General features: G+C 46.7%; 41 protein-coding genes and 2 pseudogenes. 19 read left to right on the top strand and 24 right to left on the bottom strand.

The window, feature by feature from the left end; genetic code table 11:
• Nucleotides 1-607 precede the first annotated feature (607 nt).
• Nucleotides 608-2,545: a serine/threonine-protein kinase gene (locus QUA27_RS22575; protein ID WP_333070686.1), complete on the bottom strand. Its 1,938-nt coding sequence runs from the start codon at nucleotides 2,543-2,545 to the stop codon at nucleotides 608-610.
• A gap of 497 nt (nucleotides 2,546-3,042) precedes the next feature.
• On the opposite strand from QUA27_RS22575, the gene QUA27_RS22580 reads away from it, so the two are divergent.
• Both QUA27_RS22580 and QUA27_RS22585 read left to right on the top strand, forming a co-directional pair.
• On the top strand, nucleotides 3,043-3,525 hold the full coding sequence (locus tag QUA27_RS22580; protein WP_006635922.1) for a 2Fe-2S iron-sulfur cluster-binding protein: 483 nt from the start codon (nucleotides 3,043-3,045) through the stop codon (nucleotides 3,523-3,525).
• 38 nt (nucleotides 3,526-3,563) lie between these two features.
• Entirely contained in the window at nucleotides 3,564-4,034 is a 471-nt protein-coding gene (locus QUA27_RS22585) for a bilin-binding protein (RefSeq protein WP_333070689.1), read from the top strand.
• Nucleotides 4,035-4,051: 17 nt separating this feature from the next.
• Here the strand turns inward: QUA27_RS22585 and QUA27_RS22590 are convergent, their stop codons facing one another.
• The 5 genes from QUA27_RS22590 to QUA27_RS22610 all read right to left on the bottom strand — a co-directional run bounded on the left by QUA27_RS22590 (nucleotide 4,052) and on the right by QUA27_RS22610 (nucleotide 7,892).
• Nucleotides 4,052-5,218 carry a pentapeptide repeat-containing protein gene (locus QUA27_RS22590; protein ID WP_333070691.1) on the bottom strand — a complete coding sequence of 389 codons (1,167 nt, stop codon included), beginning with the start codon at nucleotides 5,216-5,218 and terminating at the stop codon, nucleotides 4,052-4,054.
• 242 nt (nucleotides 5,219-5,460) lie between these two features.
• A complete protein-coding gene (locus QUA27_RS22595) occupies nucleotides 5,461-6,123 on the bottom strand; it encodes a V4R domain-containing protein (protein ID WP_333070693.1) in 663 nt (220 codons plus the stop codon).
• Between the two features lie 64 nt (nucleotides 6,124-6,187).
• The gene (locus QUA27_RS22600; RefSeq protein ID WP_333070695.1) at nucleotides 6,188-6,658 is read right to left on the bottom strand and encodes a bilin-binding protein; all 471 of its coding nucleotides are present in this window, start codon (nucleotides 6,656-6,658) and stop codon (nucleotides 6,188-6,190) included.
• A gap of 170 nt (nucleotides 6,659-6,828) precedes the next feature.
• A complete protein-coding gene (locus QUA27_RS22605; RefSeq protein WP_333042386.1) occupies nucleotides 6,829-7,095 on the bottom strand; it encodes a hypothetical protein in 267 nt (88 codons plus the stop codon).
• A gap of 95 nt (nucleotides 7,096-7,190) precedes the next feature.
• Nucleotides 7,191-7,892, bottom strand: a complete 702-nt coding sequence (locus QUA27_RS22610; RefSeq protein WP_333070697.1) for a V4R domain-containing protein — start codon at nucleotides 7,890-7,892, stop codon at nucleotides 7,191-7,193.
• A 280-nt stretch (nucleotides 7,893-8,172) separates the two neighbouring features.
• Here QUA27_RS22610 and QUA27_RS22615 point away from each other — a divergent pair, with 280 nt between their 5' ends.
• From QUA27_RS22615 to QUA27_RS22625, 3 genes are all read left to right on the top strand, one after another.
• Entirely contained in the window at nucleotides 8,173-10,005 is a 1,833-nt protein-coding gene (locus tag QUA27_RS22615) for a caspase family protein (RefSeq protein WP_333070698.1), read from the top strand.
• A gap of 1,488 nt (nucleotides 10,006-11,493) precedes the next feature.
• Complete coding sequence (locus QUA27_RS22620; RefSeq protein ID WP_006635912.1) at nucleotides 11,494-11,718, top strand: hypothetical protein; 225 nt, start codon at nucleotides 11,494-11,496, stop codon at nucleotides 11,716-11,718.
• Between the two features lie 631 nt (nucleotides 11,719-12,349).
• A complete protein-coding gene (locus tag QUA27_RS22625) occupies nucleotides 12,350-12,601 on the top strand; it encodes a TIGR02450 family Trp-rich protein (RefSeq protein WP_333070700.1) in 252 nt (83 codons plus the stop codon).
• A 489-nt stretch (nucleotides 12,602-13,090) separates the two neighbouring features.
• Here QUA27_RS22625 and QUA27_RS22630 read toward each other — a convergent pair whose 3' ends face one another.
• The 5 genes from QUA27_RS22630 to QUA27_RS22650 all read right to left on the bottom strand — a co-directional run bounded on the left by QUA27_RS22630 (nucleotide 13,091) and on the right by QUA27_RS22650 (nucleotide 21,347).
• On the bottom strand, nucleotides 13,091-14,191 hold the full coding sequence (locus QUA27_RS22630) for a M24 family metallopeptidase (RefSeq protein ID WP_333070701.1): 1,101 nt from the start codon (nucleotides 14,189-14,191) through the stop codon (nucleotides 13,091-13,093).
• A gap of 93 nt (nucleotides 14,192-14,284) precedes the next feature.
• Nucleotides 14,285-15,370 (bottom strand): galactose-1-phosphate uridylyltransferase, encoded by a 1,086-nt coding sequence (galT, locus tag QUA27_RS22635; RefSeq protein WP_333070703.1) that lies wholly within the window; start codon nucleotides 15,368-15,370, stop codon nucleotides 14,285-14,287.
• Between the two features lie 224 nt (nucleotides 15,371-15,594).
• The gene (locus tag QUA27_RS22640) at nucleotides 15,595-17,274 is read right to left on the bottom strand and encodes an ABC1 kinase family protein (RefSeq protein ID WP_333070705.1); all 1,680 of its coding nucleotides are present in this window, start codon (nucleotides 17,272-17,274) and stop codon (nucleotides 15,595-15,597) included.
• Nucleotides 17,275-17,716: 442 nt separating this feature from the next.
• Nucleotides 17,717-19,942: a sensor histidine kinase gene (locus QUA27_RS22645; protein WP_333070708.1), complete on the bottom strand. Its 2,226-nt coding sequence runs from the start codon at nucleotides 19,940-19,942 to the stop codon at nucleotides 17,717-17,719.
• 529 nt (nucleotides 19,943-20,471) lie between these two features.
• A complete protein-coding gene (locus QUA27_RS22650; protein WP_333070711.1) occupies nucleotides 20,472-21,347 on the bottom strand; it encodes a hypothetical protein in 876 nt (291 codons plus the stop codon).
• Between the two features lie 178 nt (nucleotides 21,348-21,525).
• Here QUA27_RS22650 and QUA27_RS22655 point away from each other — a divergent pair, with 178 nt between their 5' ends.
• On the top strand, nucleotides 21,526-22,074 hold the full coding sequence (locus tag QUA27_RS22655) for a LeuD/DmdB family oxidoreductase small subunit (protein ID WP_333070713.1): 549 nt from the start codon (nucleotides 21,526-21,528) through the stop codon (nucleotides 22,072-22,074).
• Between the two features lie 197 nt (nucleotides 22,075-22,271).
• On the opposite strand, the gene QUA27_RS22660 is transcribed toward QUA27_RS22655, so the two are convergent.
• Nucleotides 22,272-22,694, bottom strand: coding sequence for an NUDIX hydrolase (locus QUA27_RS22660; protein ID WP_333070716.1), 423 nt, complete (start codon nucleotides 22,692-22,694; stop codon nucleotides 22,272-22,274).
• A 308-nt stretch (nucleotides 22,695-23,002) separates the two neighbouring features.
• Nucleotides 23,003-23,428 (bottom strand): DNA-binding protein, encoded by a 426-nt coding sequence (locus QUA27_RS22665; protein WP_333070718.1) that lies wholly within the window; start codon nucleotides 23,426-23,428, stop codon nucleotides 23,003-23,005.
• Between the two features lie 144 nt (nucleotides 23,429-23,572).
• Between QUA27_RS22665 and folD the strand changes: the two genes are divergently transcribed.
• The 3 genes and pseudogenes from folD to QUA27_RS27500 form a co-directional block, all read left to right on the top strand.
• Complete coding sequence (gene folD, locus QUA27_RS22670; protein WP_333070720.1) at nucleotides 23,573-24,451, top strand: bifunctional methylenetetrahydrofolate dehydrogenase/methenyltetrahydrofolate cyclohydrolase FolD; 879 nt, start codon at nucleotides 23,573-23,575, stop codon at nucleotides 24,449-24,451.
• Between the two features lie 73 nt (nucleotides 24,452-24,524).
• The gene (locus QUA27_RS22675) at nucleotides 24,525-25,331 is read left to right on the top strand and encodes a calcium-binding protein (protein WP_333070721.1); all 807 of its coding nucleotides are present in this window, start codon (nucleotides 24,525-24,527) and stop codon (nucleotides 25,329-25,331) included.
• 483 nt (nucleotides 25,332-25,814) lie between these two features.
• Nucleotides 25,815-25,898 (top strand): annotated as a pseudogene (locus QUA27_RS27500) (hypothetical protein); the annotation flags it as partial.
• Between the two features lie 308 nt (nucleotides 25,899-26,206).
• Here the strand turns inward: QUA27_RS27500 and QUA27_RS22680 are convergent.
• The 6 genes from QUA27_RS22680 to ndhC form a co-directional block, all read right to left on the bottom strand.
• Nucleotides 26,207-26,806: a hypothetical protein gene (locus tag QUA27_RS22680; RefSeq protein ID WP_333070723.1), complete on the bottom strand. Its 600-nt coding sequence runs from the start codon at nucleotides 26,804-26,806 to the stop codon at nucleotides 26,207-26,209.
• Between the two features lie 86 nt (nucleotides 26,807-26,892).
• The gene (locus QUA27_RS22685) at nucleotides 26,893-27,582 is read right to left on the bottom strand and encodes a class I SAM-dependent methyltransferase (RefSeq protein ID WP_333070725.1); all 690 of its coding nucleotides are present in this window, start codon (nucleotides 27,580-27,582) and stop codon (nucleotides 26,893-26,895) included.
• An 80-nt stretch (nucleotides 27,583-27,662) separates the two neighbouring features.
• Nucleotides 27,663-28,292 carry a type II restriction-modification system restriction endonuclease gene (locus QUA27_RS22690; RefSeq protein ID WP_510175268.1) on the bottom strand — a complete coding sequence of 210 codons (630 nt, stop codon included), beginning with the start codon at nucleotides 28,290-28,292 and terminating at the stop codon, nucleotides 27,663-27,665.
• 155 nt (nucleotides 28,293-28,447) lie between these two features.
• A complete protein-coding gene (locus tag QUA27_RS22695; protein WP_172190238.1) occupies nucleotides 28,448-28,951 on the bottom strand; it encodes an NAD(P)H-quinone oxidoreductase subunit J in 504 nt (167 codons plus the stop codon).
• On the bottom strand, nucleotides 28,944-29,666 hold the full coding sequence (gene ndhK / locus QUA27_RS22700) for a photosynthetic/respiratory NAD(P)H-quinone oxidoreductase subunit K (RefSeq protein ID WP_333070728.1): 723 nt from the start codon (nucleotides 29,664-29,666) through the stop codon (nucleotides 28,944-28,946). Before ndhK ends, QUA27_RS22695 begins: the two co-directional genes overlap by 8 nt.
• Nucleotides 29,657-30,019: a photosynthetic/respiratory NAD(P)H-quinone oxidoreductase subunit C gene (gene ndhC, locus QUA27_RS22705; RefSeq protein ID WP_006635500.1), complete on the bottom strand. Its 363-nt coding sequence runs from the start codon at nucleotides 30,017-30,019 to the stop codon at nucleotides 29,657-29,659. The genes ndhK and ndhC overlap by 10 nt, the downstream gene beginning before the upstream one ends.
• A gap of 378 nt (nucleotides 30,020-30,397) precedes the next feature.
• On the opposite strand from ndhC, the gene QUA27_RS22710 reads away from it, so the two are divergent.
• The 7 genes from QUA27_RS22710 (at nucleotide 30,398) to QUA27_RS22740 (ending at nucleotide 35,106) form a co-directional block, all read left to right on the top strand.
• The gene (locus QUA27_RS22710) at nucleotides 30,398-30,733 is read left to right on the top strand and encodes a rubredoxin (RefSeq protein ID WP_333070731.1); all 336 of its coding nucleotides are present in this window, start codon (nucleotides 30,398-30,400) and stop codon (nucleotides 30,731-30,733) included.
• A complete protein-coding gene (locus QUA27_RS22715; RefSeq protein ID WP_333070732.1) occupies nucleotides 30,720-31,733 on the top strand; it encodes a photosynthesis system II assembly factor Ycf48 in 1,014 nt (337 codons plus the stop codon). Before QUA27_RS22710 ends, QUA27_RS22715 begins: the two co-directional genes overlap by 14 nt.
• Before the next feature lie 56 nt (nucleotides 31,734-31,789).
• Nucleotides 31,790-32,038, top strand: coding sequence for a cytochrome b559 subunit alpha (psbE, locus tag QUA27_RS22720; RefSeq protein WP_006635503.1), 249 nt, complete (start codon nucleotides 31,790-31,792; stop codon nucleotides 32,036-32,038).
• Between the two features lie 20 nt (nucleotides 32,039-32,058).
• Nucleotides 32,059-32,196, top strand: a complete 138-nt coding sequence (gene psbF, locus QUA27_RS22725; RefSeq protein WP_006635504.1) for a cytochrome b559 subunit beta — start codon at nucleotides 32,059-32,061, stop codon at nucleotides 32,194-32,196.
• A 9-nt stretch (nucleotides 32,197-32,205) separates the two neighbouring features.
• Nucleotides 32,206-32,328 (top strand): photosystem II reaction center protein PsbL, encoded by a 123-nt coding sequence (gene psbL, locus QUA27_RS22730; RefSeq protein ID WP_015176850.1) that lies wholly within the window; start codon nucleotides 32,206-32,208, stop codon nucleotides 32,326-32,328.
• Nucleotides 32,329-32,397: 69 nt separating this feature from the next.
• Complete coding sequence (locus QUA27_RS22735; protein ID WP_006635506.1) at nucleotides 32,398-32,520, top strand: photosystem II reaction center protein J; 123 nt, start codon at nucleotides 32,398-32,400, stop codon at nucleotides 32,518-32,520.
• A 336-nt stretch (nucleotides 32,521-32,856) separates the two neighbouring features.
• Nucleotides 32,857-35,106 (top strand): transglycosylase domain-containing protein, encoded by a 2,250-nt coding sequence (locus QUA27_RS22740; RefSeq protein WP_333070735.1) that lies wholly within the window; start codon nucleotides 32,857-32,859, stop codon nucleotides 35,104-35,106.
• 339 nt (nucleotides 35,107-35,445) lie between these two features.
• Here QUA27_RS22740 and QUA27_RS22745 read toward each other — a convergent pair whose 3' ends face one another.
• The gene (locus QUA27_RS22745; RefSeq protein WP_333070753.1) at nucleotides 35,446-36,510 is read right to left on the bottom strand and encodes a TIGR03032 family protein; all 1,065 of its coding nucleotides are present in this window, start codon (nucleotides 36,508-36,510) and stop codon (nucleotides 35,446-35,448) included.
• Nucleotides 36,511-36,895: 385 nt separating this feature from the next.
• On the opposite strand from QUA27_RS22745, the gene QUA27_RS22750 reads away from it, so the two are divergent.
• From QUA27_RS22750 to QUA27_RS22760, 3 genes and pseudogenes are all read left to right on the top strand, one after another.
• Entirely contained in the window at nucleotides 36,896-37,009 is a 114-nt protein-coding gene (locus QUA27_RS22750; protein WP_333070737.1) for a sulfotransferase, read from the top strand.
• Nucleotides 37,010-37,404: 395 nt separating this feature from the next.
• Nucleotides 37,405-37,593 (top strand): annotated as a pseudogene (locus QUA27_RS22755) (hypothetical protein); the annotation flags it as partial.
• Nucleotides 37,594-37,909: 316 nt separating this feature from the next.
• Nucleotides 37,910-47,704, top strand: a complete 9,795-nt coding sequence (locus QUA27_RS22760; RefSeq protein ID WP_333070739.1) for a DUF4347 domain-containing protein — start codon at nucleotides 37,910-37,912, stop codon at nucleotides 47,702-47,704.
• Nucleotides 47,705-47,793: 89 nt separating this feature from the next.
• On the opposite strand, the gene cruG is transcribed toward QUA27_RS22760, so the two are convergent.
• From cruG to QUA27_RS22780, 4 genes are all read right to left on the bottom strand, one after another.
• Nucleotides 47,794-49,005 carry a 2'-O-glycosyltransferase CruG gene (gene cruG / locus QUA27_RS22765; RefSeq protein WP_333070741.1) on the bottom strand — a complete coding sequence of 404 codons (1,212 nt, stop codon included), beginning with the start codon at nucleotides 49,003-49,005 and terminating at the stop codon, nucleotides 47,794-47,796.
• Nucleotides 49,006-49,255: 250 nt separating this feature from the next.
• Nucleotides 49,256-50,197: a gamma-carotene 1'-hydroxylase CruF gene (cruF, locus tag QUA27_RS22770; protein WP_333070744.1), complete on the bottom strand. Its 942-nt coding sequence runs from the start codon at nucleotides 50,195-50,197 to the stop codon at nucleotides 49,256-49,258.
• A 147-nt stretch (nucleotides 50,198-50,344) separates the two neighbouring features.
• Nucleotides 50,345-52,960: a CHAT domain-containing protein gene (locus QUA27_RS22775; RefSeq protein WP_333070747.1), complete on the bottom strand. Its 2,616-nt coding sequence runs from the start codon at nucleotides 52,958-52,960 to the stop codon at nucleotides 50,345-50,347.
• Nucleotides 52,961-53,069: 109 nt separating this feature from the next.
• A partial coding sequence (locus QUA27_RS22780; protein ID WP_333070750.1) for a two-partner secretion domain-containing protein occupies nucleotides 53,070-55,516 on the bottom strand: 2,447 nt, incomplete at its 5' end.

The following is a 55,516-nucleotide window of genomic DNA, read 5'->3' on the forward strand; positions in this document are numbered from 1 at the left end:
ATTCTTTTTTCTAGGTTCAGTTTTTTGCCTTGAGTTCGCGGTTGTTTGAACCGCCTCTCTTCTGGCGCTTTATTAATGTATCAACTCTCCCCAGAGTTGTCAAGCGTTTTGCGAAAATATTTTTGACTTTGTTTTGAACCTATACCCACCAAGGGTTTCGGCTCTTACACCACGATCCGACATCCTCTGGCTGACTCCTCTTTTAACTATGGGGTCTTTTTTTTGAGCAAAATACGGCTTTTGCCCTGACAATCTCCCGCGCCTAGGTAGAAGCACTCCGTGGTTCAACATGATGATGGGGCTTACTTGGAGTATAGGTAAGGCAAGGTTAGAGTGTAAGGTGTGAGGCTGCATCATGGGGTTAGGATGACAGAAGCAGGCTGGTGCATGAGTAATATATATGTAAGTCGTGTCTGCATTTCTTGGACTTTACTGAGGGACGTTTGGGTCTCAGATTGAGCCGATCGCTCTTAACAATTCCTCTGATTCCAAATCCAGAAGTTGACACGACACGGTACTTTAACCGTGAGCAAACTCCCAGGAATCGATCGCCGGCAAATAAACTCTCCTGAATTACACCCCGAAACTCCTTCAGTTACCGCAGTTATCAGCCTTTGATGAGCGAGCGCGAGTTGGTTTCCTCAACATCTACATCTAAAAAGTGCAAGTGACTCTCTTCCTCAGTATTGACAGCAATCACCAAACCTCTATTCCCCCAAGGAGCTATCGCCCGGGGTGAGGCGGGGCTGCTAAAATTCCCTACTTGAATCCCTTGACTGTTTAACACTTCTATCTGCCCCCCAACATCTGCCAACACCCATCCCCAATTAGCCACACAAGCAGACACGGGCAAACTTTCAAGGGGAATTCGCGCCACCTTGAGCGGCCACAATTTCATCAACAGCACCGCCGCTTTACCACCTTGGGGAATTCCCAGCAAAGTATAAGGCTCAGGTGTCAACAGTATCTGTCCGACGCTGGCAGACAACCGCACAGAACCCACCGGCGTGCCGCGGCGAGTGTAAACTCTAAAAATAGTTTGGGGATTTTTTGGTTCGTTGTCCGGCCAAACTGCTAAGACGTGTCGCCGATCCAAAAAAATTAATTCTGGCAAATAATGTTCCGGTAACGGCACAGTAGCGATCAGCTTCAAGGCTTTTTCCCGATCGCCCGCACTGCTGTTTCGAGCTAAAGAATAAAAACGCAGTTCGCCCGGAACCGCTACTGTCAACCAGTGACCGTGAGGGTCAACAGCAGCTTTTAAAGCATCTGGACCTTGCCTCAAACCCATATCAAGCAGGCACTGAGGCTCCCAAGAGTCTTCATTGAGCCAGTAAAGTTTTTGCGGAGTGAGAACGCAGCAGCCGTGGGAAACAGGTAAAATGCCGCGCACGATTTCCGGCATTAATGAAATAGAAGTAGACATTTCTCCTGTAACTAGCTGTTTTCCCGGCTGAGACCAAACCTTTACCTCTGTGCCTACAGCAGAATAGAGATACGTTTCAGTGGCAATTAAAGCGGTCAACGGTGCTGGAAGTATCAGTGGCTTGGGCTGGGAAAGCGAATAGCGCACAGTCCCAAGTAAATTAATCGCCGACAGTGATGCTTTTTCCTCTTCAACTTCTAGCAAAGACTCAGTTTCAGACTTCAGACTTTTATCACCACTCGTTGTGGGGCTTTCCCAGGGAATAATGCAGTCGCCCAATTGCCTGACAGCGGGGTCGTACATGATCAGTCGCAGAGCTTGAGCCATTTGGGAAGCACTGGCAAAACGGCGGGCTGGCAGCTTTTCTAAAGATTTTTTGACTATTGCTTGCAAAGGTTCGGGGATGGCGTCGGGAAATTGCAAGCGCTGATTCAGGTGCGCCCACCTCAAGTCTCCGGGGGTTCCCCCGAAAGGACGGTAGCCCATTAGCAATTCAAACAGCAGAATTCCTACTGCATATATATCTGACATCGGGGAAAAAAGACCGTAAAACCGCTCAGGGGCCATGTAAGCGGGGGAACCTACGGTAGCGTCGGGAGAAATTTCTTGGTGGAGGCGAGTGGTACCAATTTCTGGCAGCCGACGCGCGATGCCAAAGTCAGAAAGCCGAGGCGACCAACCTTTTGCTCCTAAAGTTAGGAGGATATTTTCGGGTTTGATGTCGCAGTGAACTACGCCTCGGCGGTGGGCGTAGTCTAAGCCTGCTAAAACTTCCATAACTAGCTGTAAACCTTCGAGCAGACGCAAGGGGCGGTCTTGTTTGAGCAGGTTGCGGAGGGTTCCTCCCTCGCAGTAATCCATAACCAAGTACCTGCCTGTAGCTGTGTGTTCTAGAGCTCGGCAGGTAACAATATTGGGGTGCTGCAAGGTGATCAGAAACCACAATTCTCGTAAGAATTCGCTAGTTGGGGCTTTCTGATGACTAAGTTCTTTGAGAGCAACCAGTTGGCTGGTGAGGCGGGAGTCCTGGGCGGGAGCTTCTCGAACGCTGGCACAAAAGACTCGACCAAATTGTCCTTGTCCGACTAGCCCTAAAATGCGGTACTTAGAATGTTGCATCGGTCTAATTATAGAAAAAGCTTGAGCTAGTATTAAAATATGTAAATAATTCTGACAAAAATTCAAATTTTTGAATCGCTCGCCAGGTACACCCTATGTTATCTCAGGTTCATTCTCAGCCTCCTTGAGAGCGATCGCACACTCGCTACTAAAATCCTTGAGCTTCGGAATCACTATCAATCTTGCCGAATGCCGGTACCCGATCTGGAACTACCTGTGGCTGCTATTTTAGTCGATCGCGACTATTACAGTTTTTTCAATGCCATCCAGAAAGTATCTAAGGTTTTAGCTTTTCAAGGCTAAGCTGGGGAATCGGGGCGAGGAAACAGCAATGACCAAAACAGAAGTGCGGTTATGCCATAGGGGTTAGAGAGCCAGAAGCCGATGCTGTCGTCAAGGCATCTTAACCTTTTTAAGTGCTCGCCAATTTTTTTTGCGATTTGAATAAGTTGATCGTAACTTGCTAAATACTGAACTTGACAGGAGCAAACATCAATATGGTTAAAATTATTAAACTAGATCCAATTGCGGAGGAAATAGCAGTCGAAACGCGATCAAATATACTGTCTGCCTTACTTTCCAAAGACTTAGACGTTCTCAAGGAATGCGGGGGGCGGGGAATGTGCGCTACCTGCCATGTTTACATTAAAGAAGGCATGGAAGGCTTGTCGGACATGAACCGCCGCGAGAGAAGAACGTTGGAAGTCATTACTACGGCTAAAGCCAATTCGCGACTTGCTTGTCAGGCTCAAATTATGGGCGAGGGTGTGGTTGTACAGTTGCCTGCGGGGATGTATATTAATGCTATTGAAAATGTCGAAGCTCTGATCGGCCGCCGGGCCCAGCAAGATTTATTACACCCAATTACGGGTCAAGTAGTTGTAGAATCAGGTAAGTTAATTACTCGTTCTATCGTTACACAGCTTAATGAAACCCGCTTTCAAGTAGGACAGTATTTAGTTCGGACTAAAGAAGCTTAAAACTGATATGTTTGTATTTTAGTAGTAGAGAAAAATCTATGTTGAGCCAACTTGCGCGTTTGAGCATGGAAGCAGACGGACGCTACGCCAGTGCAGAAGAACTCCAATTTTTGAAAGACTACTTTCAGTCTTTGAATCACCGGATGAGTGCTTATAAAAAAATTCAAGCCTCTGAAACAGAAATTATGCGGCAAGTGGAAGCACAAATGCTGTCTCTAGACCCTAGTTTATTTCGGCGGGGGGCTAACGATGTCACTGAAAAGTGCCGTGGAGATATTGTGCGGGTGTTGAGGCATTCGGCGGCAGCACTATTGATTAATGATACGGAACGATTGCGCGATCGGCTACTACTGTGGTTGCAAACTATTTTAGGCGCTGTTCAAGTTAGAAATAGTGCAACCGTGACCTACGATGTGATGAAAAAGGTGCTTAAACAATATCTCACAGTGGAAGAAAGGAATCTATTTTTTCCGATTCTGGACATCAACCGCACTTTACTAGGCAAATAATCAAGGGGGTTGACAAGTTAACGCCGATAAACTGTACCGTTAGGAAGAGTGGCTCCAATCAACTTCGCTCCCGTCAAATCCGCCTCAGTGAGAATGGCTCCCCGGAGGTTGGCTCCTGTCAAGTCAGCTTTCTGCAAGTTGGCTTTACTCAGGTTAGCTTTGCTCAAGTTAATTTCATGCAGACAAGAATTAGACAGGTCGGCATTGATCAGGTAGGCTAGACTCAAGTTGGCTTTGCTGAGGTTGGCCCCGCTCAAGTTAGCTTCCATCAGATAAGCACCGCTTAAGTTGGCTTCGTTCAACAATGCCTCTGCCATATTAATTCCAGTTAAAAGTTTGCGGCTCAAGTCTACACCGCTGAGGTCGGCCCCGCTGAGGTTAATACCGCTTAAGTGGCTGCCATTCAAAGTAATGTTTCTCAGGTAGGTTTTGCTGAGGTCTGCTTTGCACAAATTGGCTCTATCCAAGCAAGCTTCGCTAAGGTCTGATCCAATCAAGCACGCGCCGTTTAAATAGGCTTGAGTGAGGTTAGCTCGCCTGAGATTAGCTTTTAAAAGGTTGGCTTTGCTGAGGTTAGCACGGGTTAAGTTGGCTCCGGCTAGGTTGGCTTTGGATAATTCGGCTCCCGTGAGCTGTGCTTCGGTCAAGTCTGCCTCTTTCAGACTCGCTAGACTTAAGTAAGCATCTTTGAAGTTTGCCCCGTTGAGATTGGCTTTAATCAAATATGCTTTATTAAGATTGGCCTCGGTGAGAACGGCTTTGGTCAGATTAGCGGCGCTCATATCTGCACCTATGAGATTAGCATTGGGAAGATTTGCTCCGGTCAGGTTTGCCCAATTCAGATGAGAGCCGGCTAGGTTGGCGCCGGTGAAATTGGCTCCGATGAGATTGGCGCCGCTGAGACTGGCTGCCATGAGGTTGGCGCCGGTAAGATTGGCTCCGCTGAGGTCAGCTTTGCTGAGATTGGCTCGGCTCAGATGGGCTTTGGTGAGGTCGGCCCCGCTGAGGTTCGCACCGATTAAGTAGGGTCGTTGCTGGTGTTGGTTGAGGTTGGCCAAAATTAGAGTTGGGGCATCGCTGGAACGGTATAAATCGATCGGACTCAACACAATGCCGCGCAGATTTGCCAGTCTAAAATCTCTTTCGCCGGCTGCATATCGAGTTAGAAGTTCATTGGCGTCCATTAAGTTCTAGCAAAATGTTTGAGGTTTTGATGGCTTTTAAATTTTATGAGTTTCTAGAGTAAGTTATGAAGTTTCTAGCTGCTAGTTCTCATCAGGTTTTATTTGAATTGCTAAAACCTTATTTTTAAACTCACGAGCTTTTTTATAATTTAACTCACAGTTTTGATGATACGGTCGATAATATGGCTGCCCAAAAATCGATTTGACAGCTATTAACCACAAAGTAATAGCTGTCAAATAAGTCAGTTTTTTTGAAAAAGTTGACTGAGAATAGCTTCATGGTCTTTTCCTTCTTCGACCATAGAATCTGCTGGTTGGAGGCGATCGCGCAGCCCTAAAATAAAGCGGTTGCAGTCCGCACCCAATGATTCGCAGGAGGTTTGCAGGCAGTGGAGTTCTCGACCTGTGAGCTGACTAAAGAACGAACTTAAAATACCTGCTTCTAGAAAACAGGCTGGTCGCTTAGACTTGGGGGCTGTTTTAGCAAAAAGAGAGTTAGCAATTTTTACTATTAAAAATCCCTGTTCGGAATAGCTGGGGTCAAGCTCAAATGTTCCCCATCCATGAGTTTTCCAACACTGCTGCAAGGACTGAAGAAATTCTACCATTTCCATTTCAGAAACTGGCTGACCGTAGTATTCGCTGACTTCTTCGCAAAAACGCACGTAGAAGTTTTTACCCCACCAGCGACCGCAGTTGAAAAGCACAAGGCGGGAGGCTTGACCTGTTTCTTGTTCTAAGCCAATATAAATAGCTTGAATCAGTGTTTCTGGGAGTGCTAAAAGCCGATCGCCCCGGCGGTTTTCGAGGAGACCGAGTTCAAGGTCGCCTCGGACGTAGGCATCGCTAGCAAAGTAGTTTCCAGGGAGTCGGGGCTGTTTGAGTAAGTCGGCAATATTAATCATCGGAAATTGGGAATTGGGAATCGGGGATTGGAAATTAGAAATTGGAAATTGGGAAGAAAGCAGATTATTTATTATCTTGGTCAATAATAATTGACTGTGCTTGGTCGAAAAATGGTTGCAATATAGCCCGGGCTTGCTCGGAAAGCAATTCTTTTAAACGAGTTTGCAGCAGATTGCTAACAGTTGCTTCGATTTTTTGAGTTTGGTGGGCTTCAACTATACCGGAAAGCCAATCTACAAGGCGCTGTTCGAGAAATTTTTGATCGTTCAGCAGCATAGCCATAGCGCAGTACCGCAAGACTAAAACCCAGTGTTTGAGCGATCGTTCTAAGGTTTCTTGTTTTTCGTCGGGGAACGTTTCTTGTAGTTTGTTGGCTACTGGTTGGAAGATGCTTGCTTCCTTCTCTCGCAAAAATTCGTAAATTTTTAAGCGCTGGACAAGGGTTACAGCTTGACGCTTAAAAGCTATGAGTTCTTCGCCTTTTAAAAAGCGGTTTTCTGCCTGATCCAGCAGCGCCTCAATCTCAGGGTGCATGATTTTAATTAAGTGGTAATCGGTAATTGATAAAAGGAAGGAAGTTTGGCAACGAGCAATGTACGGGATTTAACGGATTTAACTAATGGATTTTGAGGGATGAGAAAACAGGGGTGAGGGAAGATGGATGAGGGATTGCCCTATTTTTTATTTTCTATTCCCTACACAGATTAAAACAGATCGAATAGGTCATCAATGGTGACTTCTGCTTGTTCAGAAATAGAAATTACTGGCAAGGGTGGCGGTAGGGGTAGGGCACCTACTTCCGGAATTCCTTCCCAAGAAATAGCTTGAAAAAAGTCTGCTACTGGCTGGGTTAAACTCAGAAGTTGACCGGGGGTCGAGCCATTTGGGGTTTCTAAAGATTTTCCCAGCCAATTATAGTGACCAAAGAATTCTTGGACAGATTGGTCCAACCATGAAGTTTGACTTTTCATCTTTACTTCCTGCCTGGATAAATCCACCATCGCACTTTCGATCGCGAAATTGGTGGGAGGAAAGGCAGGGCAGGGGATGTGCCTTTCCAGGTTGTTTACCGCAATATTTCACCGTGTTGCAGTCGATTTTGAATATCGCGGGCGTTGGCACCTTCGTTGAGCCAGAATGCTGCTGCATCAATTTTATCTGGGTTGCCAAGCAGGAACTTGCAATAGGTTTCTCCCATTGAGTAACATTGGAGTTCTATGCAGCTCAGAGGCTTTTTGACTAAAGAGCCAAAGAAACCGGCGAACAAACCGGCGTATAGGTGACAAACTGGTTTGCCTACGTCTCCCAATGTGCGAGCAACTGCTGAGTCAAAGAGGTTGATGAAGATGCAGCCGTGTTTGCGATCGCTCATGTCCACTTCCCAGCGACCCCAACCTTGAGCCGTGAAAGGCCACCACCAAGTTTCTAGCAGAAACATGAGATTTGACTGGCGAATGTTCTGGCTGTATTCGGCACTAAACCATTTTTGAAAAAATTCGGAATCTTGAAGTCCCCACTGGCAACCAATAGTATACATGATGACAGAGGACGCGGGGCCGACTTCTTCTTCGAGCCCCTCCACCAAACCGATAATGAAGTCTTCGCTGGTAAAAATGTTGCGCGACTCATTCCAGTCGTCAATTGTACCCATCTGGCGATCGAAGGCAAAAAAATCCTGAAACCTATAGTGGCTGTGAGTTTTAGGATGCTTTTGCTTCAGTAGCGATTCGTTGTGGGGGGAGATTTCTTTTTTGGCGGTAGAGACCATTGGCGGGTTATTCCTTTTTGGTGTAGTTTGGTGAAAATTAGAGTCAAATAGACTGGCCTGTGTATCCAATTTAACTTTATTTTTCTAAAGGCAGGCACAGGGTATAATTTTTTACTAATATATAAAAATTAAAAATTCTAAGATCTAAATTTGGGGGCTTGTTGGGAGTTCTGCCTTCGGACAACTGGTCTCTGAGTGCTGGCGAAAGTGGGTATAACCTTAAACGGCTATGTGTTATCTTTTGTGCAAGCTGTCCACTATATATATAGGGCATATGGGGATGAAAAATCACGCTTGTATTGCAATAGGCATCAATCAATATCAGTTACTCCAGCCTTTGAGTTATGCCCAAGAGGATGCAGAGGCGCTGTACGGTTTTTTGACTGAGGAGGCGGGTTTTGCGCCGGATGGATGTCTGCTGATGACCGATAGCTCGCCGTCGCTGTGGGGTCAATCTACATATCCAAATCGGGAAAATATTCTGAGATTGACCAAAAGCCTCTGCGCGGAACATGTGCAACAGGGAGATTTACTCTGGTGTTTTTTTAGCGGCTACGGTGTCAGCTATGAAGGTAAGGATTATTTGATGCCAGTTGACGGCAATCCGGCTGACATTAAGGGTACGGGGATTCCGGTAGAGTTGCTGTTGAATACTCTGAAAAACGCTCCTACGGAAACGGTATTGGTGCTGGTTGATATGAACCGCAGCCAGATTGTGAAAGCGGGGGAAACGATCGGCTCTCAAACGGTTGAGCTGGCGCGGGAACTGGAAATCCCAACGGTGCTTTCTTGCCGCCCGAATCAAGTTTCGCGGGAAACTTCGGCTTTGCGTCAGGGGTTTTTTACGACGGCGCTTTTGGAGGGGCTACGTTCGGGACAGTGCATGACCATTAAGGGTTTAGACCGTTTTTTGAGCGATCGACTGCCGGAGCTGTGTGACCACCATTTGCGTCCGAAACAAGAACCTTTGATGGTAGTGAATCCTCCAGGAAAGGCTAATTTGGTGATTTTGCCGGATGCTTCAGGGGTACCAACTGCTGCGTTGGCCGGACGCAACGGCAATATGACGGTTGGTACGGCTGATGGGTTCGATCGCCCGCAAATGGCGACGGCTACGGCTAGAATGGATCTGCCTCCGGCAGTTCGCAACGCTCAGGATTCGTCGGTTGAGATGCCGCCTGTGTCGCAACCAAATGCTGTGGCCGCTGCCGATCGGGGGGGCGATCGACCGAACTTGCAACAGCCGGAGGATGAGCATAACGGGGGATCGGATAAGTCATTTTTGCAGCAGCTAGTTTTGTGGAGTTCAGCTACGGCTTTGGTGCTGCTGTTAGGGGTTTTTGTCACGAACAAATCAATTTTTATTGGCCAGCAAGAAGGAGATCCTCGATTGCCTGCTAAAAATGCCCAAAACTCTGGATCTCAAAAATTTACTGGTACTGGGGGGTCGCAGAACCAACCGCGGACGGTGCAAGCAGCGACTGGAACCAAGCAGCCACCATCGAGCCAGCAGGTGTGGGCTGAGGCGAAAACTTTCCTCAAGGATGGTTCGGCTTCTAGTTTTAATAAAGCAGTGGTTAAGGCTCGAACGATTCCGCCTAGCGATCCGCTCTACCCCCAGGCTCAGCAGGATATTGAGCGCTGGAGTTTGACAATTTTGGATATAGCTAACGGGCGGGCTGCTCGGGGCGATTTCCAGGGGGCGATCGGCGCGGCTAAATTGATGCCGGATGTCAATCAGCCTGTTTACAATCAGTCGAAACAGGCGATCGCTCAGTGGGAGGAGCTATCCAAAGACCAGGATGTAAATATTGCTTTGCTAGCGGCTGCTAAGGGTCAAATTAAGCGGGGGGTTGCATCTTCTTACAGTAAAGGCATCCAGCAAGCTAATAAAATTGAACCCGGTCAGCCGAAGTATGAAGAAGCTCAACAGTTAATTGGAGCCTGGAGCGAAAGTATTCTCAAAATTGCTCAGTTGCGCGGCTCCCAAGGAAAGCTGAAAGAGGCAGTTGAAGCTGCTTCGCTGGTGCCGTCAGGTACTAAGAGTTATCAGCAGGCTCAGAAGGATATCGCCAATTGGAAAACTAAGCTTCAACGCCAGAAAAAAGGTTGATTTAGTTGATAATTTCTCGGTTTCCCACCGGGAAATTATCTTAGCGACTGGCCAACATGGATCTTTGGCTTGATGGATATCTCTTGATACTGCAAAAACAGATCTACACATCGATAATTTAAAACCAATAATTTTATTCACCATTTCCCCTCCCCAGCTTCTGGGCGAGGGGATTTTATATGCCGCCTGGTCGGTTTGTTTTTGTAGAGTGAAAGAGAGCGTATGAGCTGGTTAATTTGGGCTGCATAATAGTGGGATAATGTTGATTTTTTTGTGGAAGGGCCCATGAGACCGAAGGCGTGTATTTTCAAAGCAGGCGGGACGCCTAACCCTACTCACCACAATAACCCTCAAATTGTGCAACGCCGATCAATTAATATCTTTAATTAACGTCCATAGTTTCCTAAACCTGCGACTTCATCGTCAAAATTGAGTTTTTCAACCATAAAAATAGCTGTAAATATATAGTTTAATTATAAATTTTTCCTAAAATAGTTAATGGTAATAGCAAATTTAAACATTTGATTTTGGTATTTTCTTACGTAGGCTTATTAGCTTTATCTATAATTAATTTCAACTTAATTGACAGCAAATAGGGCTACATATAATTGCTATATAATGCAAATGGTTAAGGCAAAATAGACTAAAATAATCGGGTAGGCAGAGTTAATTTGTTTATCCCTCTTTGTGGGCTATTAGGATCACTCGACGGAGGGAAAACTGTTTAAAATTGTGCTGTTTTTAAATTATTAGCAGTGACAGATATGTTCTGAATTATACAAAATGGGCTGTTACGGGCAATTATCGGGGAGAAGCGATCGCCCCCACTGGATTCAAGAAAAAGATTCACTGCCACACAGCACAAAATAGCTGGATTCGCAAGCTGCGAGTCTTCGTTGGCCCGGAGATCACAAAGCTGCCTTAATTAACACAAATAAGGGCTTTGCAAGAAAAATAAACAAATATTCCTTGAGAAAAAGAATAAGAACTTACTCGCTTATTGTAGCCCCGGTAACAACACGTATGCCTGAAGTTATAGTCCATAGCCAAGTCTACGGGACGATCTAAATCAATAGAGTGATTTGGCAGTGTCCGGGTGTTAAGAGGGGCGATCGAAGAGGAATGTTCCTTGAGCGATCGCTTCCCAATCGGTGAGTCTAAAACCTAGGAAGGGAAGGAGTTGGAGGCAATGCTGAACTTTTTGAGTTCAGGAGAGTAGCGTTAGCACTAAACTCTGCCGTATTGTGGAAATTGAGCCAAATTTGTAACAGTTCTTAACTATAAATAATTCTGTCAAAACTGCTAGCATAGTGACACTTTTGCTAGCAAAAACAGATAAAGTAAATAAAGTTGGCTAACTCTAGACGCCCCGATCCCCATCCTGGGGATGTTGAATCAATTTGATTCATACCAAGTGGTTTTAGAGTTACAATCGGAACCAAAGCATCGCTATTTAACTGAGTTCTTTACTTACTTTTACTTTCAGCTATGAACGTGGATTTTATCAAAGCCCAAGTCAGGTTGCTACAGGGTGCAAGTTCATCGGAGCGAGAAACCCTTATTAAAAACATCGGCGTCTGTGCTGGCGTGATCCGCCCCGGAGAGTACGTGACGCCACAACGGAAGCACGCTATCACTCTCTGGCTGCAAACAAATGCGGTTCGCCTCCGGCTTCCCCAACTTCCTCTGGACTTATCCGGCCAAAAGCCTTAACAGGGAAGTAATCAAGAGCTAGCGACAGAATCAAAGAAATTAGTCAATCTTACCTAAAAGTGCATTTTTATTGAGCTGTACAGGATCAATGAAACACGATTAAGATTGAAAAAATGTTTGTAGGGAAAGTTGGGCTCAAAAACACGCCTGTGGACAAGAAGCGGCTGACCGCCTTGGTAGAAGCAGGAAGTGAGCGTCAAACCTGCTCTCACAGTAGATTTGACTAAGTTTCACAGAACGGATTATTGTGCACAACTATAACCTGGGTTATTTGCTTTTAGATTTGAGATTCACAATTTAGCTAGTATTGGATAAATAGGCTATTTGTGGATCGCCTGAAAAATTATCCTATTCAATAGGTATAACTAATTACAGGGGCAGTCATTGAACTGCCCTTACTTTTGAACCCAGAGGGGGAAACGCTGCAAGTTACAATAAACGCATCTACTTGCAGATAGAGTTTAGGTGAACTCTCCTGTAAGCTGCAGCGGCTCTATATTATCTGTTATGTTCGAGAGAAGCGGAGAGGGGGAGAGGATTTGACGAGCTTTGATAGGGAATTAATATCATCAAACAGAACCAGTTATTACAATTCACTTGCTTTCTAATATATTTATTCCACAAAAATACTGTGAGCAAAAAACAAAAATTTCCTTATTTGGTAGGTTCCCGATGGACTTCACACCAAAAAACTTGGGGGTGGCGACACTTTCAAGTGGTCAACCGAAAAAACGAAGGTAAATGGGTATTTGCAGAAATGGTGGCGGCTTGCGATCCAAATGTGCGTTTTTGGCTGAACGCCGCACAGCTTAAAGACCGATCGCTCTGGCAAGCTGGATGGCAGTCTACCCAAGAATTAGAGGAATTAGAAGGTGCAGACTAAAAGACAGGGCTGTGGGGTAAAGTGATCGGAACTTCCGTCGCCTGCTCGCTATCGTTCCGATCCAAACCAATACGGAGTGAGACTTTCCCGGTTTGGGAAAATCTTTTACATAACTACAAGTCCTGGAAACCTTTATTGAGAAGCGCTTTTGCTGAAGTAAGTTGGTGGGAAAAATCATTAGTATGTAACAAAACATTAAGCACAGCGATCCGAACTCAATCTAATTCATTTTGTACCGTAAGCTGTTGTGCATTTAATTTGTATGTCGAGAGCGGGCAGGATGCCCACCCCACAAGAGGAAAAATTTATTTTACTATGCAATTTAACTGCGGATTAGCTTAGTGTAGTTTTTTTCTCTAAGCTGTTGCGCATTTAAATTGTATCTTCAGGGCGGGCGGGACACCCCACAAGACGTTTATTTTTTTGATAAATATTTTAAGTGCCACAACAGCTTAGAGGGATAAGTTAAATTGACTAACGTCTATCGTCTCATATTTCCAGCGGCACAGGGCGCAACCTTCCCGCTACTTCTACACTCGGCCAATTCGGATCAAAAGTCAAATTTTCTAACGTTCCATCGTTGTGAATTAAAAACGTATCCTCAATTTTTGCTCCAGACAAACTCGGATTCCAAGCCACAGCCATATTTTCTGCCAAAATATCTGAAGTAGCCGGATTCGCCACAATTTCTCGCGCCAAATATCCGGTAGTTCCGCCTTGATGGTGTTCCGCAATTGCTTGAGGATATCCGTGCTCTTCGTAAGCAGTTTTAAGCGTATCATAAACCGCATTCAGCGTTACTCCAGGCCGACACAAATTTAGCGCCGCTGCTTCAATTTCCCTGACTTGTCGGTGCAACTCGGAATGCTTTTCCCCAAGAAAATCAAAACAGACAAATCTGGTTAAATTTGCATACAAACCCCATCCCCTCGCGCAAAATACTAACATTGCTTGTCGTCCAATTTGTTCGGCAGTAGCTGTGGCGTGGCGGTACAGTGGTAAACGCCTTTCTCCAGCGACTAATGTCAAGGCTGGATGCAAACCTCTCGCCCACAAAGCCTCTGCACCGGCTCCCGCTAGCTGATATTCTGTCCATGTTGGTTTGGCTGCGGAAAGTACCTCTGTCATAGCTTCGCTGGCTAAACGCCCGACTCGCCGGTATCGTTCTAATTCACTGGACATCATTGTCTGTTTGCGAGACTGTAAAGATGCGATTATTGGCGTTTCTTTAGGATAAATTGGCCGATCGCTCATGACGTTACCGCCACCAGTAATTTCTTTAACAAAACCTTCGCGCTGTGCAACATCAGCCCAAGGATAGATGTACATTAGAAAGTTGGCTGGCAATTCCTCGTCTTGCAAGCGTTGAGCTTCGATTTCATCGGTGAGAACCCAAGCGTTCTCGGCAGTAATTAATATTTCTGCAACTCCGGTTTCTGCAGTTAGCAATACTGTATGGGAACCGCCGGCTGTGACCCAAGCAAACCAGTCAGTGCCTCGCAAGCGAAGGGCGATCGCTTTTGTTTCGGTTAAGGCTTTGCGGATGAATTCGAGTTTTAGATCGACTTCTTGATTTAATGAGTTTATCATTAGCTTTCTTGCATATAAATTGTATTTTTTGGGCGGGCGGGACGCCCACCCACAATAATTGCATCAAACTTTACTTGAAAATTTAAATGGGTTTCAGCTTATATTGACAGATACCGCTTGCAGTTCTTTAGCTTTTTCTTCGGGTAAAGCGTCATTTGCAAACATTCCGGCGGCGAGTTCGGTTCCTGCGAGGTATTTTAGCCGATCGCTCGATCGATAGGGCGGATAAAATTGGGCGTGCAAATGCGCTTCTGGATGCGGTTTCCCATCTGTGGGCCCTTGAAACCAAGCCATCAAATAAGGGAATGGGCGATGCCACAAACCGTCATATTTGAGGGTGACTGTTTTTAATGCTTTAGCGAGTGATTGACGCTGTTTTTCCGTCAAATCGATAAATGTAGCAGCGGGGGCGATCGGGGCAATCCACACTTCGTAAGGGTAGCGGGCACAAGCGGGAACAAAGGCGATCGCCTCTTCGTCTAAATAAATAATTCGCTGTTTGTCGGCAATCTCTTTTTGAATCAAATCTTGCAGCAAACCGCTACTGTTTTTTTGATAGTAAACCGATTGACATTCTAACATCCTTGCCGGCACCGGAGGCACGAACGGATAAGCGTAAATTTGACCGTGGGGATGGTGCAAAGTTACTCCGACTTCGACGCCACGATTTTCAAAGGGCAAGACGTATTCAATTTCGGGATTGCTGCCAATAACTGAAGTGCGATCGGCCCATACTTCTAACAGCAATTCCAAGTGAGATAACTCCAAAGCGCCCAAGGAAGCCAGCGGATCTTGAGTGAAAACAACGACTTCGCAAATGCCCTTGGCGGGCAAAGTTTCGACAATATTTGCAGGTGCATTTTTTGCTTGCAAAGTCATCGAGGGAAAGCGGTTGTCAAACACTGCTACATCGTAATCTCCCGGCGGCAATTCTGTCGGAAACTTAGGGTTAATTGTAGCTGCCAGCGGGTTGTATTCCGGCGGCGGCATGAAAGTTCTTCCCTGACGGTGGCTGGCGTATGCTACCCATTCCCCCCGCAAAGGATGCCAGCGAAAGTGGGGGTTTGCCTCTACGGGTTCATTGCTGGGACTTACGGCCGCGATACCTTCTGGGATTGGATAGCGGCTGTACAGTGTGAGTGGGCGGCCATCTGGTTTTAGCAATTTTTGGGCGTACATTTTTTGTAGGGGCGGGCGATCGCGTTTAATATATGTTAGGAGTATAACTTCGTGCTTTGAGAATCCGCCCCTACCTAAAGTCGCAAATTATGTTAACAAGTCTAGTTTGCAGTACCAATGTCAGCCTACCGTCTGCTATTGTGGAACGGGCCCCAGAGCCAGGATCTGGATTCAATTTAAATGCGTACCAGCTTACGATCGCAATTCCCAACTACCCAGTATATTTATCGCTCGACCATTCGATCGAGCTTTTCCTTAACCAACAAGTCTAACAACGATCGCAACACAAACAAGCCGCCGAATCCCGAAACCGCAAAAGCTGCGATCGCCGCCGTTTGATATCCGCCCACTAGCAGCACTGCACCCGACAAAAACACAAAACCAGTCAAACAAGCGAAAATTAGAGTTTTCAAGGCTAAATTAATGCGTTTCAAGGCTCTTTCGCTCTCGATATTTCGCACTCTAATTTGCAGTTCCCCCTCTTCAATTCGCTGCTCCAAACGCTTGAGAAAAACTTGCGATTTGCTCGGCTGCCGTAACTTATACGTAATAAAACTTCGCGCTTGCCTTGCCAATTCTCCGATCGCATTTCCCCGCCCCTTGCTCACCGCAATACTCCTGACAAAAGGCTGAGCGGATGCTATGAAATTGTAGTTAGGGTCGAGAGTTCTAGCTATGCCGTCGAGAGTCGTTACCGACTTGACAATAAACATCATTTCTGCAGGCAAGCGAAACGGTTGCTGCTCGAACATGATGTAAAGTTCGTTCTTAATTTCATTAAAAGCTTGAAGGTCGATCGGCTTATCAATAAACTTATCCAACAGAAAAGCAATCAGCCGACGTACCGGCATCATATCCGGCATCGGCTCAACCAAGCCGATCGAAATTAAAGTATTGAGTACCTCGTCAGTATCCTTTCTCATCACAGCAAAAAAAGTCTTGACCATTTGGTCTTTAGCCAGAGACTTTATCTCAGCCATCATCCCAAAATCGTAAAAAATCAAGCTACCATCTTCTGTCACCGCCAAATTTCCCGGATGCGGGTCAGCTTGAAAAAAACCGTCTATTAATAACTGTTTTAAATAACAGCAAATTCCGAGTTGATTGAGCTTCACAATATCGACTCCAATCGCCTCTAAACTAATGCGGTTGTCCACCTTAATACCAGGTACGTATTCTAGAGTCAGGACTTTTTTAGTAGTGTATTGCCAGTAGACTTTCGGGACAATAACTTGAGGATATTCTCGAAAATTATGGCTAAAGCGATCGGAATTTTTACCTTCTTGCACGTAGTCAATTTCTTGATATAAAATCTTAAAAAATTCGTGATAAATAGATTCCAGGTCATATTTGCGCGTCCCAGGCAAATAACGATCGCAAAAACGCATCACTTGGCGCACCGCCTTCACATCCAAATCAAATAAACTTTCCAAACCCGGACGCTGCACCTTTACAATCACATCTTCCCCGGTGTGCAGCCTTGCTTTGTGCACCTGTCCCAGACTCGCAGCAGCAATTGGCGACTGGTCAAAATCGCGGTACAAAGCATAAATATCCTTGCCTAACTCTGATTCTACAAGAGCGATCGCCTCTTCGGAACTAAACTGAGGAACCCGATCCTGCAACTGTTCGAGTTCCTTCACATACTCAAGCGGCAGCAAATCGGCGCGAGTCGAGAGAGACTGCCCGATTTTAATAAAAGTCGGGCCTAAATTGAGTAAAGTATTGACCAACCAATGAGCGCGAATTCTTCTAGTATGAGGCGAATTATTTTGCAGCAGTGCGTCCCACCACAAAAAAAACATAAACTTTCCCGCCGCTGCAAAAATGTCTATTTGCCGTGCCAGTGGCGAATATTTAGAACGTTGCCAACGCAGGGTTTTAGGTGCAGCTTTTGTGAGCATAATATTGGCTATCGAATTCCATGCACCGTGACAATTTTTAGGGGACAATCCAAGACGCAGAAACCGGCTTGTACGAAAAGACGGGTTGCAGACCTTTGAAACAGTTAAAAAACTCCGTTTCTGTGGTCTCTACTGCGTAATATCATCTCCGACTATACAATTATAATTAAGTTCCTAGTAAGTAATACAAGTCCTGATTAATTCATAAATAGAGGACAGTCGTACTCACTACAAACACGCGCTCATTACAGGCAAATAACCAGACATAATATAAGTCCTCGGGAAAATCAGCAATTGAGAACCGGCAATTTAGACGGCAACCAGACCAACAATTCAAAACAGAGGACTTGGAAGCGTTTACGACATTTCCAAATCTCCCTCTTCTGGCAAGTCTTCTAGCTTCGCTTGTTCTCTGCCAATTCCCAGCAGCTTCTCAACCGAACTATTCTTCTACATTAGAGAGTTCGGCTGGAAATTGCGGCAGAGTCAGAGTAAAAGATGTGCGCCACACATTGTCAGCTTCTGAACTTTCTGCCGGACAGCTAGATACATCAATAGTACCATTCAAGTGCTGCACTAAAGACTTTACCAGAGCCAGACCCAAACCCGTACCAGCGATAGCTTGGTCAGTAATGCCAGTGCCACGGCGGAACTTGTCAAAGATGTGGGGCAAATCAGTGGCAGAAATGCCACGCCCGAAATTAGAAATGCTCAGGACAATATAGCCGGCTGCCTCAGACGCCTCCAAAACTACCGCCGTTCCAGAAGCAGAGTATTTTCCAGCATTCGTCAGTAGTTCCAGCAGTATCCGATTGAGAATGTCCGGGTCGGTTTCCCAGCAAGGGGTCAACTCGGGCAAATCCACATTCAGAGTCAATTGCTTATCCACCCAGTGTTTTTCAAAATCCCTAACTAAATCTTGAAGTAAACGGTTGAGATCGATTTTGATTAAAGAAATCGGGACTTGCTGAGGCTCAAACTGCTTGAGGGCCAGCAAATCGTTAACCAGATCAGTTTCCTTAGAACACTGCTGTTCTAGAATGTCGAGATACTTAGTCCGATTCGCTGACGGCAGTTCAGCTTGTTTGAGCATCAGAATCGCCAGCTTCATGATTGTTAAAGGGGTACGCAACTCGTGACTCAGAGTGCTGAGAAACTCGTCTTTAATCAGCTTCAATTTCCGCATTTGCTCTAGCTGATTGGCAGATTGCTCGTACAGTTTCCCCTGCACGTCTAGACTTTGCTGCAACTGAGAGGTTCTGTCTAAGACTGCGGTTTGCAATTCCTTAAGCGTTTGAGTTTGGACAATCATCTTGCTCGCTTGAGCGCAGACTGATTCGAGAACTTCTAATTCTTCCGGGTTCCAAGTACGCGGCTTCGTGTGCTGCAAAACCAAGAACCCCAAGACTGTTTCCTGGCAGCTACCGCCCGTGAGGGGAACCAGCAGCAAGCCACGAATCCCTTGGAGTTTCAAAATTTCTGTGGCTGCTTCTTGTTCTTTGCCGATTAATGCGCCTGCGTCAGCGAGGGCGAGGGGTTTGGGGGCGCTGTGGAATGCTTGGTGGCACAAATTAGATTCTGACAGCCAAAAAGCGGAAGAGTTATTTGGTTTTGAGTTGGGGATTTTGGATTGGGAATTAGCAGTTTTATCTTTGTTTTTTGTTTTGGATGTTGAGCTTTTTTTTCCGGTAGTGCTTTGTGCTATTGGCTGTTTGTTTGGATATTTTTTTGCAACGGATTCGCAAACTAATTCGATTTTCGCTTTGGGAGTTTGATTGGGAGAGCGAGTTGTAAATAGAGGATCTGTATATTTCAATAGCAGGATTTGGCCTCTATCTACTTCCAGGGTATCGACTGTATTTTCAATAACTTGCTGCAATATTCGATCTAATTCTGAATTTGTGTCGATCGATGCAGCCACTGACATGAGTAGATTTTTGTATTTAGCTTGTCGCTGTAACTGTTCGTTTAAGTTGGCAATTTCTTGAGTTTTTTGAATGTGAGAAATCGCGATGCCGATCGCGTCTGATGCTGCTTCAAGGCGCTGCCGCTCCGCTACGGACCACTCGTGAGGTTGCGACTTACCAACAATCACCATGCCATTTACAGCCCCTCCCAATCGCGCAGGCCCTGCCAAAATTGCCCGAAAAGGCAACGCAGTTACAGGAGAATTGGGCGGTGAAGCTGCCGGACTATCGAGATAATCGGATATCGCCACTATCTCGCCGTCTGCTAGGACGTTTGCCCAAGCGGGATGTTCGAGTGATATGCTAGGCGATTTTAATCTTGTGCTTTGGGGGTGTTCCGGTGTTTCGGTGGAATCGGCAACACCGCCAACATAGGGGAAATCGCTGCTATTTTGCCAGTAAGCATTCGGATGTACTACTTTTTGGTCAACCACAGCAGTAACTAAACAGAAATCTGCCCCCCATGCAACCCCCAAAGTATTGGCTATTTGCAGCAGCAGGAGTTCTCGATCAAAGCTGGTGGCGAGAATTTGGCAAATTTGTCGCCCAAGAAGGGCAGGATCGACCTGGAACTGCATAAGACGATCCAGAAATTTTTGGACTGATACTGGTTCTGCGATTTGCGGAAAATACAAAGTGCAAGACTCTGACGGCGATCGGTCGATCGAAGTAAAGTCTTGATTTCCCTGGCGATCGATCATGGCAACCAAGCCTTTATTCTAAGATGTTTGAGCCGGCTCCTGCTGCCAATCTAGAACCTTTCCATAACTGTCGGCTTGACCGTTATGAGCCTGCTTTCTGTGTTTGTGCAGCCGATCGGCGGGTCGCTCGATATGTAAAAATATACCCAGATCTGACCGAGTTCTATTTTCCTGTTTTCTACCCTTCTATCTGTACGGGATGAAATTTACCATCCTTTACCGGATGATTATCAATCCCATTCCCGCTAATTTTGACGGCTATTAGTAGTATGAAGGTTTTCTAGAGACCGCTTAGTGACACCCCTCTTCTTACTGTGTGATCTTTCCTATTTAAGTTTGTGATCCTAACAAATTTTTATTGTGATACAAATCTGCCGATCGAGTGAGGCCCCTCGCAAAAATTCAAAATCGCCAAATTATCACTCATAACATAGCTAAGAGTTTTCGAGTTTTTGCTCAAAAACTGATTTTTCACAACACCTAGAGCAGCGCGGCGAACTCTAGGGTTAAATTTATCCGACTTACCTGCTTACTTATTTTGTGCTTCCTGTTGGGCTTTATCGCTATTTTGGCGGTAAAGTGCCGTCCGGTTCAGAGCCGTTGTGTAGCGGGGATGCTTGGAAGGCACGGCGGCCATCAAATCGGAAGCTTGCTGCCACTTAGCAGCTACGACTAACCAATCCTGGCGAGATTGAGCGGTTTTGCCCTGGGTGGCTGCTTGTTCGGCTACTCGCACTGCTTTGGCAAAAGAGTCAACTGCAGAATTAACAGTCTCCTTAGAAATTTTCAAAGCAGGTTTTGCCTCCGAGGAAGAGGCAGTTGCTACTGCTTGGGTGGTGGCTTGTGTGCTGTTTGGCACTTGGGAATTAAGTCCTTTGTGGATGGCGGCCACTGCTGCAAGCAACAGCACGGTCAAGCTGATGCCGCCGACGATACCGCGCTGAAATTGCCGCGGTTGCTGCATCGATCGAGGTATAGCCATTCTCGGCAAAGCCCGCTTGCCGGAGAAAGCTTGGCGTTCGTGATGGGCGGTGGCTAAACGCTTGAACAAATTCGGCTTTCGGAGTTTAATTTCTTGAGACCACAACAGTTGATTATCCGGATCGCGGCTAATTTCTTCGAGCCACAGCAGTTGGTGTTCTCGAACAAGCCGGCTGTTGATGTTAACTCGGCGAATATTGCGGGGCGAAATGCGTTCCAAAATGTCTCGGACTCGATCGACCAAACTAGACTCTTCGAGGAGTTGGGGCGTTGCAGCTTCGCACAGCAGTTGCAGCACCCCGTCTGCAAACACGGCTCGGGCCCTGACCCCTACCTGTGCCAGTTCGTCATTAAGGATTTGAATAATCGATGCAACCGAGCCCTCGCGAGCTTGTCGAGCAATGTCATCTATTGGATTTGCCATAAAACTATCTTGACGCTTAGCAATCTGTTAATTGTTAACCCAAAGTCTCGGATCTAATTTTTACTCATACAGGTTATCACTGACACTGCCAGGTTAAAATAAACAGATGCAAATCTTGCATACCGATCCACTTAAAATTATCACCACAGCATCGAACGAGGCTAACAGGAAATAAACTATGGGTAAAGTAATTAGCGGTCAAATTTTTGTTGTAGACGACAACATTGATACAGATCAAATTATCCCGGCCGAATACCTGACCCTGGTTCCCTCGAAGCCGGATGAGTACGAGAAACTAGGCAGTTACGCTATGATTGGCTTGCCCGATCGCTACGGTAAGTTTATCGAATCCGGCGAACAGAAAACCCGGTATCCGATTATCATAGCGGGCGAAAATTTTGGCTGCGGTTCTTCGCGGGAGCATGCTCCCATCGCTCTGGGGGCTGCGGGCGTAACAGCAGTGGTGGCTTTGTCTTACGCCCGCATTTTCTTTCGCAATTGCTCGGCTACTGGCGAATTGTACCCGATCGAATCAGTCGAGCGGCTCTGCGACTTGTTTGTAACCGGCCAAGAAGTGACGATCGATTGTACAGCAGAGGTAATTGTCAACCACACTCTCGCTCGAACTTTCTCGCTCAAACCTTTAGGAGAAGTAGGGCCTGTAATAGATGCCGGAGGGCTGTTTGAGTACGCGCGCCAAACGGGAATGATTGCTGCTCGCTCTTAAGTTTTAAAACCCCTGCAATGTAGGGTGTACCACCGGGCGCACCTTACAAATAAGCTGTTACGCATCTAAATTGTATTTTTGGGCGGGCGGGACGCCCACCCCACAAGAATTTCCTCGAATTTGATTGTCAAATTTAGATGCGCCTCAGCTTATTTGCTAGCTCAATCCGCTCCCATCTAGGGTGCGGAGAAATTTTCTCAAATCGACTCAATAAAATTCAACAAAATACGCTGGTGAGCAATGCCAAAAGGTCGCACATCTCCTGACTGCTCAGAAAAGCATTTTCCAGCCCGAATCTGCTCCGGTGTCAACAACTTCATATCCCACCCCTCAAGCAAAACTAAATCTTTGACATCCGCACCAAGTTGTGCATGAAAAACGTGGCGAACCACATCTTTTTCGACATCACAACAGAAAAAAGAAACACTTGCAGGAGCATAGCCAATTTCCTCTGATAATTCCCGCACTAGAGCAACTTCCGGCGTTTCCCCCGGTTCCAAGTGTCCGCCAAACAAAGCCCAATGTCCGGGATACCTGATATGAGGAATATCGTCCCGCAACTGACAGAGAAACTTGCCCTCTCGGTACAAAATCGCGATCGCAACGTGAATTTTAGTCATAAGAAAGTTTTACAACAAGCAATGTACGGGATTAATGGATTTAACGGATTTAACCGAGGGATATTGAGGAGAGAAGGAAGAGGGAAGAAGTTATTTATGAGATAGAGGAGAAGTTGGTGTAGGGGGAGGTTAACCGTAATCTGTAATATCAACAAAAAAGCTGATAAACCAGCCCCAACGAGGCTATTATAGTCGAGCAACTTTTAGCATAAATAAACCTACCCACAGCGTTTGGGCGCAACTAAAAACCTTTAATTTTATGAAATTGAGGTACTTAATTATTGAACGAAATTAGTATCTTCATATTTTTATTTATTTGCCGCTGGAGTGCGCTTTAATTGTTCCATTTCCTCAACATAAACTTCACCTAAATCTTTTCCGGCCAATTCCTTTAGAGTAATACTCTTATAGCGGACTTCTCCCTTGAGCAACACTTCATCGCCAAGCTGGGGCAAATCTTGCTTGGTTAAAATCCAAATACTGCCAGTACCATCCTCAAGTTGATAAGCCGCATTTCCTACAAACGGAGCGCGATTTTCCACCTTTCCCCGAAGATAAACTTCAGCATCCACTTGCCGCTTTTGTTGAACGTCGCCAATGCTAGCAACATTAAAACCAAGATTAAGTTGAGACATGGGTAAATTGCCGCAACTGAAAAAACCGCTGGCGAGGATTAGCGACAAAGAGCCGGTGCAGAATCTTTGAACCCAAACTTGCTTAACTGCAGTAGTCATTGGTCAACTGATTTGAGATGTGAGATACGACTTACTTTAACAGAATCCCCAGAATCGATCGCAAGTAAGAAATTTCTCTAGTGTAGTCCTTGGCGGGGATTAAGCTAAAATCTAAAGTCGTCAGCCCCTAACCCAGAGTCTACAATGGATGCCAAAACTGCTCAAATACTAGATGGCAAAGCTTTAGCGACAAAGATTCAAACCGAGCTGAGCGATCGAGTCCGCGCCCTACAACCCCAAAAGGGGCGTCCTCCCGGACTTGCGGTGCTGATGGTGGGCGACAACCCTGGTAGCGCAGCCTATGTTCGCAATAAAGAGCGAGCCTGCGCTAAAGTTGGCATAGCTTCCTTCGGCAAGCATTACCCCGCAAATGCTACTCAAACCGAACTAGAACTTGCAATTCGTGCACTCAACGAGGACGATCGAGTTGATGGCATTCTAGTTCAATTACCGCTACCAGAGCACTTAGACGCAATTTCGCTGCTGTACCAAATTGCCCCCGACAAAGATGCTGACGGACTTCACCCTGTAAATTTAGGCCGTCTCGTGCGCGGGGAGCAAGGTTTGCGGAGTTGTACTCCCGCCGGAGTGATGCGGTTATTGCAGGAATACCAGATTGATTTGAAAGGAAAAAATGCCGTTGTTTTGGGACGGAGTATTTTGGTGGGTAAACCGATGGCACTGATGCTATTAGAAGCCGACTGCACTGTTACTGTAGCTCATTCGCGATCGCAAAACTTAGAATCTATTACCAATCAAGCCGATATTCTAATAGCCGCAGTCGGCCGCACAGAAATGATTACAGCTAATATGGTTAAACCCGGATCTGTAGTAATTGATGTCGGTATCAACCGCGTCGTCAACCCAGACGGTACGAGTCGTTTAGCCGGAGATGTAAACTTTGATGCTGTTAAAACAGTAGCCGAATTTATCACACCGGTGCCGGGAGGAATCGGGCCGATGACTGTTGCTATGCTTTTGGAAAATACCGTTTCTAGTTATATTGAATACGGTTCTAATTGAATTATGACCCACTTGTGAGCCAGTATTGGCTCAAGTAGGGTTAGTAATCTACCAACAGACAAAGATTTTAACTATGGCTTTAAAACCGGATGCGTCAGGGACATTGCGCTTAATTGGCGACAACACCTCGGAATTCATTCAACTTTTTCCTGCAGATCTAACAAATTTTCCTTTAGGAGCTTGGGCGCTCGATGGCGACGATACAGTAAATGGCTCAGAGGCTAGCGAGTTACTCCTGGGAAATGAAGGGGAAGATATTCTCACAGGTTTTACAGGCAACGATTCTTTATTTGGGGGAAAAGGAAGAGATGGGTTGTTTGGACAGGAGGGGAATAACTCCCTCAATGGTGGTCTAGATGCTGATTTTCTTCTTGGAGAGGCTGGCGATGATATTTTATTTGGAGGGAGAGGCAATGATTTGTTATCCGGCGGAGATGGAAATAATACTCTAGTTGGCGGCTTGGGCAGAGACTTCTTAGAGTGTGGGTTTGGCAATAATTTATGCGTTCTGGGAATAGATACTGGCACTACAGATATCAATTCTAGTGATATAATCGAAAGTTTTGATCCTGATTTGGATCGGATTGGATTAGCGAGTGACTTAACAGTCAATGATATAGTGTTGGAGCCGGTACAGAATGTGGCATTAACATATACTTTCGATCTGCCGCAAGCTTTACAACCATTACTTCCTCCCGGTCCGGCAGACGCATTTAGCGAATCTGGATCTGCTTCAGGAACTCAACTCAGAGGTGGAATTAGCGGGGTTTATTCAGGAACTCTAATCAGAGTCAGGAATTCTAATGCGATTTTAGGTTTTGTAGACGATGTAACCCCAAATGAACTTCAAAGCAGGATTGTTTCCGTTCAGGGTTTCTAAATTCAGGACAATCACTCGTGGACTGACAAACTTATCATAAAGCAGATTCCATGTATATAGGATAGGCTCTATAGCAATCCTACATGAGTCGTAATTTTTTTACCCCACCCCAACCCTCCCCGAACTCGCGGGGAGGGAGTAAGAAATTCACAAATGATTTAGGATTGCTATATTTAGTAAATCAGCGAAAAAAATGAAACCTTGAAACCTTCTTCGAGCGAGTTGCGTGAGAAAATAGTTAAGCTTTATGGTTTTTGCGTACTTAGTATCCTAAAATATTATAAAGGCAGCCACCATTTAAGTTAAATGTGAAAAGATTAAGGAAAAAAATACTGAATCTACCTGGTGTAATAGTAGAGGATAGCTTAGATAAAAGAAACAATTATTTTATCTATTATCGTCACAAATAAAACACCAGTTTGCCCACGATGCGGACACACAAGCCACGGTCTTCATTAAAATACAACGTATTTAGTTAGAGACTTACCCATCACTAACACAGAAGTAATTCTCAAAGTAAATAGCCGAAAGTGTAAGTGTGAAGGCTGTAAAAAAGATTTTAGCTAAATCTTGGATTTTGTGAAAATTAGCAAAAAATTTACTCAAACGTACGTTCAAAGTATTAGGGAACAAGTTATTAATGGTGATATTAATAACGTTGGAATAAATAATAAATCAATAACGGAACAAGTTGAATTAATCGTTATGGCAGCAGCTAAAAGTGTAATGAAGGTTGATATTGATCGACTGTGCCGATTAGGAATAAGCTGTTGAGAATTTAAATAATTTATTTCAATTTACTGTCAAGGTTCAGGTGTAAGCGTTGGTGTTTGGCTCATACCAGTTTAAATGCTTACCAGCTTATCTATCTGCGTTTATCTTTGTGCATCTGCGGTTACAAATTCCGAATCTGCTAGCATTTCTAGATTCAGACAATTTAAAATGCTGGATTTAATCGGGCGCTTTTCATCCCAAAATACGATCGCTGAATAAAAGTTAATTGCCGCCGGTGAATTCAAAAGCTCAAAAGTTTGGCGTGCAACTCTCTCGCTGTCAAAGCTGAGAAAGTAAACAGTATCATCGAAGATTACAGGTTTATTAGCTATTTCACCGATTAACCTAAAATCCAATTTTTTATAAAGCCCGCAAATCGCAATTTTCCAAGGTTGGAAGCTATAATCGCCTACTCCAAAAATCGAAAATCTAGGGTTATTTTGATAAATTTTGCTTTTGCGATTATCTAGATATTGCCCGCATTTCTCTAGGTAACGTCCGGTTTTAGGAGCTATAGTTTTGATATTTTCGGTTGATTCACCGATGAATTTTTGAGTAACTAGGATATATCGATCGGTAGCATTAATTCGATTTTGGGCAACATCAGATCCTTTAAGTAGCGGAAATAGATAAATTTCCTCAAGTTCGACAGCTTCCCCAAATCCATTGACAAACAAATCATCAATTTTCCGAAACTCCATAACGCCAGAACAATCATGTTTTACACCCGATCGCCATTTCGTTCCTGAATTTATAGCATATAAACTACTCAATTTATTGAAAGAGTCTATATCCTTAGGAGATTTTTTTGATATCCGATTCGGTGGCATTCTGAACTGTGTAAACTGCTAAATACATCGCAGAAGTAGTTTTGTGAGCTTGAGTCAAACTTGCAGTATAACAAACAGGCATCCACATTTGCACCAAAATACTTTTTAGCATCTATTGTGTAAGTTGCACAGCTAGCGAGATTAAGTTTTTTTGAATTAATGTAACTCAATAACTTTCTAGCAGTGGAAGTTTTGCAAAGCATTGCCAGATCCGCATCCCGCTTTTGCAGCCAGTGCACCGCTTGAATTAGCATCCATTCTGAGATATCGAAGTTACTCTTACCTGTGAGTGCATCTAAGCCAGTGTGCTTTTGAAAATTACTTTTTTTTGGCAAGTTTTCACTGCCAATAGTTCCTTGTTGTGAGTTAGTTACCCAAGGAAAGTTGCCAAGTACCAGCACCCGATGATTAAAGTGGTTGATTAATGATGTCCAGTCAAACTCAAAAAAATCTCCGTGCTTAACCTCACATCTTTCATCCTGTAACAATTCATGCTTAGCGGTTAATTCTCTTAAATAACTTGTATTTATTTCAACCCCGATAATCTTGCTGGCCGATGGAAAAGAATTTGCAGCAGCTTTAATGAAATTACCTATCCCGCAAGTTGGCTCAATGATGACTTTGGGGTTAACATCAAGTTCTATCAATTTCCGGCACACCATCTCTGCTAATGCCAGCGGTGTCTGAAAATCGCCGTATTCTAGTTTTGTTTTGCGATCGTTAGAACTCATCGGTTAGATTTATAAACTGCCATAACGCCTTCCTGTTGTCCAGCACGCTCAATGACTCTTCCATACTGAAGTCGCCATTGCAACGCATTAGAAATCGTCAAAAAACCTTGCAATGGTGGGTTTCTCAGTATTTCGTCTGCAATGTTACCTGCTTCAATTTCGTCAACAGGTAAATTTTTGTCAAACATGAAAGCAAGCAAATCATCTTTATTGCCTTCATTGTCTAAAATATTACGAATTCCACTGGTCATTTGAAAATCTGCTGTTCTTTCCGCACTCACGTAAATTGTATGCAAAATATTCAGTGTTGCACTTCGGATGGTACTGTTGTCTGTCTTTTCGTAAACAAAGATAATCAGTGAATATCCCAGCCCAAAAATTTTTTGCCTTGCAGATTTGAAAGGACATGACGACTGCGGTTGCCTTACGCTTGTTACCTTCACGTCAACCAATATCCCTGGGAAATCGATGCCGCTTGCTGAATTACCATCTATAAATTCATATCGCTGCTTGAGATAGAGTCTAAACTTTTGCTCCAAATATGTCCCAACAGCCTTTCCGTCTGTGATGCCGTAAAGCAGAGGTTCCGGGTTGAGACTTGGCTGCTGAAAATATTGCCGCCTCAGAACAAAGAATTTCTACGGTCAGAGTCGTCATAGGGAGTTTGCGTCTATCTGCAATTAAAAAATCAAAATTAGCCAAAAAACAGAGGGCGGGTTTTGCATAAAACTTGACCGCAAAAGTCCAATTTTATGCTCAAACCCGCCCTCGCAAAACTCCCTTAATAAGCGTCTTGCAATTCGTAGAAATCAGGGGAAATGTAGTCTTTCCGCAGCGGCCAGCCTACCCAATCTTCGTTCATCAAAATCCGTTTCAGATTCGGATGTCCTTCATAAACTATGCCGTACATATCGTAGGATTCGCGCTCTTGAAAGTCGGCTGCTTTCCAAATCCAGTAGACTGATGGCACTCTGGGATCTTCGCGGGGTACGAATACTTTGACGCGGACTTCTTCAGGCTTGGAAGCATTGTCTGTCAGTTTAACCAAGTGGTAGACGCTGACTAAATCTTGTCCCGGCCCTTGGTCGTAGGCGCACTGGCACTGCATATAATTAAACCCGTAGGCATACAGTGCTGTTGACATCGGAATTAAGAATTCTCGATCGACCTTTAATATCTCCACGCCCAAATTATCGGCCGCTAAAGCTTCGTGTTCAAACCCATTCTGAGTCAACCACTGGGAAACCTTCCCGGCTTCAACAATTGCAGATTCTGTCTCAGCCACGGTTTACCTCCTGTTTTTGTCCTGCAAGCAGGGCCGGCGGTACTGGCATTCCCATTGCTTCTGTCAATTCCTTGGGCGGGGCTATCCGGCCTGGAACTGACAAGTATTTGCCGTCCAAAATGTCGTCTACTACTTTCATTTTGTGGGGTCTGGTGTAGTAGCGGTGGGTTGGTAGCAAATTGGCCCGTTCTTGCATGGAATTGTTGGCGATTTTTTTCCGCAGTTTGATAATTGCGTCAATAATCGCTTCTGGGCGGGGGGGACAGCCGGGGATGTACACGTCTACAGGAATCAGTTTGTCAACGCCTCTGACTGCTGTGGTGGAGTCCATGCTGAACATTCCGCCGGTGATGGTGCAAGCGCCCATCGCGATCACGTATTTGGGTTCCGGCATTTGTTCGTACAGCCGCACCAAGATGGGGGCGTACTTCATGGTAATTGTGCCGGCGGTGATGATCAAGTCGGCTTGCCGGGGGCTCGATCGCGGTACCAAGCCGAATCTGTCGAAGTCAAAGCGCGATCCGATCAAAGCTGCAAATTCGATGAAGCAGCAGGCCGTGCCGAAAAGCAGCGGCCACAGGCTGGAAAGTCTCGCCCAATTGTAGAGATCGTCCACTGTTGTCAGGATGACGTTCTCTGAGAGTTGGGAGGTAACTTCGGGGCGCTCGACTGGGTTTATCAGCGCTTTTTGTGATTTGTCAGAACTTAAGACCATTCCAAGGCTCCTTTGCGCCATGCATAGACAAGAGCAATAACGAGGATCGTGATAAAAAACAAGGCTTCGATGAAAGCCAAAAGTCCTAGCTGGTTGAAAGCAACCGCCCAAGGATACAGGAAGACGGTCTCTACGTCGAAGATGACGAAGACCAGGGCGAACATATAATACCGGATGTTGAACTGAATCCAGGCTCCGCCGATCGGCTCGACGCCGGATTCGTAGGTAGTGCGTCGGTCGTAGGGACGACTTTTGGGGCGCAGTACCTTAGACGCCGTGAGGGCGAGGATAGGGACTAGGCTGGAAATTAACAGGAAGCCTAAGAAATACTCGTAGCCGCTAAGTGCAAACACGGTGAATAATTACTGCCTCGGTGAAAGGGTTCTGTAACTTAGTCTTTACATTATATAGATTGTGGGTAACTGAAATTACGAGTTAGTTGAGATTAATCATCCATCTTCTGCAATAATTTTTAATGTATATTCTAATATTGTAACTGCCTGTGGAAGACGGGCGGCTGCCTGTGGACGCTAAGTAAGACCATTATCGACTTAAGTGTCGAACACCCTTGTGGTGTCCCTAACGTGGCATCGGCGGTTGAGACGGGAAACCTCGAAGACGAATAAGACCGTCCTAATATGAGTTTTAGTTGGAAGCCCCACCTATAACGAACTTTAGTTGAGGTACTTCACTGTATATTTTAAGATTAGCTGACCCATGATTTTGGATTTATGAGCGATCGAGCCACTGAGACTAAGACCCTCGATCGGCACGAGTGCCGCGCCTGCGGCTACGTCTACGATCCGAAAAAGGGAAATCCTAAAAATGACATTGCCCCGGGCACGGCTTTTGAAGATTTGCCCCAAACTTGGGTCTGTCCCGTTTGCGGGGCACGCAAATCGGTGTTTCAAAATCTCGGTCAGATGGAAGGGGTATCGGGATTTAAGGCAAATCAGCGCTACGGTGTCGGTGTCAACGGCATGACCGAAGGTCAGAAAAGTTTGCTGATTTTTGGCGGCTTGGTCGTTGGTTTCTTGTTGTTACTTAGTATGTATGGTTTGCAGTAAAACGATTGTGAGATTTTGGCAACGAATTGTAATGTTATTGGCCGCTGCCCTCATCTGTACGAGTTGCAGCACCATCGGTTCTGTGAGTTACAACCCCTGGCAAGTGATTTCCTTGCCGACAGAAGCTAATTTGCAGGATATTGCCTTTACGGGCAATCCTCAGCACGGCTGGGTTGTGGGTTCTGAGGCGACTTTGCTCGAAACCCTTGACGGTGGCACTAGCTGGAAGTCTATAGCACTGGATATCGACGATCCGAGGTCGCGTTTTGCATCGGTGAGTTTTTCGGGTTCCGAAGGCTGGATTGTCGGCCAGCCTTCAGTTTTGCTCCACACGAACGATGAGGGCAAGTCTTGGACGCGGATTGCTTTGAGCAGTCAGTTGCCTGGTTCTCCGAGTACGATCGCGGCTTTGGGTCCGAATTCCGCCGAGATGACCACCGATGTGGGGGCGATTTACCGGACTTCTGACGGCGGCAAAAATTGGAAAGCTGTCGTGCAGGATTCTTTTGGGGTAGTTCGCAATATCAACCGTTCTGAAGACGGGCAGTATGTTGCGGTTTCCTCGAAGGGCAACTTCTACTCCGTCTGGAAACCAGGCCAAGAAGCTTGGGAACCTCACAACCGCAATAGTTCTCGCCGCCTGCAAAATATGGGCTTTACCAAGGATGGGCGTTTGTGGATGCTTGCCCGCGGCGGTCAGATTCAGTTTAGCGACCCGTCCAATCCTGAAGGTTGGGGAAAACCGTTTTTTCCCGATCGCAAGGCAAGTTGGGGTTTGCTGGACATGGCTTACCGGACTGATAATGAAGTTTGGGTAGCCGGCGGCGGCGGCAATTTGCTGTGCAGTTTGGACGGCGGGAAAACTTGGCTAAAAGACCGCGAAGTAGAAGATGTTCCCGCTAATTTTTACAGGATTGTCTTTATGGGCCCCGATCGCGGATTTGTGATCGGTGCGAGCGGTACTCTACTTAAATATCAAGGTTCAGCGCAAGCGGCTTGATAGTAGAATAGTAATAGAGATTGTCTGTCAATTTGTTGTTGAAAGGAGGATTCTAAATGGCTGGTACAACTGGAGAACGTCCGTTTGGGGACATTATTACAAGTATCCGTTATTGGGTAATTCACAGCATCACCATTCCGGCTTTGTTTATTGCTGGATGGCTGTTTGTGCAAACTGGTTTGGCTTACGATGCTTTCGGAACTCCTCGCCCTAACCAGTATTTCACACCGCAGCGGGAAGAAGTGCCGATTATCTCGGATCGCTTTGAAGCTAAGAAACAAGTAGATCAGTTCATTGCCAAGTAATTTAACAAGGATTTGGAAAAATGACGAGCAGAACCCCAAATAATGAGCCAATTTCGTATCCGATTTTTACGGTGCGCTGGTTGGCAGTTCATACTTTAGGTGTCCCAACAATTTTCTTTTTGGGCGCGATCGCAGCAATGCAATTTATTCAACGATAGGAGTTTACAATGCCTGAGCGCGTTCCTAATCCCAACGAGCAGCCTGTTGAGTTAAACCGGACTTCTTTGTATTTGGGTTTGTTGCTGATTTTTGTTTTGGGTATTTTGTTTTCCAGTTATTTCTTTAATTAACTGGTGTTTGAGTTTGCTTTCAATAGTTCGATCGAATGTGTTTAGCTGTGAATTAGTGAGGTGATAGCTATGTTTAGTGAAAGTGGCAGAATTCCTTTGTGGCTGGTAGCTACTGTCGCAGGTCTCGGTGTTCTGAGCATTGTGAGCCTTTTCTTCTACGGTGCTTATGCCGGTTTGGGTTCTTCGATGTAAGGAGAATCAAGCTGATTTTCGGCTTTTAACCCCCCTTGAACAAGGGGGGTTTTAATTATGGGAAGTGTGTGGGTAAATTAGGGATAAATTTGATTTAAAGTGTGGATTTTTGGGCAAGTTTAGGATATTTTAATTCTCTCGTGATAGCAGGATTGTTTGTGGTTGGATAGAGATTTGCTCAATAAACGGATTCCGGGCGGGTTGACCAATCACCCCAAAATCGATCGCCGTTAGCCGACGATCGCCTCCTTCTGTGGGGCAGATCCTGAAATTAGCCAAAAGTTGCGAGTAGAATGGTGCAAGAGCCGATCGCTCGATCGTAGTGCACAGCGAAATATGACCCCACCGCCGCCCCGCAAACCTCAAACCGTCTTGGGTGCGATTACCCAAGCAGTCCAGACTATTGCCAAGGTTAATTTTAACCAGTTAGCGCTGAAACCAAACGCCAAAGTACCCGAACTGTGGGTACAGGATGCCGGTGCAGCTAAAGCTGAGGTTTATCCGCTGTTGGGCGATCGATATTTGTTAGGTCGATCGTCAAAATCTTCAGATATTGTAGTTCGCAATCCCGTGGTCAGTCACGTGCACTTATCCCTGTCGCGCGATACTCGGCGGCGGACTCCTTTTGTCATCAAAGATGAAGACTCCACAAACGGCATTTACAATGGCAAAAGGCGAGTTAAAACTATGTCCCTGCGTCACGGAGACGTGTTCACTTTAGGGCCACCGGAACTAGCCGCCGCTGTCAGAATTCAGTATGTATATCCGCCACCTTGGTATGTGCAACTGGTGCGTTACAGCTTTTACGGCGTCAGCGGCATCACCGCTTTGATTGCGGTGTTGGTAGGGATGGAATCGACAAAGTTTCAAGTGCGGCCTCTGCCGAGAAGTATCAATGGCCCCGTGATTGTTTACGCCCGCGACGGGCAAACTCCGCTGCGTCCTCCTCAGAATAACGCTCACTTAGAATTAAAAAAATTGCAGGATTTTTCGCCTTATTTATCCAAGGCGGTACTTGCTTCGGAAGACAGCCGGTACAATTGGCATTTGGGGGTAGATCCGATCGGAGTTTTGCGCGCGCTGTTGACCAATGTTCGCGGGGGAGGAATTCGCGAAGGCGGCAGCACTGTGACGCAGCAGTTAGCGAGGAGTTTGTTTCGAGATTATGTGGGAACTCAAGATTCGGCCGGACGCAAGTTGCGGGAAGCTGTAGTTGCGTTGAAACTGGAGAATTATTACAGCAAAGATGAGCTACTACTGACTTATTTAAATCGCGTGTTTTTGGGAATTGACCTTTACGGTTTTGAGGATGCGGCTCGGTTTTATTTTGGGAAGTCGGCGAGGGATCTAACTTTGTCAGAGGCGGCAACTTTGGCGGGAATTTTGCCTGCGCCAAACAGTTTTAATCCGATTCAAAATTATCAGTTGGCGGTGCAGTATCGCGATCGAGTAATCGAACGGATGCGGGCTTTGGGGACGGTTTCTCAGGAAGAAGCCGATCGCGCGAGGCGCTCGCGAATTGAGATCAATCCCAAAGCCCGCGAATTTTTGCAAAGTACGATCGCTCCTTATTTCTACAGTTATGTATTTGATGAATTAGAGTTTTTGTTGGGGGAGCAGTTAGCCCGAGAAGGCAATTTTATTGTAGAAACAGGTTTGAACCCGGGTCTGCAAAAGTTGGCGGAAAATTCCCTCAGAAATGCTGTTGAAAATGCGGGAGCCAGTGCAGGTTTTTCTCAAGGAGCCGTGGTAACTCTCAATAGTACAACCGGAGAAGTCTTAGCTTTAGTTGGGGGCGTAGATTATTTGAAAAGTCAGTTTGATCGGGCTACTCAAGCTTTGAGACAGCCCGGTTCTACATTTAAGATTTTCACGTATGCAGCCGCCCTGGAACGGGGAATCTCAGCCGATAAAACTTATTCTTGCGCTCCCCTTTCCTGGGGCGGACAAACTTACAGCGGCTGCGAGAGAACCAGCGGCAGTGCTGATATGTATCGGGGTTTAGCACAGTCGGAAAATGCAGTTGCTTTGAGAGTAGCACAGGATGTCGGTTTAGACAATGTAGTGCAAATGGCTAGACGTTTGGGGATTACTTCTGAACTGCGTTCTAACCCGGGTTTAGTGTTAGGTGAAAGTGAAGTTAATGTGTTGCAATTAACTGGTGCTTTCGGGGTTTTGGCAAATCGGGGTTTGGGAAATCGTCCCCACGTAATTAAGCGAATTATTGACAGTAGCGATTGCAAAGATAGAAATAATTTTAACAGTTGTCGGGTGATTTATGACTATCAAAAAGATGGCATTGCCAATCGGCAGTTAGTTTCTGAAGCCGTAGCGGATACGATGACTGATATGCTGCAAGGTGTGGTGCGGGGAGGTACGGGTAGCAGTGCTGCTCTGGGGTTGGGAGAAGCTGGAAAAACAGGCACAACTAATGATAATAGAGATTTGTGGTTTGTCGGTTATATTCCGAGTCAGCAACTGGTAACAGGAGTTTGGTTGGGAAATGATGATAATTCTCCGACTGCCGGAGGTAGTGCAAATGCTGCTCAATTGTGGGGGGAGTATATGCGGCAGGTGGCGCGTTGAGTGGATGCGGGGATGGGATGAATTTTGATACGGCATTGAAATATCCAATTTAAATGCCGTACAGCTTGTCAACTCAATCTCCGAATCCTGAACGCAGAACCCAGGAAAAACAGATGCTGCGATTGTTTTTCTAAGAGGGCGTGCCAGCTAACAATCCCCGCGAGCAATGACATCAATACGTTATTGATTCCCAGGCTGATGAAGCTTAACTGAGCGAGGATGTTTTCAGGGCTTGGGTTGGTCGTTGCCAAAGCGATCGCACTTCTAGCAATTTTACAATGTCTTGCTACAACGATCGATCTTTTTCATAATCATGTCTGAGTGCCACCGGAATTGATATTAAAGTTCCAAAGTAATTAACTGAGCAATTTCATCCGTTTGAAAACCCAAAGCCATAGGCTTTTGCACTGCCGGAATCACTTGCACGTCATAGAGTTCTGTGACAATTCCTTCAAACCGCAACCAGTGAACGATCGCCCCCGTAGTCAAATCGATCGCCATCATACCACAGCGAGGCTCAGCATCCTTGGCTGCTAACAACTCATCCAATTCTAAACCGCTAAAAGTATTGTCACCTCCCCGAGGTTTCGAGAGTCCAACAATTGCCCAATTTTGCCAAAAAGCCAGTCCTCGCACATAGCCCGGACAAAACGCAATCGCCTCAAATTTCCCTGTATCTAAATCCACATAACCGAATTCTCCTCTCCCCGAATTCAGCAGCCACAACTTGTCTTGATACCAGCGGGGTGAGTGCGGCATTGACAATCCTGTGACGATAATATCATTAGATTGAATATCAATAACTATACCGCCATTTTTTCGGCGATCGCGCCAGCCATCCACCACATCCGACTGACTCGACGCTGTGACATATTTCGCCTCCCCAGCCACCATCGCCAAACCGTTGAGGTGACAGCGGTCTTCGTTGATGTATTGTGAGATAAAACCGGGTTTCCAGAGAGGTTTGCAACTGTGGCGATCGCTCAAAGTAGCGATACAATTAAACAACGTGCTAATAAAAATGATTTGATTATTTTTATCGACTGCGATATCGTGAATGTCAATATCACCTGTAGTATAACCGATTCTTGGTATATATAATTTATCGTATCCTTGGTATAAGTTCCCGGCTTCTAAGACATTATCTAATTGCCAGAGTTGATATTTTGAACTTAAATAGATGCGTTCCGACGTGCAGAAAAGCCCCATAGCGCGATCGAATATTCGCCAAAAAGCCGATATTCTGTTAGTTTCTGGTGCAGCACCTATTAACATTAACCTGCTGGTTTGATAGGTGGTGCAAGCAAGGCTGATTTGTTGTTGGCTTAACCAAGATGGAAAATCGCGATCGCCAAAAATCTCGTGTTCGGAGACTGTATTGAAAGTAGCTTGTTCGTTATTCATAGAATCTAGAGGCATATCTTTATGTATCCACAATATAGCGCGATCGTAATTCCCTCGCCTTGCGGGTTTTATCGATCCTACTTGACCAAACTCAACATTCATCTGCGTCCATAGCACTTACATCCGCCACCCTCTGCGGTTAAAATTCCCAAGTAATTTTGTCCTCATGCCAAAGATCCGACTTTTCCGACTTTACAGAGGCAGGGCCCGAAGCAATGATAGAGATAGGGAAAGTCAACCCACTATGTCTAGATTGTAAAGATATCGTAAATCTGGATGTTGTGTGGCGAAATGTTAAATAAAAATATGCTAAAAAAAATATGTCTTTAGTATGATACATTTAGGTAGCATCTAAGTTATACACACCCATTCCCACGCGAGGCCAGTGAAAGCCCACTTCATATCAGGACTACCCCGATCGGGCTCTACTTTACTGGCTGCACTACTACGACAAAATCCCCGGTTTCACGCAGCTATGACTAGCCCCGTCGGGGGTTGAGTAGATCGAATATTGGAAGCCATGAGCGAAGATAATGAGTTTTCCGTCTTCATTTCTTCTGAACAAAAACAGGCACTGATTATGAACCTTTTTTCTGCCTATTACCACCCGTAAGCTGACAAAGAAATCATCTTCGACACCAATCGTCTTTGGTGTAGCAAATTGCCCTTAATTCGGGAACTATTTCCTGAAGCTAAAGTCATCTGCTGTGTCAGAAATATCGCCTGGATTATGGACAGCATCGAGCTACTGATTCGGCGTAACGCTTTTGATATTTCCCAGTTATTTAATAATCCAGCGGAACGGTCTACAGTCTACAGTCGCACGAGGCATTAAGTCAAGGTTCGCGTTTAGTTGGCTATGCTTATAACGCTCTTAAAGAAGCTTTTTACAGCGAACCGAGTGCATCTATTCTATTGGTAGATTACGAGCTATTAACTATAGAACCGGCTAAAACGATGTCGCTAATTTATCAATTTCTGGGCGAAGAGCATTTTGAGCATGATTTCGAGAATATTCAATATCAAGAGCCAGAATTTGATAATAAGCTCAAAACACAAGGGTTACATCAAGTGCGTGCCTAAGTCGAGTTTAAACCGAGAAAAACGATTTTACCCCCGGACTTGTTTGAGCGATTTGATAGCTTATCTTTTTGGACAGAGGCAACAAATAGTTGTGCCAGCGCTATTGTAGCGAAGCCACAGTCCGGCAGGGGTTTCAACCCCCGGCGGACTTGGCGGGCTCACAGCTTAAGTGGACACCAATTGGCACGGTGCCGTGTCCTGACTGTGGGTAATATCAATTCCAATGCCACCGGATTTGAGATTAAGCTTTGAGGCGGGGGTTTCAACCCCTGCCGGACGTAAATGTAAACGATAGATATAAAGGATTGCAGCAATTATGAATTTATCAACCCCGAACAAGCAAATTATTTTCGTTGACCCCTCTGTACAGAATTATCAAAACTTGATCGAGGGCGCAGATGCTAACGCCAAAATAGTCATTTTAGATGACAAGCGTAGTGGCTTTGAACAAATTACAAAAGCATTGGCTAGTGAAAGTGGCATTGAAGCTGTTCATGTAGTTTCTCACGGCAACCAAGGCAGTTTAAAACTCGGTGCCGAGGTACTTAATGAGAAGGATCTAGGAAATTTCAGTCAAAAGCTAAAACAGTGGGGACAAGCCCTCACCCCAAACGCCGATATTCTATTGTATGGATGCTCCATCGCCAAAGGAGAAGCCGGACTAAAATTTGTCAAACACTTCAGCGAACTAACAGGAGCCAACATCGCCGCCTCAGCCCACCCCACTGGCAGTGCCCAATTAGGCGGAGACTGGAACCTAGAAGTACAAATCGGGGATATTTCCACCCCAATAGCATTTAACGCCAACACCCTCAAAACTTACAGCGACGTGCTAGGCTTCGCCACCAAAGTTGACTTCCCCACTGGGAATGCCCCCAAATCAGTCAGCATCGGCGACTTCAACGGCGACGGCAAACCAGACTTAGCTTTAGCGAACCTTAACACCTCCATCCTGCTGAACACAACCCCCACAGGAGCCGCCACCCCCACCTTCGCCACCAAAGTTGACTTCACCACTGGGAGTAGCCCCAGCTCAGTCAGCATCGGCGACTTCAACGGCGACGGCAAACCAGACTTAGCAACGGCGAACAGTAACAGCAACACCACCTCCATCCTGCTGAACACCACCACTACAGGAGCCACCACCCCCACCTTCGCCACCAATGTTGACTTCACCACTGGGACTTACCCCAGATCAGTCAGCATCGGCGACTTCAACGGCGACGGCAAACCAGACTTAGCTGTGGCTAACAATGGCAACACCACCACCTCCATCCTGCTTAACACAACCGCTACAGGAGCCACCACCCCCACCTTCGCCACCAATGTTGACTTCACCACTGGGAGTAACCCCAAATCAGTCAGCATCGGCGACATCAACGGCGACAACAAACCAGACCTAGCAACGGCGAACCAAAGCAGCAACACCACCTCCATCCTGCTGAACACCACCGCTACAGGAGCCACCACCCCCACCTTCGCCATCAAAGTTGACTTCACTACTGGGAATATCCCCAGCTCAGTCAGCATCGGCGACTTCAACGGCGACGGCAAACCAGACTTAGCTGTGGCGAACCAAATCAGCAAAACCACCTCCATCCTGCTGAACACCACCGCTACAGGAGCCACCACCCCCACCTTCGCCACCAATGTTGACTTCCCCATTGGGGCTGAACCCATGTCAGTCAGCATCGGCGACATCAACGGCGACGGCAAACCAGACTTAGCAACGGCGAACCATCTCAACGGCATCACCTCCATCCTGCTGAACACCACCGCTACAGGTGCCACCACCCCCACCTTCGCCACCAATGTTGACTTCACCACTGGGTGGGGCCCCAATTCAGTCAGCATCGGCGACATCAACGGCGACGGCAAACCAGACCTAGCAACGGCGAACCCAAGCAGCGACACCACCTCCATCCTGCTTTCCACTACCCCCAAAGTTACTGCTGTCACCGCCACCACCCCTGACGGCAGCTACGGTGTAGGTTCTACCATCGCCATCACCGTCACCTTCGATGCCGCTGTCAACGTCACCGGCACCCCCCAACTGCAACTCGAAACCGGCACAACTGACCAGTTTGCCAACTACGCCTCTGGTAGCGGCGGTACTGTACTCACCTTCAACTATGTAGTGCAAGCCGGAGACACTTCCCTCGACTTAGAATATGCCACCACCGCCCTCACCCTCAACGGCGGCACCATTCAAGATAGTTTGACTGCGAATGCTGATTTAACCCTCCCCGCGCTAGCCACAGCCAACTCCCTCGGCGGTAGCAAAGCCATAGTTATCGATGCTCTCAACGACCAACCGGGTTTCACCGCCACCAGCCCAACCGCAGTCAATGAAGACGCTGGGGCGCAAACAGTAACAAGTTGGGCTACCTTCAACCCCGGCCCTGCCGATGAAGCCGCCCAAACGGCCACTTACACCGTCAGCAACATCGGCACCCCCGGCTTATTTGCCACACTGCCGACAGTAGACGCTTCCGGCAACCTCACCTACACGCCTGCTGCCAACGCCTTCGGCACTTCCACCTTTGATGTAAAAGTGCAAGACAGTGGCGGCACTGCTAATGGTGGCATTGATACCTCCACCCCCCAAACCTTCACCATTACCGTTAATGGCATTAACGACCAACCGGGTTTCAGCAATTCCGGCAACCAAACCCTAGCCACCTCGACAAATACCCTCCAAACCGTTGCCAACTGGGCTAGTGCCTTCAACTTCGGCCCCAACGAAGCAACCCAAGCCGTCAACGACTTTCTCGTTAACATCACCTCGGGCAACAGCTTATTCACCAGCCTGCCAGACATCGGCAACGACGGCACCCTCACCTACACCCCCAACGGCAACCCCGGCACCGCCACCGTCTCCGTGCAAGTCCAAGACAACGGCGGCACTGCCAACGGCGGCGTAGACACTTCCACAGCATCCAGCTTTACCATCAGCATCCCCCCCCCTGTCGTCAACCTCTCAGTTACTCCCACCACCGGCACCGAAGCCGGAACAACCAGCATCACCGTCACAGCCACCGCCGCCGCACCTGTAGCCGGCAACCAAACCGTTGACCTCGCCTTAACAGGAGTTGCCACCGCCGCCGACTTCACCGGCACCATTCCCACCCAAATAACCATCGCCGATGGGGCAAGCAGCGGACAAGTCACCTTCACCATTACCGACGACCAAATCACCGAAATTGACGAAACTGCCAACCTAACTATTAGCAACCCATCGGCAGGCATTCAATTAGGAACTACTACCACAGGTAGTTTCACCATCACCGACAATGACACCGCTGGATTTGATCTCCTCCCGATTAGCGGCAATACCAGCGAATTCGGTGGTATTGCCACGTTTGACATCCGCCTGAAAAGCCAACCCACAGCCGATGTCATCCTTGGCTTAACCAGCAACAACACAGCAGAAGGCACGGTTTTACCTGCTAACCTCACCTTTAATTCCACCAATTGGAACGCTTACCAAACTGCCACCATCACCGGAGTAGACGATGCGGTGGCTGACGGTGATATTGCCTACCAAATTATCACCGCCCCCGACACCACCACTGCCGACACCAACTATAACAATCTCAACCCAGCAGATGTCACTGTCACCAACACAGACAACGATATCCCTGGCGTTACCCTCACTCAATCTGCTGGCAGTACCGAAGTAACAGAAGGGGGAATTACAGATACTTATACCCTACAATTGAACACCCTCCCCACCAGCAATGTTGACGTTACCGTGACGGCGGATGCTCAAGCACAGGTTAGCCTAGATGGAACTAATTTTGCTGCCACGCAACTTCTAACCTTCACAAATGTTAATGGCCAAACTCCTCAAACTGTCACCGTTCGTGCTGTTGATGACACCCTACCGGAAAACAACCATACAGGTGCACTAACCCACGCAATTACCAACAGTACCGATCCCAATTATCCAACAACATTGGCGATCGGGCCTGTTAATCCACAGATTACCGATAACGATATTAATTACAGCATCGTCGGCAGTACCGCCACAGTGACTGAGGGAGATAGCGGTACTCAAGTGGTAAGTTTCACCATTACCCGCACCGGAGAAACCAACCAAAGTAGCAGCATTGATTTTAGTTTTGGGGGAACAGCAACCAATGCCGTAGATTACAATAACGCCAATGTTACCGGAACCGGAGTCACTGCTACTGGTAGTACAGTTACTTTTGCTGCCAATGCTACCATAGCAACAATCGCAGTGCCCGTTGTGGGCGATCGAATTACCGAACCTAACGAAACTCTAGCACTCACTCTGAGCAACGCCACAGCCCCAGGAACTGCTAACATTATTGGTTCTCCAGTTACAACTACCATTCAAGACGATGATACTGCGGGAATTTCTATCACTCCCACCAGCGGATTAACAACGACAGAAGCAGGGGGGACGGCTACTTTTACAGTAGTTCTAGATAGCCAGCCTACAGCCGATGTGACTATTGGGATGACTTCCGATAAAACGGCTGAAGGGACTGTAGATAAACCGAGTTTAACTTTTACATCGGCTAACTGGAATACTCCCCAAACCGTCACAGTTACGGGAGTAGATGACTTTGTAGTAGATGGGAACGCTGCTTACAACATTATCACCGCTGCGGCTACCAGTACCGATACTAATTACAGTGGTGTTAATGCTTCAGATGTCGCAGTTACTAATACTGATAATGACACCCAAGGCATTACCGTCACTCCCACCAGTGGTTTAACAACGACAGAAGCGGGGGGAACTGCTACTTTTACGGTAGTTCTAAATAGCCAGCCTACAGCAGATGTGTCGATCGGGACGACATCGGATAAAACGGCTGAAGGTACTGTAGATAAACCGAGTTTAAGTTTCACTCCGGCAAACTGGAATACTCCCCAAACCGTCACTGTTACCGGAGTAGATGAATCAGTAGTAGATGGGAACGCTGCCTACAACATTGTCACCGCACCCGCTACCAGTACCGATACTATTTACAGCGGTGTTGATGCTTCAGATGTCGCAGTTACTAATACTGACAACGACACCAAAGGTATTACCGTCACTCCCACCAGTGGATTAACAACGACTGAAACAGGGGGAACTGCTAATTTTACGGTAGTTCTAAATAGCCAGCCTACAGCAGATGTCACTATTGGGACGACTTCCAATAAAACGGCTGAAGGTACTGTAAATAAACCGAGTTTAAGTTTCACTCCGGCAAACTGGAATACTCCCCAAACCGTCACTGTCACCGGAGTAGATGACTTAGTAGTAGATGGGAATGTGGCCTACAACATTGTCACCGCACCCGCTACCAGTACCGATACTATTTACAGCGGTGTTAATGCCAACGATGTCGCAGTTACTAATACTGATAATGACACCCAAGGCATTACTGTCACTCCCATCACTGGATTAACAACGACAGAAGCAGGGGGGACGGCTACTTTTACGGTAGTTCTAAATAGCCAGCCTACAGCAGATGTCACTATTGGGACGACATCGGATAACATGGCTGAAGGTACTGTAAATAAACCGAGTTTAACTTTCACTCCGGCTAACTGGAATACTCCCCAAACCGTCACTATCACCGGAAGAAATGACCGTGTAGTAGATGGGAATGTGGCATACAACATTGTCACCGCTGCTGCTACCAGTACCGATACTAATTACAGCGGTGTTGATGCTTCAGATGTCGCAGTTACTAATACTGACAACGACACCAAAGGTATTATCGTCACTCCCACCAGTGGTTTAACAACGACGGAAGCGGGGGGAACTGCTACTTTTACGGTAGTTCTAAATAGCCAGCCTACAGCAGATGTCACTATTGGGACGACTTCCAATAGAATGGCTGAAGGTACTGTAAATAAACCGAGTTTAACTTTCACGTCGGCAAACTGGAATATTCCCCAAACCGTCACTGTTACCGGAGTAGATGACTTAGTAGTAGATAGGAACACTGCCTACAACATTGTCACCGCACCCGCTACCAGTACCGATACTATTTACAGCGGTGTTGATGCTTCAGATGTCGCAGTTACTAATACTGACAATGACACCGCGCCTCCTGATATCAGCGCTCTTTATTTAGGCTTCAACAAGCTGCAACAGTCCCTGACCAACAATCTGGCGGCTCAAATCCCGGTGGTGGGTGATAAACTCAACGCCATTGCCCCTGATTTTCTAAACAGTATTAATAGCAGGCTAATCACCGACCTGCAAGCCACGCCAAACTTGGATAAGGTGAAGTTTCAAGATACTATCAAGACTTCTCTTGGCAAAGACTTCCCCAACCTGAAAATTACGGGTTCAGTTGGGGCAAACGGAGAAGCTAAAGTTCTGGTTAACCTGAGCAAAGAGTACACCAAAACGCTGACACTCGATGCCAATTTGGGGCTGCCGGCGCTGGGATTAAATACTCAGGGGAATGCCAACGCCACATTCAAGTACGGATTGGACTTGGGATTGGTTCTGAATCAGAATGGCATCTTCTTTGATACAACCAATACAAAGCTTGCCCTCGGTGCTGAAGTAGGCTTAGCCAATAATTTTACGGGCAAAGCCAATCTGGGTTTCTTCCAACTCGATCTGGCAAACAACGGCGCTAACCCGACTAAAATTAGGGGTGATTTTAATGCCTCCCTGAAAGATTTAACCCCCGCCCAAGGAGGGATCAATGACGGGCGGCTGACCTTCAATGAACTGAGTATTGGCAAACTCTCCGACTTGATTGGTACGAGTTTAGACACCAAAGCCAACCTCGGCCTGAGTGCAAAAACCAGCGTTAATGGCAGTGCTGCGATTCCGTCCTTCAACTTTGACCTCAACGCAGCTTTCCCGGTGCTGAAATACGAAAACGATAAGTGGAGCGGCCCCAAAAAACCCAGTGTTCAATTCAAGAATATGCAGCTTGACTTGGGGAGTTTTGTCACGAATTTGGCGAAACCTGTTATTACCAAAGTCAATGAAGTTGTTAAGCCAGCTAGTCCTATCATTAATGCACTCAACAGCGATATTAAACCGCTGTCTGAATTCAATGCTATCAGGAGTTTGTTTGACCAAAACGGTGATGGCAAGGTCACGCTGGTCGAAGCAGGTGCCAAGTTGGCAGGCAAAAAAATTGATACTCAATTCCTAGATGGCCTTCAGTCTATCGGCAAGGCTAGTGATTTACTCAAAGATATTTCCTCTAAAGATAGCAACATTGCTATAGACCTGGGTGACTATGCGATAGATTTCGACGCCACCAATCCCACGGCTGATACCAAAACTGCTAAGACAACTAAAACCAAAACAGCGCCATCTCCTACTGACCAAGCTAAATCGAAGTCCAAGGGCAAGACTCAAGAGTTGCTGACGCTCTTTCAAAAGATGCCTGGGCTGAGTTTTCCTATCTTGAGCGATCCTCAAGCTGCCATCGACTTGCTGATGGGTAAACCGGATGTCACCCTGTTCGCCTATAAAGTGCCGAAGCTAGACTTTAAGTTCACAATTGACCAAACGTTTCCTATCTACTCAATTCCCGTTGTAAATGTAGGTGTAAACGGCAAGTTAGAAGGAAACTTTGAAGCTAAAGCTAACTTTGGGTTCGGCTTTGATACTTCTGGACTTTCTCAATGGAAACAATCTGGCTTTAAGGCCTCAGATGCCTCTAAAGTTCTCGATGGCTTCTACGTGAGCGATCGCCAAAATGCGGATGGTACGGGGCCGGACGTTAATGAACTCAAGCTCAAAGCTAGTATTAAGGCTGGGGGCGGGGTTGATGCTAAAGTGGCAAGAGCTTATCTGACGGGCGGAATTGAGGCGAATGCTAAGTTTGACTTGCTCGATGTCGGTGAAGACCAAAGCAAGGGCACTAGCGGCGATGGCAAAATTCGTGCCTCAGAAATTACTTCCCGCATCAGCAACCCGCTGAGCCTGTTTGAAATCAATGGTGATGTCAAAGCCGCCCTAGATTTTAAGGCTGAGTATTACAGGCCCTTTAGCTGGAAAACAGCTTACGAGAAACGCCTTGGTGAAATGAAACTGGCCGATTTCCGGGTGGGAACTGGTTCGACCCGCAAGAGTCGGGCCATTGACGGTTACATAACGGGTGGGCAAGTCTTCTTTGATGCCAACTTCAATGGGGTGCAAGATGATAATGAACCCTTCGCCTTTACTAACCCGGATGGCAGCTTCGACCTCACAATAGAACTAGAAAAGTTTGACAAAAATCAGGATGGCAACATCGACTATACCGAAGGCAAAATTATTATGGCCAACGGGATAGATATCTCGACCTATTTGCCTCTAGACACTCCGTTGTCTTCTACTCCAGAATCGACAGTGGTAACTCCTTTAACAACGGTTATCGCTGCGTTAGCCCAGCAAGGAACTAACCCTGAAACGGCCCAAACTCAGGTGAAATTGGCTCTGGGATTGCCGTCAGGAGTTGACTTGGGCAGCTACGATCCTCTGGAGGCGATCGCCAATGGTGACGCGAATGGTGTATCGGTGTTTGGCTCGATGATTCAGGTGCAAAACACCATTGTCCAAGTGGCGAAATTCATTGATGGAGTTTCCTCTTCGTCGCTGACGCTAGGGAATGTTGTAACAGGAACGATTGCCGAGACCCTCAAAGCTGGCACTCCGGTTGACTTGAGCAAGGTAGAGACAATTCAGGCAATTCTACAGGGTGCGATCGCTGCGGCTGCCACGCAAGACAGCAATCTCAACACAGAGCCGTTAGCCAGGGTCGCCTCGGCTGCTGCACAAGTAATGGCCCTGGGCAATCAACTCATTCAGGAACTCGTCGCTAGCGGTCGCCCATTAAGTGAGATCGCCACGGAAATTACCAAATTGCAGCCAGTATCAGTTGGTCAAATCGCAGTCGGACTGGCGGAATTGGCAGCGGGAACCAAGACTATCGAGCAGTTCCTCGCCGACAACACCAAAGAAAAGATCCTGGAGAAGATGGGACAAGTGAGTGTGAATGACCCCACCGTTCGCCCCACCTTCGAGACGATTGACCCCAAAGACCTGCTCGTTCCTTTGGAACCTACCTCTAGCGAACTCGGCACCGGAATCGCCACCGAAACCCCAACAGCGATCGATCCGGCCCCATCAGGAACCCCGACACCATCAGGAACCCCGACACCATCAGGAACCTCGACACCATCGGAAACACCAACTCCCACGCCAATAACTAATAACCTCTCAGGCGATGACTGCATCTGCGACCAAATTACCTATCCCAACTTAAACCGACCCAACTCTGTTGAAAACACCATCCTCGGCGCATCCGGCCTTCAAATAGGCACTGCCCAAAACGATGAATTACTAGGTAGCAATGCTGCCAACATATTCGAGGGCAAATCCGGGGATGACAACTTATACGGTGGCGCCGATAATGACATTATTAATGGCAACCAAGGCAATGACTTCATCGCCGGAGGCAAAGATGAAGATACTCTCTACGGAGATGAAGGAAGCGACATCATCCTTGGCGAGTCTGGTAACGATTTAATCTTTGGAGGCAAAGGCAATGACTTCTTACATGGTCGCGAAGGTATGGACATCCTTTATGGCAACAAAGATGATGACTTCATCGATGGTGGCAAGGATAATGACACCTTATATGGAGGCAAAGGTAATGACACCTTGCTTGGCAGTCAAGGTGATGACAATCTGTTTGGACAGCAGGGAAATGATATTATCTGCGGCGGTGAAGGCAATGACTTAATCAACGGTGATGAAGGAGCAGATATCCTGGGAGGGTGTGCCGGAAATGATACTCTTTACGGAGACCTAGATAACGATACTCTCACTGGTGGGAAAGGAGCCGATATCCTTGATGGAGGCATGGGCAATGATAGTTTGATTGGCGGTAGTGGCAACGATATCTTTGCCTTAAAAGCCGGTCAAGGATTTGATATAATAGCTGATTTTACCGTCGGTCAAGATTTGATTGGATTAGGTGGTGGTTTGAGTTTTGGACAGTTAGAAATAACTCAAAACACTCAGGGAACTATCATCAAAAACCTCTTGACAGGGGAGCAGTTAGGTGTGATGGTTGGAGTGAGTGCGAATGCGATTACATCTGCTAATTTCCGGCTGATTTAGGGAAAGAAGGAAAAGTACGATCGCCCATTCGATACAAAAGGGCGATCGCACTTCTACCAATTTTAAAAGAACTAGCAAAAATTTAATGATTATTCATACTTCCTGCCGCGCCACTGAGTAGGCTGATTCAACGCAGAAATTAGAATTCGCAAAAACGCCAACGGATCGGCTAAAGGTGACAGCCAAAACAGCCATTTACCGGATGCCCCAGTTGTATCGTAGGAAGGTGCGATCGCCAAACACAAAGCCGATCGCACCGCAACCAAAAATACATTCAATCCCAACAGCCAAAAGTGCGGAAAGACACCAACCGGCGGCAACGAACCAAACAGCAAATAGGACAACACAATCGGCGCCGGCAAACCTTGAACCGCCAGCAACAGCCACAAATCGCCCCAAATTTGACCGCCAGAAGCAGCATCTTTCAAATCGAGCGATCGACCCCATTCATTCCAAGTCTCGATCGCCCCCTCATACATCCGCACCTTCAACACTTTTGCCCCATCCAAAAAGCCCACCTTAAAGCCCTTAGCAGCCGCATAGCGAGCCAGAGTCACATCATCGCAAAACGAACCCCTCGCGACTTCATAGCCCCCTAATGCCACCAAAACATCGCGCTTACACAAGAAACACTGACCGTTCGCCATCACCCGTTCCGGCACATCCCCACCAGTCCCCGTCGGCCCGAACCGATAAACCAAAGTCATTAACAAAGCAGGTTGCAGCCACAACTCCCCCGGATACTTGAGGATAAACTGCGGCGACAGCGAAATCAAATCGTAATTTCCAGCTTTCGCTGTTTTGAGTAAACTCGCAATCAAACCCGGATGCGGCACAGTATCGGCATCGATGCCCAAAATCCACTCGCACTTCTCGGAACTTGCCAAAAAACCCGCATTCAGCGCCCAGGGACGCCCTACCCAACCCGCCGGCAGCGGATCGTCGTTTATCAAGCGAAACCGTGGGTCTTTTTGTGCGGCTGCTTTGACTAAATCTCCGGTTCCGTCTACTGAATAGCTGTCAACCACGATCGCTTCTCGGAGTTCGTAACTTTGGCGGCTTAATCCTTCCAAACAAGGCGAAATGCGATCGGCTTCGTTCAAAGTTGGTACTACCGCAGTACAAGCGCCCAACAAATCCAACGTCGGCGCATCGGGTTCCAGGGGTGGGATGCGCGATGGGCCTTTAATTAAGCGCGACATCAGAATGGCTGCAGCGGGCAATTGCAGCAGCAGGAATGCGACAGCGATGATACTTGTCAGCGGTTGGGAGAACAGGTGAGGGGCGATCGGCAAAACCATATTATTAAAGAATTGAAGAATTGGGAATGACTGACTGGATATGGGTGGGCAGCTTATTTACAGTTCATTTTTTTGTAAGTAGTATCAATTTAAAAATTTAATAAAATTTTGACCTCAAACATATTACAGGAATTGCGAATGAAAAAATCGCCGCTGAAAAACCCGGTTTCTTGTAGAAACCGGGTTTTTAAACTAGCTCAAAATTTAGTGTAAATTTTTGCTAAATCAGCCGCAGTTACTTGCTAGTAACTCACTTACGCAAAACGCCCACGGGTTGAGGTGGAATTTCAGCCGCGATCGCAGATGTCTCCAAAGACGGCATTGTTTCGGTTACGTCACCTGCTGCGGGTTTAGCGATCCAGCTTAACGCGATCGCCGGAACTACGCCCAGAAGCACCGCTAGCGATGTCGGGAACCAGAACCGAGAATCCAACGAAGTTACAGTGATAATTGCTCCGAAAGCAAAGTTTACCAAATAAACAATTAAGGGCAAACCCAATTCCGATCGCTCTAATTTAATCGGGGTTTTTCTCCACAAGAAAGCTGCTACAGACATAAATAGCGCCCCCGTACCCATCCAGCCGGCTAAATTGCGGTAAGGCATCCCAAAGAAAGCCCCAAGTTCCTCAAACTCCCAAAAAGGCACAGAAGTTTGACTCATCGCCGGATCTAGTACAAAATCCCAAGCTGTTAGCAGCAAAGCACCAAGGGCGATCGCCCCTACTTGGCGCACCCAGTTGAGTTCACTTTTACCGCCAGCTACTCCAGCGCGAGCAATTACATAGGAAACCAGTCCCAGATAAAACCACGAAAGGGGAATTGTAAACGGAACCAGCCCTGCAATTTTGTAACCCAAACCGCTCAAATAGTGGTAGTGGCCGAAGGGAAAACCCGTACTCGTTCCCAACAACTCGCTACTCAAGGACAAAAACACAGAAGGCACTAAAAAAGCCAGAGTTGCACCCAAACCCAACGTCCGCAAGGCATAGAGAGCAACCGCTGCAGCACCAAAGATGATATAAACTACTCCACCCCCAGCCATCCCCCACTGGAATAGCGTTTGCCCTGCTGGTGGCAAACTCATCACCAATTCGGGACGGGGTAAAATCAGCAGCAACCCTGCCAATCCAAAAGCCATTGACAAGACGTGGGCAATCAGGCAAAAGCGCTCAGCAATCAAAAGTTGCTTCATGGGACTCCTCGAAAAAATATTAGATGCAGAAAGCACTCTTAACAGTTTACAAACTTTAACAAAAAACCAACTGCATTTGAGTCAGTTGTCAGTTGTCTGTTGACTGCAAGCCCGATGCCCCATTCCCGATGCCCCATTCCCCTTAAATTACTGCCAATTGCCCACTAGCACGAAAGGTGCCCAGAAATACGGGTTCTGATACTGTTGGTTTTTCAGCAGCGTTAATTGAGCGTTGCGGAGGGCTTCAGCTTTGCTGGTTTTAGAAGAAGCAAGCTGCCGGTAAAACTCAGTCATAAAGATAGCTGTAGATTCGTCGTTGACTTGCCAAAGGGTGGCGGCGGTGCTGCGGGCACCCGATCGAATTGCGGCCCCGGCCAAACCCAAAGCCGCGCGGTTATCGCCCGAAGCAGTTTCGCAAGCACTCAAAACCAAAAGTTCTATCGCCTGTTGTTTCTCACCAGTGCGGGCTCGCAGCAGTCGATCGAATTCCTTAACATTCACTTTCTGATCCCAAGTCACAATAAAAGTATCCGCCGCGTTCGAGCTAAACTGACCGTGAGTTGCCAAATGGACGATCGGGTAAGACACCGCTTTAATTCGATCTTGCAACCGCCCGCTGACAAAATCTTCATTCAGCAGCGAACTCGCCGGCATCTCGGCTGCAATTTGTTCAACTTCCTCCTTCACCCCCGGCAAAGCCGAGAAGCCTTGACGCGCTTCCGAGAGGGCAGCGGTGAGCACTTTTAACTTGACTTTGTTCAGCGGTTTCGGTGCTAGCAGTTGCAATCCCGGCGCCAAAGCAATACTGTATTTTTCTACCAAAAACTTTTCACCGTCGTGGAGCACGGCCATCGGCAGATTTCGCAAATAACCGTCGAGCACAAATACCAGGGTTTTAATCCCGCTAGCAGTCAAATCCGCTTCCGCAGGGCGGATTAACCAGTCATAAACCTGTTCAACGGGTCGCCTCCTGTCGCGGGGGAAAGCAGCAGGCCGGATGACATTTTTGGCTTGTCTGAAGGCAGTTTCCAACTCGGTTTGAGACTTCTTCGTAGCGTAGCGGCGGAGGGGTTTGCCGGGAATTGACAGAATTACCTCCAAACGATCGCTCAAAATAATCGGATAAATCACCGCCGCCGTCGGATCGATTTCCTCGATCGACTTTGGTTTAGCATCAGCGCAAGCATCCCGAAAAAAGTTGTCCAATTCCGCCAACTGCAAAGATTCCACCGTTTGGCGCGCCAGTTTCAATTTAGCTTGACTGGGAGATTCCTCTTGCAAAAGCAGCCCGACTAATTCCCGATAAACTGGTTCGGCACTTTCCCGAAACGAAAATTGGACTTCGGGATTGACTGTCACCAAATCGCCCCGCAAAGAAGACAGTACATTCACAGCTTGAGTATATTGAACGATCGCCCCTTCTGTATTTCCCTGAGCTTTCTCAATCCGTCCCAGTTGCCAAAACAATTGGTAAGCAATATCGGGAGATTGAAACGTCGGTGCTAAACTCAAAGCCTCAGTTGTGAGATTTGCCGCTTTCTGATACTGCTGTTGGATTTCCGATAGTTTGCCTTTAGCTGCCAGAATATAAGCTTGTATTCGTTTGTCGCCCAAACTGTTTGCTGGTTCGACAGAGCGATCGAGCATTGTGTCAATCTCCCTTAAACTCAAAGTTTTCGCAGGCGACTGAGCTAATTTCATCAAGCTTTGAGCTAGATTAATTTGAGCGTAAAGTCCGGCGCGATTCGACCCAAATTGAGCGACTTGAGGTTCGATGGAACGCCACAAAACCTCTGCCTTAGACCAATCTTGGCTATCGACCAACAAACTCAATTGGTTTAACTTTGCCTGAATTTGTAAAAGTGAGCGCTCCGGCATCGCCTGGGCAGATCGAGCATAATACTCTAGGGCAAAGCGTTCCCAATCAGCCCGCTGTTCGGGTGTCAAACCCGGTTTATTGCTTTTAGCCCGTACCGTATTGCCCAGATTGAGATAAATTGCAGCCTCCTCTGGTCGGGAACCTAATTTTTGGGCTGCTTCGAGTCCAACCGACAGCAAATCCTGCGATCGTTCCAGTTGCCCCAAAACCCGCAGCACCCGCCCTAAAGCATGAATTGCCCGGACTTGTTCGAGAGAAACTGGCTGATTTTTCAAAGTTTCCAAACTCGCCGTCGAAATTTCGCAAGTTTGGTTTTCCAGCTTGAAAGAAGCTAACAGCATTTTGCAAGCTCTGGGGTAAAGTCCAAGAATTTCCCAAGCCCGACTTTGATTAATTTGAACTTGAACAAGTTGGGGTTTTCTATCAATTTGCTCAAAAATTTTAGCAGCTTGCGTCCAAATATCGATCGCATCTTGAGTCTGACCACGTTCGAGCTGCAACTGTCCTTGAATGTTGAGAGTTTCAGCCAAAATCCGCTGCTGTTCGGGAGTTTTTGCCTGTGTTCGCACAACGGACAAACTCGAATTTACAGCTTTTTCTGCTTCTTCCCAAAGCGCCAACTGCCCATAGGTTGCAGCTAAATTGCTCAAAGCTGTGGCGCGATCGAGATTTTCGCCTTTTGCCTCAAACTGCGCTGCCGCTTGCTGCAACAGCGGTACAGCGTCCGAAAAACGTTCCTCTTGGTAAAGAGTTCGAGCTTGCCGGACAAGCTGCACCGCTGGTGGTGGATTAACCTGAGCAACTCCGGGAGGAATCGCAACTGCTAGCAGACAGGAAATCACAAATAACAGAATTACTTGCCGGAGCGATCGGGTAAACTTCATATTTAAAAAATAAAATTACAGCGGCAGCCACACATACTAACTAACCCAAATCCATCTTATTCTTTATCTGCGTTAATCAGCCTACATCTGCAGATAAAAAAAACCAATTTCAACGCGGCACACAACCAGAATTCTGCCGAGGATTGCGAGAGTCAGCAGCATTACCCGGATTATATCCAACAAGAGTTACCTCCCCTTTCGCATTCACCACCCAACCTTGCGCCGGAACAACTTCCTCTTGCCGAATGCCTTTTTCCCTCGAACCTCTTCCCCCCTCGATCTCAATCCCTTCTTCTTGATTCCCTCTTCGTGCCTCTCCCACCCACGGCAACGGCGCTGCCGCACTGCTGAGAACATCATTAGGACTTGGTGGCACTCCTCCTTTCCCAGTGATGGTAAACTCGCTCTCTGCCCTTCTGATGCAGGGATTTGCTGCAATTAACGCAGCGGAATCGACCACATTTTGCGGCAGTTCCACTAAACCTTGAGCGGGATTCACCCCAGAAGAACTAAATGTTACAGTACCTTGCAAAGCCGGGCCGCTACTTTGGGAAATCGCCGCAATATCGCTGGTAGGAATTAAAGATGTAGGACTTACTTGCAACGCTGCAAATTGAGCATCTGTTAATCCCAAAGTCGCTCGAACCTGTTCGCGAGTGACTGACGTAAACCCAAAAACATTGGGGACATTAATATTAACGCGACCACCTTGGGCCGATCGCGCATTAGCAGTAATATCGCTATTTTCGTTGGGGAGAGTCACCAGAATATCGCTTTTAATGTTGATATTGCCACCATCTGACATACTTGCATCAGTTGTAATTCTGCTGCCTCGGCGCAACTGAATATCCCGTGCTTCGAGGTTAATATTGGCTCCTGCACCGGATTCAGTTCTACCGTCAATGCTGCTTTGATTGTCAAGGGAAATTGCATCTGCTTTCACGTTAATGTTACCAGCCCGTGCTGAACCCAAAGCTTGCAGATTAAGTGTTCCCCCATTGCGAAGAATCAATTCCCCGACATTTAGATTCAACGAACCTCCGTTAGCGGTAGCATTGGGATTTCTAACGCGAGATGCAATCCCAACGGAAGTTTGAATTTGACTGTTAAATTCACCTTGACCCCCATTACCAATAACCTCTACACGCCCCGCATCAATAGTAATGCTTCCGGCATCTCCTTTGCCTAAAGATGCAGTAGAAATAAGTCCCCCATCCCGGAGAATTACTAAAGGTGTAGAAATGTTCATACTCCCTCCCCGAGCAGCAGAGTTCGTATCAGCGGAGATGAAACTAGGATTCCGACTGCCATTCGCCAAAACTCCAGAAATACCCTCTAGTCTGACTGACTCCGTAGCTTTAATTGTTAAATTACCTCCTGGCCCCCCAGTTGTATTCAAGGGTTGGTTGCCCACAACGGATCCGCTAGATAAACTAATTCCGCCCCCTTCAGAGATCCTCAACCGCTTCGTGTCAATATTAATGTCTCCGGCTTTCCCATTAATGCTGATTGCGGTTGCACCAATCAAGGTTGCTACGGGACTTCGAGCCGGAGTCCGCAGCACTTCTACTGATTCCGAAGCTTTAATGTTGATATTCCCCGATGGTGCTTCACTGCGAGTGGTGCTGACGATCGCACTGCCATCGCGTATGATAAAACGTTCTCCCTCAAAGCTGATATTTCCTCCCGTACCCGTACTCCCCGCGAGTGTGCCGGTGTTGATCCCTGAACCTACCAGATCGAAAACCCTGGCACGGAGGGTCATATTTCCGGCGTTGCCAGCACCTAATGTAGCGCTACCCGATACGGTTCCATTGTCGATCAGCAGTTGTCCCGTATCGATTAAGATGTTTCCCGCATCTCCCATGCCAGCAGTGCTAGTTTCCAGCAGAATCTGTGGGTCAAAAGGGTTGATTCCTCCAGAGATTGTATAATTTTTGACAAAGTTTTGAAAGCTCTCAAATCCAATCCCGATCAGTTCTACTGAATCGGTAGCGCGGATATTGATAGCGCCTCCAGCGCCACTTCCGGCTGTCAGCGTGGAAATTTGCGCCCCACCTTCGGCCCGTAAATTTTGGGCGTTAATGTCGATGCCCCTACCATCGATATTTCCCAAAGTCAGTGCATAAATCCTGCCATTTTTGAGGTTGACATTTCCACCTCGAATATCGACTTTGCCGCCACCGATTCCACTGGTATTGAGCGCTGAGCCGTTGGTTATTTCAATATTACCCAAGTTGGAAATCTTGTCATAGTTTAAACTTAATCCCAAGGGCGTTGTCCCCAATCCAACTATCCCCGGACTAGCAACGCTACCCAGCAAAATTTGTCCGGTAGATGCAGTGACACTTCCCTGATTTAATTCAATATCTCCCCCCACTAAGGCGATAGTTTGTCCGGGAGCAACTGCTAAGCCCATGTTATTGAAAATCGGCGGAATCTTTGGGGGTAATTGTGGTAAATTCAAGGCGGGCGCTGTTGAATTGTTAATGATTTTTCCGGGATTTTCTCGAAAGTTTAAACCGATTGGTATATTGACATTTAACAGCGGTACTG

Source organism: Microcoleus harperi Pol14_C6, assembly GCF_036701295.1.
GTDB lineage: Bacteria > Cyanobacteriota > Cyanobacteriia > Cyanobacteriales > Microcoleaceae > Microcoleus.

Excerpts from the sequence above, each read along its gene's own strand:
- psbL (WP_015176850.1), top strand. The coding sequence starts at position 32,206 with ATGCCTGAGCGCGTTCCTAATCCCAACGAGCAGCCTGTTGAGTTAAAC.
- QUA27_RS22620 (WP_006635912.1), top strand. The coding sequence starts at position 11,494 with ATGAACGTGGATTTTATCAAAGCCCAAGTCAGGTTGCTACAGGGTGCA.
- folD (WP_333070720.1), top strand. The coding sequence starts at position 23,573 with ATGGATGCCAAAACTGCTCAAATACTAGATGGCAAAGCTTTAGCGACA.
- QUA27_RS22650 (WP_333070711.1), bottom strand. The coding sequence starts at position 21,347 with ATGGCAAATCCAATAGATGACATTGCTCGACAAGCTCGCGAGGGCTCG.
- QUA27_RS22735 (WP_006635506.1), top strand. The coding sequence starts at position 32,398 with ATGTTTAGTGAAAGTGGCAGAATTCCTTTGTGGCTGGTAGCTACTGTC.
- QUA27_RS22675 (WP_333070721.1), top strand. The coding sequence starts at position 24,525 with ATGGCTTTAAAACCGGATGCGTCAGGGACATTGCGCTTAATTGGCGAC.
- QUA27_RS22615 (WP_333070698.1), top strand. The coding sequence starts at position 8,173 with ATGAAAAATCACGCTTGTATTGCAATAGGCATCAATCAATATCAGTTA.
- cruG (WP_333070741.1), bottom strand. The coding sequence starts at position 49,005 with ATGGTTTTGCCGATCGCCCCTCACCTGTTCTCCCAACCGCTGACAAGT.
- QUA27_RS22745 (WP_333070753.1), bottom strand. The coding sequence starts at position 36,510 with ATGAATAACGAACAAGCTACTTTCAATACAGTCTCCGAACACGAGATT.
- cruF (WP_333070744.1), bottom strand. The coding sequence starts at position 50,197 with ATGAAGCAACTTTTGATTGCTGAGCGCTTTTGCCTGATTGCCCACGTC.
- psbE (WP_006635503.1), top strand. The coding sequence starts at position 31,790 with ATGGCTGGTACAACTGGAGAACGTCCGTTTGGGGACATTATTACAAGT.
- QUA27_RS22665 (WP_333070718.1), bottom strand. The coding sequence starts at position 23,428 with ATGACTACTGCAGTTAAGCAAGTTTGGGTTCAAAGATTCTGCACCGGC.
- QUA27_RS22600 (WP_333070695.1), bottom strand. The coding sequence starts at position 6,658 with ATGCACCCTGAGATTGAGGCGCTGCTGGATCAGGCAGAAAACCGCTTT.
- QUA27_RS22610 (WP_333070697.1), bottom strand. The coding sequence starts at position 7,892 with ATGGTCTCTACCGCCAAAAAAGAAATCTCCCCCCACAACGAATCGCTA.
- QUA27_RS22580 (WP_006635922.1), top strand. The coding sequence starts at position 3,043 with ATGGTTAAAATTATTAAACTAGATCCAATTGCGGAGGAAATAGCAGTC.
- QUA27_RS22655 (WP_333070713.1), top strand. The coding sequence starts at position 21,526 with ATGGGTAAAGTAATTAGCGGTCAAATTTTTGTTGTAGACGACAACATT.
- QUA27_RS22680 (WP_333070723.1), bottom strand. The coding sequence starts at position 26,806 with ATGGAGTTTCGGAAAATTGATGATTTGTTTGTCAATGGATTTGGGGAA.
- QUA27_RS22595 (WP_333070693.1), bottom strand. The coding sequence starts at position 6,123 with ATGATTAATATTGCCGACTTACTCAAACAGCCCCGACTCCCTGGAAAC.
- QUA27_RS22660 (WP_333070716.1), bottom strand. The coding sequence starts at position 22,694 with ATGACTAAAATTCACGTTGCGATCGCGATTTTGTACCGAGAGGGCAAG.
- ndhK (WP_333070728.1), bottom strand. The coding sequence starts at position 29,666 with ATGGTCTTAAGTTCTGACAAATCACAAAAAGCGCTGATAAACCCAGTC.
- QUA27_RS22605 (WP_333042386.1), bottom strand. The coding sequence starts at position 7,095 with ATGAAAAGTCAAACTTCATGGTTGGACCAATCTGTCCAAGAATTCTTT.
- QUA27_RS22640 (WP_333070705.1), bottom strand. The coding sequence starts at position 17,274 with ATGCTCACAAAAGCTGCACCTAAAACCCTGCGTTGGCAACGTTCTAAA.
- QUA27_RS22645 (WP_333070708.1), bottom strand. The coding sequence starts at position 19,942 with ATGATCGATCGCCAGGGAAATCAAGACTTTACTTCGATCGACCGATCG.
- QUA27_RS22630 (WP_333070701.1), bottom strand. The coding sequence starts at position 14,191 with ATGATAAACTCATTAAATCAAGAAGTCGATCTAAAACTCGAATTCATC.
- QUA27_RS22590 (WP_333070691.1), bottom strand. The coding sequence starts at position 5,218 with ATGGACGCCAATGAACTTCTAACTCGATATGCAGCCGGCGAAAGAGAT.
- QUA27_RS22710 (WP_333070731.1), top strand. The coding sequence starts at position 30,398 with ATGAGCGATCGAGCCACTGAGACTAAGACCCTCGATCGGCACGAGTGC.
- QUA27_RS22760 (WP_333070739.1), top strand. The coding sequence starts at position 37,910 with ATGAATTTATCAACCCCGAACAAGCAAATTATTTTCGTTGACCCCTCT.
- QUA27_RS22715 (WP_333070732.1), top strand. The coding sequence starts at position 30,720 with ATGGTTTGCAGTAAAACGATTGTGAGATTTTGGCAACGAATTGTAATG.
- QUA27_RS22775 (WP_333070747.1), bottom strand. The coding sequence starts at position 52,960 with ATGAAGTTTACCCGATCGCTCCGGCAAGTAATTCTGTTATTTGTGATT.
- QUA27_RS22740 (WP_333070735.1), top strand. The coding sequence starts at position 32,857 with ATGACCCCACCGCCGCCCCGCAAACCTCAAACCGTCTTGGGTGCGATT.
- QUA27_RS22585 (WP_333070689.1), top strand. The coding sequence starts at position 3,564 with ATGTTGAGCCAACTTGCGCGTTTGAGCATGGAAGCAGACGGACGCTAC.
- QUA27_RS22575 (WP_333070686.1), bottom strand. The coding sequence starts at position 2,545 with ATGCAACATTCTAAGTACCGCATTTTAGGGCTAGTCGGACAAGGACAA.
- galT (WP_333070703.1), bottom strand. The coding sequence starts at position 15,370 with ATGTACGCCCAAAAATTGCTAAAACCAGATGGCCGCCCACTCACACTG.
- psbF (WP_006635504.1), top strand. The coding sequence starts at position 32,059 with ATGACGAGCAGAACCCCAAATAATGAGCCAATTTCGTATCCGATTTTT.